This is a genomic window from Paenibacillus xylanilyticus, from assembly GCF_013359935.1.
GTDB lineage: Bacteria > Bacillota > Bacilli > Paenibacillales > Paenibacillaceae > Paenibacillus > Paenibacillus xylanilyticus.
Map to the genome: position 1 here is coordinate 57,414 of NZ_JABMCB010000203.1, position 57,671 is coordinate 115,084.

A 57,671-nucleotide genomic window follows, 5' to 3' on the forward strand; every position below is an offset into this window, starting at 1 on the left:
CCTGTCAATATTGAGATTAATCCGGCTGGCATTTCAAAAGCGAGTGGTGTCGCTGAAGTCTGCAAGCTGCTGGGAATAGAGATGTCTGAAGTTGTTGCTGTCGGGGACAGCCTGAATGATCTGGCCGTCATTGAAGCGGTAGGTCTGGGCGTTGCCATGGGTAATGCACAGGAACAGGTGAAGGAAGCGGCTGACCTGGTTGTGGCGAGCAACAATGAGGATGGAATTGTGGAAGTCATTCGTGAACACATTTTGAAGGGGGAATAACCTTTGCTTGCAACCGTTGGCTGGATTTTAATTGTGCTTTTGTTTGCGGTGGGGATGGCCGGAACGGTGTATCCGATACTGCCTGGTGCTATAGCGATTTTTTTCGCGTTTCTGGTCTATGGCTGGTTCTTCAGTTTCGATCCGTTCGGCGTATGGTTCTGGATTTTCCAGATTCTCATCGTGGTGGTACTGTTCGTGGCTGACTATGTCGTCAGTGCATGGGGGGTCAAGAAGTTCGGTGGCTCCAAGCTATCCACTACCCTGAGTACGATCGGTGTGATCATTGGTCCATTTGTGATCCCGGCATTCGGGCTGGTACTGGGGCCATTTATCGGGGCGTTTATTGGGGAACTGATCGGTGGATCTTCACCTTCCAAGGCTACGAAGGTAGGATTCGGATCTGTTGTCGGCCTATTTACCAGTACGGTAATGAAAATTATTTTACAAATCGTTATGATTGTTCTGTTTATTATCTGGGTGGCAAGATTCGCATAGACGTTCGGAATGGGCTTTAACCGGATGCACGTCCGTGTGGGGGAAAGAAGGGGAATTAGTTTGTCTAAGAAGGAAACATTCATTAAGGGTACGCTCATCTTGGCGGCAGCGGCACTGATTGCCAGGGTACTTGGTCTTGTTCAGCGGGTGCCGCTGGAGCATATCCTTGGCGATATCGGTAACGCATCGTTTACCATCTCCAACACGGTATACTTAATGCTGTTAACTGTCGCAACAGCGGGCATTCCCAGCACACTCAGCAAAATGGTGTCGGAACGCTACGCGCTGGGACGTGCGGGAGAAGCACAGCAAATCTATCGGGCTGCCCTGATTTTTGCTGCGGTGGCCGGGGTTGTCATGTCAGCCTTATTATGGTTCGCAGCACCTTACTATGCAACATATGTATCCAAGGTACCGGAAGCCGTTAGCGCGATTCGGGCTCTTGCACCGGCACTGCTGCTCTTCCCGGCCATTGCCATGATGCGTGGTTACTTCCAGGGACGTGGCAATATGACAGCAGGCGGTATTTCACAGATCGTCGAGCAGTTTGCACGGGTAGGTACAGCCATTATCGTGGCGTATGTCATGCTGCAATGGAATTACGATGACAGAACGATTGCCGCGGGTGCTTCTTTTGGTGGTGTGCTCGGCAGTATCGGCGCTTTCGCCGTGATGCTGTACTTCACCTTGAAGCTGCGCCGCAGTGACCGTGCAGCCCAATTGGACGTTGTCCGTGCGGAACAACTGCCGATGCGAGGAATTTACAGTGACATTTTTAAGCTGTCCATTCCCATTGTGTTATCGTCACTTGCGGTTCCGGCCATTAACTTTATCGATTCATCCCTTGTGGTTCCGCTGCTCAGCGGCCGCATTGGGCTGGAAGAGGCAACAGGAGTGCTCGCCATTCTCGGGGCAAAGGCTCAAAGTATTGCAGGGATTCCGCCCATTCTGGCCATTGCCTTAAGCCAATCGCTCGTTCCCGTCATTTCGGCAGCTTTTGCACGCAAAGATGAGGCCCATCTGCAAAATCAAATTACGCTGGCGATGCGCATTTCGATTCTGACAGGTATGCCGATCGTCATTGCCCTTTGTGCAGCAGCCTATTCGGTGAATGGTTTGCTGTTCAGTACGCTGGATGGAACACCGATCATTACCTTGCTGACCTTCGGTACCATTTTCCAAATTACGATGATGACCACAAACTCCATTCTACTTGGGGTTGGTAAACCACGGATTACAATGATCAGTGTAGCTGCAGGGATTATCGTCAAATTTGTGGCAAGTCTGATCCTGGCTCCGATGTTTGGCATTTACGGGATCATCATCGGAACAGCGTTATGTTTCCTGGTGATTACGTATCTGAATTTGAGAGTACTGAGAAAAATCGTAACCTTCTCGATCATGGGTGATCGCTGGATCGGGTTCGTCGTGACCGTCCTGCTTGCTGCAGGTGTCGGTTTTGGTGCCAACTCGGCTGGTAATTGGATCTTTGGCTTGTTCCTGCCAGCACGAGTGTCCTTCCTCATGACATGTTTGGTTGTCGGTGTACTTGTTGTAGCAGTATACCTCGTGATGCTGGTCATCCTTCGCGTATTGCGCAGAGATGAACTTGGCAGCTACCCGCGTATTCTGCAAAAGGTACTGCGGCCGCTTATGCGTCTCCAGCGTGGAACCGGTCAGCGGGCATAGGTTAATGCCCGATCATGTATCGATAAAATGAGTACAAGCTCTGTCTGCTGCATAAGCGGGCAGGGCTTTTTTGATGTAATGAATTGAGTTCCCAATGATTTTAATGCAGCAATGTCTTGGCATCATGGGCAAGGGCTGTTTTGAGCATGCCATATCGGTGCTCGTGACTCATTTCGAATAACCAGGGGCGACGCGGTGCGCTGAGATGTCCGAGACTATCTCGATTTTGCAGCCAATCCTGTCTTGTAATCGGCTCATATGGCGTGTCTTTCCATACGGAAAGCAGTTCCGGGCTGTACAAACGTTGACCTTCAGGCATCCATTCATGCTCCAGCAGTTCCGGACTGTAGAATTCTGCTTTGACCATGCCCTCCATGCTCGTTGTGAATAGACCCGGCCAATATTCAGCACGTGATCCTCTATGGGGAACCGAATGGGCAAATTCCAGCACCTGTGTGAATACCTGTTCGATGCCAAACAGCATCGCATACAGGCCTTTGCCAAACATGATGCGCTCATCCAACTTGCCGAAATGTTCAATAACCCGACCGGCCAGCCCTTTCCCGCGTCCTAGAGGAAATACAATATGATTAAGCCCGGCGAGATTGTGCAGATGGAATGCAGGTTTGGATAGCACTTCCTTTTGAAAATAAGGATGCTGTACGACCCGGCTCTCAATATAGTTTTGCTCATTAATAATTAACGCTACACTAAGCAGTGAACTGCACCGTTCCAGCCAGAATCGTTCCCAGATGGGTGTCATGAATGCCGATACGTGAAAATGGGAGAGCAGGTGGAAGCAGCTTCGCCCGATTCGCCGACTGTTTACATAAAGCAGAAGCTGTGGGTAGGCGTCCTGGAAAATGAGTGCATTACAGCGCTCAAGCAATCGATACATATGTTCCCGATCCGTCTGGTTTTGCAGGTTATGCATCAGGTTGCTCTGCAAATCGGTCATATGATAGCCACCATTGCGAGAAACCATATGTGCCAGCAGGGCCCAGTGCAGTTCGGGATATTGGTCATAACACGCCAGATAGGCTGCCGTACGCGTAATGTTGCTCCGATTGTTTTCCGCCGTCAGAGTTTTGACCTCTTCCAGGATGATACAGTCCTCCTCACATAAAGGAGCACTTTTTGCATGGCGGGCAGAAGCCGTCTCCGTACCGGGTAACAGGCGCTCAACTTCGCCCTTGAGCGTCTCGGCCATTTCAGCTTCCCAGGCCAGATCACGCGAAGGATGACGAAGCTGTGCCGACGCCTGCCATGCTGCCTGTTTGCCGCGCCATACTTCCCTGGCGGCCCCGGGAATGGAACGAACCATACGAAAGAGCGAATCACGGGAGAGAGAATCGGTTTTGGTGGGAGTCATCGCCTGCCATCCTTTCATCATGATTGGTTTAAACTAAGTATGTGCTGAATATTTGACTTCCACTCGGCAATTTGCTTCACTAAGGATAAGACAAGGTACAGAAAGGAAGATGCTGTCATGGAACAGATTACATCCAAAAGTGCGTTTGATGTGGCCATTCAATCTCCTCGGCTTACCGTAGCGGTATTTAAGGCTGATTGGTGCGGGGACTGCAAGTACATTGATCCGTTTATGCCTGAGGTTGAGGAAAAATTTGCTCGTGATTTAACTCTGGTTGAGGTTGATGTGGATCAAGTGGGGACCGTTAGTGAGGAACAGAATATTCTGGGTATTCCGAGCTTTGTTGCCTATACGGATGGCCGGGAACTCGTTCGGTATGTGAACAAACTGCGCAAGTCGAGAGAAGAGATTGAGCAATTCCTGCAGCGCGCGGTTGAAGTGTACAACACAATCCATAAATGAGCATAATAAGCGCCGTTTCTCTTGAAAAAAGGGAAATGGCGTTTGTATTTTAAGCATTTTCGGGGGACAATAGCAAGGTACATAAGGAAGTGGTGACCTGTTGGTCAGTCTGTCGACAGACGTTAACATTTTGTCACAAAGCGAGGCGTCAATGACACTTTTATCCGGTATAATGAATTTAGTTGTGAAATAAGTGTCAAAGTATCGAAACAAGCGGAGAGATCGTTCTTCGCCATCTTAAACCAACAGCGGGTGAGAAAAAATTGAAGCACTTAACCTTGTTTAAATGGTTAACCGTATTAACTTGTCTTGTCATGTTTTTGGCTACATTCGGCGGTGGGGTCGTTACCAAAACAGAATCCGGACTCGGTTGTGGCACGGAGTGGCCTATGTGTAATGGTAAACTCGTTCCTGCACATACTGTAGCCTCACTGATTGAATATTCACATCGTGCGGTTAGCGCAATGGCAGGATTACTCTCCATTGCCTCATTTGTTGCATTCCTCCGATATGGCAAATCACGTCGTGATCTGCAATTGTTTTCATTATTAACACTGATTTTTGTTATTATCCAGGGAATCATGGGGGCCTTTGCCGTCGTCTTTTCCCAATCCTCAGCGGTTATGGCGCTGCACTTCGGATTTGCCCTGATCGCATTTGCCAGTTCCCTGATGATGGCTCTTGGCATTAGGCAGGAGGTACGTCATGGCGGCCTCGAAAGGTTGAACAAGTACCCTCGGGTCAGCAAAAACTTCCGCAACCTGGTATGGTTTTCAACCATCTATACGTATCTTGTGGTATACACAGGGGCATTTGTAAGTCATACCGACTCAGCTGGAGGCTGTTCAGGCTTCCCGCTCTGTAACGGCCAGATTGTACCTGAGCTGTCCGGTGGTGTAGCTGTAGCATTTGCTCACCGTGTAGCAGCAGCTTCCCTTGTTGTTGTGATTGCGATCCTGGGTCATTATGCGTATCGTAAACATCCGGATAACAAGGAACTTCGGGCCTTGGGCGTTTTGTCGGTTGTGCTCATTCTGCTTCAAGTCCTGATTGGGTTTGGCATGATGCTTACCATAAGCCGTCCAGAAGTGTATATGTTTGTAGCTTTGGCTCACATGCTCGATATTGCCGTATTGTTCGGTATATTAACCTATATGAGTTTCTTGGTGTACAAGCTACACCGGCCAGCTGATCGCTTCTAAAGTTATTGGATCATTGGTTCAAAACCTAAAAACTGCAAAGTCCACCATCCAGTGATGTACATCATTGGACAGGTGGACTTTGTTTGATGTACGGCGGGGCAGGGCACCCTAATACAAGCAGCGGTCACACGTTTACTCTGATTCCGATTAGGTTTAATATTATTAATCATCTTATTGATCAGCAGAGTGGAAAGAGGAGGCTGTATATGCTGCGAACGTTGCTGGGTGAATTGCCGCGTCAGAATGAAGGCGTATTGGAGGAAGCCATCGAGTCGATGGTGGAGACGCTTGAACTTCTACAACGACAGTTGGACCTGAATCAGGATCCGACTCACGATTATCGAAAACTGTATGTCTGGACACAGGGCTTGATCTCCTCACTGGATGAGCTGGAGCAGAGCTATTTTGCTGCATCCCACTTTCGGAAAAAGGTGAAGGCGGGTTCCACCGATGATATGACCATTGAGGAAAAGGCGGAATACGCTCGTTATGTATATTTTTATAAGGATGGGTTTATCCGGTGTTTTGCGATTCTGGATAAGACAGGCACGGTATTGAATGAATTATTTCAGTTAAACACGTCCAAAGTGAAGTCCCATTTCTCCTATTTTACCGTCTTAAGACAGTTTGGTTATGCCAAAATGCATGGAGACCTTGCTGTTCGATTGATCAATATCAAGGATGCCTACCGGGAGCCAATGAGCAAGCTTCGCAAACGACGGAACATGGAGATTCACTACATGAACTCCGAGATGCAGGATGACCTTTGGCAGCTTCACCAGACATTGCAGGGCAAAGTAAAGCTGGAGGATCTGGATCAGCATCTGGATGAATTGCGCCAGGGCGTTGATATGGTTTGCGAAACGCTAAAGGAGGCTTATGGTTACATCAACAAGATGTGGCACAAGCAAGGAGTGTCCGAACTTGCAAAGTAAATCAGGTGTAATATTTACCTTTGACAAAGCGGAATACTTGGATTATACTGAGTTTCTAAATTAAACGTTACATGGAATTAATATGTGTAGCTATTTAAAATTTTACCACTGAACTTATAAATTTCATATTTCTTATCGAGAGCGGCGGAGGGACAGGCCCGATGAAGCCCGGCAACCGATTTATAATGACATGACAAGCCAGTCATACTTTATAGATGTTAGGTGCTAATTCCTACAAAATGGTGCAAAGCACGATTTTGGCAGATGAGAAGGTACATTCTTTCATGTGAAGAGCCCTTTTTGTTTCTGCAAAAGGGCTCTTTTTTATACGCCAGAGGGGAGTTTTCCTTTCATTCGGGTAAAGATACATGTAGGCGGTGGGAAGGAGAAGTCATATTGATTGAATTAAAGGGATTAACCAAGACGTACGGCAGAGGTACAAAACAAACGACAGCACTAGCCGATTTGGATCTGAACGTCGGCAAGGGTGAAATATTTGGAGTTATCGGACACTCCGGTGCAGGGAAAAGTACATTGATTCGATGTATCAATCTGCTTGAAAGACCAACAGCTGGTGAGGTATGGGTGGATGGTGTGAACCTTACAGCTCTCAGCAAAACGGAGCTGCAGCAGCAGCGACGCAAGATTGGCATGATATTTCAGCACTTTAATCTGTTATCTTCAGCTACGGTATATGACAATGTTGCTTTCCCATTGAAGTTGGTTAATACGCCTAAGGCTGAGATTGACCGCAAAGTGAAGGAGCTGCTCGCTCTCGTTGGCCTGGAGCATCATAGCAGCAAATATCCTGCGCAGCTGTCAGGGGGACAGAAACAGAGAGTAGGCATCGCCCGCGCACTTGCCAGTGATCCGGCAGTTCTGCTCTGTGACGAAGCGACGTCGGCGCTTGATCCCCAGACCACGGCTTCGATTTTGAAGCTGCTGATGGATATTAACAAGAAATACAATCTGACCATTGTTCTGATCACCCATGAAATGCATGTCATTCAGAGCATCTGTGATCAAGTTGCTGTCATTCATCAGGGAGGAATCGTGGAACAAGGCCCTGTAACGGATGTCTTCCTTAAGCCGCAGCATGCCATTACGCGTGACTTCATGCAGCGTGACCACGAGTCAGAGCTTTTATTGGAAGAGGCTGCCCTGGCACATGCCGGTGGAACGGCTCAGCAGGACGGACGCTCACAGCTGGTCAAAATCTCATTTTTGGGCGATAAAACATATGAAGCCATTCTGTCCAGAACCGTTCGTCAGACCGGAGTGGACTTCGCCATTCTGCAAGGAACGATCTCGAGAATTAAACAGATTCCGTATGGACAGTTAACCGTTCGTTTTGAAGGCGATGCGGAAGCGATTGGTCGAACAGTGCATGAATTGAATGAGCAAGGGCTTGATGTGGAGGTGCTTCGTTAACATGGATTTTTCATCTGTACGCTGGGGAGAGATCGGCAAGGCCTCCATTGAAACATTGCAAATTTTGGGAGCGTCCGGTTTGTTTACCATCATTATAGGATTGCCACTGGGTGTCCTGCTATTTATGACAGCGAGATCGGCTTCCGTTCAGTCACGTATTTTCTATACCGTGTTATCCATCGTTGTTAACATTCTGCGGTCGGTACCGTTCATTATTTTGATCGTTGCCCTTATTCCGTTTACACGTTCACTGGTCGGTACAGCCACAGGTGTACTTGGAGTCATCCCGCCACTTGTTATTGCAGCTGCTCCTTACTTCGCAAGGTTGGTTGAGACTACACTTCGTGAAGTGGATCGTGGAGTCATTGAGGCCGCTCAGGCGATGGGGGCATCAACTGGACAGATTGTAAGGCGCGTACTGCTGCCTGAGGCGCTGCCTGGTCTGCTTGCAGGGATTACAATTACGATTGTAACGTTAGTATCTTATACGGCGATGGCCGGCATGGTCGGCGGTGGTGGACTCGGTACACTTGCCATTAACTATGGCTACTTCCGTTACCAATATGAAATTATGATTATTTCAGTCGTATTCATGGTCATTCTGGTGCAAGTTCTGCAAATGTTTGGCGATCGACTCGTTAAATTGTTCACCCGGAAATAACACATATATAGCATTTTGCATCCAATCCATGCTGGACGAATGCAAAGATGCAACAAATTTATTGGAGAAGGGGTTTTACACATGAAAAAATGGTCTTTTGCACTGCTCAGCCTGATGCTGATTGCGGTACTTGCTGCATGCGGAAACAACAAGGATTCAGACAGTGGGGCAGATAATGAAGCAGGTGCACCGCGTACCGTGGAATTGAAAGTCGGAGCTTCACCAACACCGCACGCTGAAATTCTGGAAAGTATCAAACCTGAGCTGGAAGCTCAAGGCATTCGTTTGCAGATTGTAACGTTCAATGACTATGTTCAGCCGAACCAACAGTTGGCAGACAAACAATTGGATGCAAACTTTTTCCAACATCAACCTTACCTGGACACAGAAAATAAAGAACGTGGTTTTAACCTCGTTAGTGTAGCAGCTGTCCATGTTGAACCTTTTGCTGGTTACTCCAAAAAGATTAAGTCTTTGGATGAGCTGCAAGACGGCGCCAAAGTAGCGATTCCCAATGACCCATCCAACGGTGGACGTGCATTGCTGCTGCTCGCAAAGGAAGGGATCATTACCCTGAAAGATAACACTAACATCGCATCCACGATTCAGGATATTACAGCCAATCCGAAAAACCTGGAGATTATCGAGTTGGATGCAGCCATGATGCCACGTCAACTGGATGAAGCCGATCTGGTATTCATCAACGCTAACTACGCGCTTGAAGCCAATTTGAACCCGGAAAAAGATTCTTTGCTTATTGAAGATCTGCAAGGTAATCCATATGCCAACATTCTCGTTGCCCGTGAAGACAACAAGGATGCAGATGCGATCAAGAAGCTGGCGGCAGCCCTGAATTCCGAAGCGGTTAAAACGTTCATCAAGGAACGTTACCAAGGTGCAGTTGAACCTGCGTTCTAAGTCGCATAAAACTTGCTTAAAACGTATTTGAATAGTATACGAGAAAAACCGAGCATCTCTCTCTGAGAATTGCTCGGTTTTTTTGTTGCTCCCAGAATGTCCAGAGGCTTTCTTCTGTACGTTCAATTGTTATTTTTGTATGTATCGGATGTTTTCTCCGATTTACGATAGTAGGATAATTCATTCTGGTCGGCGTATTGCTGCTCATCTGCTTCTTGCAGAAAGGCTTTTTCATTGGGAGACAACATGTCATCCTCCAGTCCTGATTTTTTCCGTCTGTATTTAAGCCATAAGAATATGCCAACAAGCAAAGGGACAATGACGTACCATCCTTTTTTGAACAAAAGCAATATGCTAAATTTCTGCCCAGCCGTGTAACCGATACCGCCTACTAGTATGCTTTTAAGCCCCACAGTGGATGTTTTGTCAGTGGAGGCATCATAATCCTCATAGGTGTGACCGGCATTTACATTAAGTTGGTTAAGGACCGTGTCTTCAAATGCCCGACGATTCTGTTCAAAGTCAGGTTTCTCTGTCACGAGAATGGCGGCGATGTATCCTTCACGTGTCAGCATCTTTACATTGTAATTGACCATAGCCTTCTCAGAGGCATCTTTGAAACCAAGAGAGTAAACCAATTGATGCTTGGTACGGTCATACGTCGGTTCGATTTCCCACCCCGTAATATACGTTTTATCTTCAGAAGCTAGTTCCCTATTTTCTTCTTCTGTGCCTCGGATATAACTGCTTAACAGTTCTTCGGCATCCAGATTTGGATCACTATCATTAATATGACCTGTTTTCACGTACTCGAACACCACATACCATGAGCCCGATTGACTGGTGCTGTAAAGACTTCCGATCTCGTTCCCATTAGGTTTAGAACCCATATTTAGCATAGAACGTTGGGTATTGGCCTTATCCAAATAGGAATGATTTTCGGACAATTGAAGAGATGCCTTGTTATCCAGGGACACCGATGCTGGACCGTCAACCCAGTCATATTCATAAGGCGATTTGGTGGTTTCACTTGCTGCAAGCGTCGAAGTGGAGAACACATGCGATAATGCAATAAGTAGCAACAGTGCGAGTAAGAAAACAAAGCCTCGGTTTTGATTTTTCATTTCGAGATCCTTTCGAGGGGGATGTAGTTTGATCAAACCTAAACGATGTAAGGACTAAATGACAGTAACATAAGAGTGTAAATAACAGCAAGATATTTTTGGATAAAAAGGGTTTTATTCCCTAAAGGGGCATGCAAGTTGTGAGGGGCGGATAAATATTTTATACTGGATGAGTGACTGCTCTTTGAAGAGGGGGATGGACGTGAAGGGAAAGATTGCCCTCATAACGGGAAGTGCCAAAGGCCTTGGGAAAATGACAGCCCTTAGTCTGGCAGATCAGGGATGCCACATTGCCTTGAATTACGTGCATAGCCAGATCGAAGCCGAATCGCTTCAGGCTCAGATCACAGCCAAAGGAGTGCGCTGTATTGCCGTTCAAGCTGACATTTCCAAAACAGAAGACATCGCCATGCTGGTAGAACACGTTGAAACTGAGCTGGGGAGTATCGATATTCTGGTGAACAATGCGGGTCCCTTTGTTCGTGAACGGCGGTTGTTTGCAGAGTATACCGAGGCAGAGGTTCAGATGCTGGTGCAAGGCAACCTGCTGGGACCCATGCTCCTGGATCATCGTGTGCTGCCAGAGATGAGACGCAAAAAATGGGGCCGGATTATTCATTTTGGCTTCAGTCACGCGGGAGAAGCACGTTCCTGGCCTCATCGTGCAGTGTATGCTGCTGCGAAGGTAGGACTGGTTTCTTTTACGAAGACACTCGCTGTTGAGGAGGCACCTTACGGCATAACCGTAAATATGGTTTGTCCGGGTGATATCCGGGGTGCCAACAAGGAAAAAACCATTGATGAAATGGCAGGCATAACCGATCAGGAAACGCCGCGGGGGCGTCCCGGCAGCGGTGAAGATATTGCACGGGTGATTACGTATTTGTGTCTGGATCATTCGGATTTTATAACAGGCAACATCATGGATGTATCGGGCGGGCTCGATCCCATTCGTCCTACCATTCAGCGTGAAGAGGGACAATAGACGGGATATGCACAAAAAAGAGCCCTCCGCTTCATGTGAAGCGAAAGGCTCTTGAGGTTTATTTCGTGAAGGATTGATTAGAATACTTGTACGACTTCTTCGACACCGTCAACTTCTTCAAGAAGGGCGCGTTCAATCCCGGCTTTTAAGGTAATGGTGGAGCTTGGGCAGCTGCCGCAGGCACCGACCAGTTTCAGCTTAACGATGCCGTCCTCCACGTCGACCAGTTCCACGTCACCGCCATCGCGTTGCAGGAACGGACGAAGTTTGTCAAGCACGTCAGATACCTCATCATACATGGTGCTTTGTGCGTTTTCGCTCATATTTTTCAACTCCTTTCCTCTATATATTATATTACAATTGGCCGTAAATTAAAATGGTCAAACAAAGCAGGTGAACCTACATGAGACCGATTATTGAATTTTGTGCCAACAATATGCATTTTGGTACAGATGAAGTCATGGATCAACTCGAAGAGAATCCGGACTATGATGTGATTGAATACGGCTGCCTCAGCAACTGCGGCCAATGTTACATGACTCCTTTTGCACTAGTTAATGGTGAAGTTGTCATCACAGACAAAGTGGAGGATTTATATAACGCAATCCTGGCCAAAATTGCCGAAGCCGATGCCTGGAACGAGTTGGATCTCGACTAACCGAGATGGCGCTTCGACATCCAGAGCACGCCGCTTTTCAGAATACGAGGCACACGTCCCATCATGGACGTTTTGCCCATCAGCCCAAATCCAGCCTTCTTGCCGAGTGCGCCGAGCGTGCCACGAAGCTTGAGTGGCTGCGGATTGGGCTTTTCGCCTTTCCAAAGGGCATGCTGAATATGAGCGATCTGTTCACCCTGTACTTCTGCAGCCTGACCGCTTGGTGCATAAGGTACACTCGCACAGTCACCTACTACATAAACATCCGTATATTCGGGAATTTGATAATACTCGTTCAGTACAACCCGGCCCTGCGGGTCTTTGGTCACATCCAGATCTTGTACTACTTTTACAGGCTGAATACCGGCAGTCCATACGACTGCATCAGTTAAGATCTCTTCATCCCGGTTGAAAATGGCACGATCCTCAAGGCGGGAAATGGCGACATGTCCACGTGTCTCTACCTGATGTTCATTGAACCACTCATGCACGTAAGCGGACAAACGCTGTGGGAATGCAGATAATACACGCTCGCCACGGTCCAGGATACTGATGTTCAGATCTGGTCTGCTCTCTCTCAGTTCGGCTGCCATTTCGACACCGCTCAATCCACCGCCAACAATATGCACGTTTCCGTAAGCTTTCACTTCGTTCAGACGGAGATAGGTTTCCCGTGTTTTGCTAAAACTCTGGATCGTACAGCTGTATTCTTCCGCTCCAGGTGTATTGTGGAACCGGTCTGTACAGCCAAGTCCAATAACGAGCTTGTCATATTCCAGAGGATCCTGGCCTTCAATTTCAATCTGACGCTGGTCCAGGTCAATTGAAGTGACTTCACCGTAACGGTGAGTGACTTTTTCATGTACTGGAAATTGGATGCGCAGATCATAGTCGGATACGGTCCCTGCTGCGAGTGCGTAATATTCAGTCTTCAATCCCTGAAAGGGGCTGCGATCCACCAACACGATTTGTGTATCTGACGGAATTTTGCCTTCCAGAAGTTCTTTGATAATTGTGAGGCCACCATAGCCGCCTCCGAGAATGACGAAATTTTTCATGACTCGGCTTCCTTTCTGCATCAGTCCCGTGTGAGCGGGGCTGTAACCTGCGGAGCAGCTATGTTTTCACATAGCTGCTCCTTATGATTTATTTTAATTATTATATCGAAAATTCAGGACTTTAAAATTAGAGGTATTATACAAATATGGTGCATCGATTCGAATAGCGGCTCTCCTTGTGGAATGAAAGAAGCGATCGAGGCGATGCAGCAGGTTTATTCGTATACTTGAATTTCGTTGTAGAAGGTATCGCGTTCCACTGGAATGCGTCCAGCGCCCTTAATGAGCCAAATGAGCTCTTTGCGAGTGAGGCCTTCAGGCGTTAATGCACCTGCGGCATGACTAATCCGTTCGCGAACGATGGTGCCATGGGCATCCGAAGCGCCGAATCCAAGAGCAACTTGGGTCAGCTGTGGACCGATATTGATGAAGTATGCTTTAATGTGGTCGATATTATCCAGCATGAGGCGGCTAATCGCAATGGTTTTAAGATCCTCGTATGCCGAGTTGCGGCGCATAATGCTGGCATTTTTGCTCTTAGGCTGCATGGAGAGCGGGATAAATACCATGAAACCGTTGGTTTCATCCTGAAGCTCACGAATTTGCACCATGTGATTAACACGATCCTCATACGATTCGATTGATCCATACAGCATTGTTGTATGTGTACGCATACCCAGAAGATGAGCGGTACGGTGTACCTCAAGATAGCGATCCACGTTTGCTTTGTCGACACGCATTTTTTTGCGGTATTCGTCCGACAAAATCTCGGCGCCGCCACCAGTCAGTGATTTCAGGCCTGCTTTTTGCAGCTCCTGCAGCACTTCCTTAATGCTCAGACCGCTGATCCGGGTGAAGAAATCAATTTCTGCAGCCGTGTAGGCTTTCAGCGTAACATCCGGATATTTTTCGTTTAAAGCACGCAGGGAATCGACATAATATTGAAAAGGAACATGATTGTTATGTCCGCCGACAATATGGAACTCGCGCACGCCTGGATGAATATGCTGTTCCACATAGTCGATCATTTCTTCTCCGGATAACGTGTAGGAGCCTTCTTCACCCTGGTCTTTGCGGAAATTACAAAAAGCACAGTGTGCTTCACATACGTTCGTAAAATACAGGCTCATGTTTTCGATAAAATACACTTTCTTGCCGTTCTTGCGCAGGTTGGCCTCATTGGCCAGCTGGCCCAGAGTCAGCAGATCATCTGTTTGATACAGATAGACGCCATCTTCTACGCTCAGCCTTACGCCGTTCTGCACTTTCTCAACGATTTCGGCCATTCTTTTGTCTGTGAACGGTGTTACCAATGTAGACATTTTGTTTCCTCCTGTTCTTAACCGGACCAGAGTTGAATGTAGGACTTGCTTACAGAACTACATAAAAAAGATGCGGTCATCTGCCGCCTCCTTATAAGGAACTAACTCTTAATTACCCGGTGCAGCGTATGCTGCATGTGTAAAGCTGAATTTTTTTTTAAAGTTTTCGCATCATGGATGTAAAATCTAAAAGTGAGTCATATGACTCTATATGCATTGGGGACTGCGCTGCAGTCTCGAAATGTGAAAAAAATTACAACTCCATATATGAGCAACATCTGAATAAGTCATGACAAAATATCGACATTTCAGAGCGATCACCTATTCATTATAAACCTCGTGTCCCGGGGGTTCAATACACTGGGAAGAAAAAGGAGGAAAGGAGAACACGGAAATAGGGTAAACATGTCTTGAGCCTCTTGACGGGGTGGAGTATAATTTAAGGAAGAGTTAACGAAAAGGAGAGTGACCTGGCATGATTAACATCAGCGAAACAGCTGCCGAGCGATTGAAAGAGATGCTTTCACAGCAAGAGACACCTGATATGTTCCTGCGTCTGGGCGTAGCACCGGGTGGTTGCACCGGATTTTCGTACGCCATGGGCTTTGATGATAAAGAATCCGATGAGGATATTTATATGGATATTCACGATATGAAGGTTGTAGTCGAGAAGGAGAACCTGAAATATCTGAACGGTCTGGAAATTGACTTTGAAGAATCCGGCATGTCCGGTGGCTTCACCATCCATAACCCGAATGCGGTTGCGACATGCGGCTGCGGATCTTCCTTCCGGACGAGAGAAGAAGCTGGGGTACCGGATAAGGATTGCTAAAGCTACCATGGTTTGACGCGGTTATTTAACCATAGAATGAACTATTAAGATCAAGGCCTCTATAGCGTGTTAGTCTCGGACTAATTACGTTATAGAGGTCTTTTTGTCATGTTCTTGAGTTTATGCAAAGTATAGACTTTGAAAAATAAAAAAAAATTCTTGTGGAAGCGTGTTAGGTACATCCTGGTTCCATACATAACGATGGCAGTAGTCTACGCCTTCTATAGTTTGATCAGATCAGGAGAACTAACGCCCGCTGCCCTAATTGTAAAAACTCTTAGAAACATTGTTGTAGCTGATTATATTGCTTACTTCATTATTGTTATATTTCAATTCTATGTCTTACATATGATTTTTACGAAGTATTTGCAAAAGACATCACCCAAGCTCATGATACCTCTGTGTTTGATGGTTAATCTAATCTACCTCGGCTTTTTCAACTTTGTTCCCCCTCTTCATTTTATTCCTAGTGCGGAATATATATGGACCCGCTTGTACTGGGTGCCGTTCCCTGGTTGGTTATTTTATTTCTCAGTAGCGTACTATTGTGGAAGAAACCATGTTGTTTTCAAAGAGTTTCTAAATCGAAATATAAAATGGCTCATTTTCTCCCCTATAGTCACGTTCCTTGTCATCTTGTTCTTACGATTTGGGGAACTGTTACCCGAAGCAAACTCAAAACGAGTGGACATCTTGTTTTATACGATAAGTGTAATTTTCGTTATGTTTTATTTTACTTCAAAAATAAAACAGATACCTTGGATTATTGATCTAGTAAGCCGGTATTCATTTGGTATCTATTTATTACACTTGATGTTCGTACAGAACTTCAGCGAAATGTTTGATGGGCTAAACCCATTGATCAATATCCCGTTGACTTTTGTTATAAGTATTAGTGCATCCATCTTACTCACGTACTTGCTGCATAAATTGAAAATTGGAGGTTACTTCGTGGGCAAGATTGGAACTAAGTTTACAAGAACACAAGAAGCGGGCAAGCAGAGTGAGACCTGGGCTGAAACTCAAATAAAGGTTTGAAAGGCATCTGCCCTCGAACTTTTCATCCCTAATCCCGGGTTAATAATCTGAATAGCAGACAAGAGCGGAAGCTGGGTACCGGATCAGGATTGCTAACACTACAGAAAAAAAGAATAAATAAAGCGCAGTTCTGGTAGGTATTAATCGTTGGAACCTGCGCTTTGTTTATGTGCTGATGACATTCGATGAACTAATTCAATCTTTACTGATTAAGGTCTTTTTTTATTGTATCGATCGGAGGTTCTGCTTTTTGACAGGGAGGGATAGTTGACAAAACTAGTTGTAACTAATATAGTTACAATATAAAATGTTCCATAACATCATAACCAAAGGAGAGATTATAATGAAAATTGGAATCATTGGTGCAACAGGCAAAGCAGGCAATCTGATCCTGAAAGAAGCGGCAGACAGAGGTCATGAAGTAACAGCTATTGTTCGCAACGCATCCAAAGTGGAAGATAAAAGCTTAAACGTATTGGAGAAAGATGTATTTGATCTTACTTCGCAGGATGCCCAAGTCTTCGACGTCATCGTTAATGCATTTGGCGCACCAGCCGGCAAAGAACATTTGCATGTGGAAGTGGGACAGGCCTTGATCAACATCCTGAAAGATGCGCCTCAAACTCGCCTGATCGTTGTAGGTGGAGCGGGCAGCTTGTTCACAGATGAGACACGATCCTTGCGTGTAGTGGACTCCCCGGGATTCCCTGATGCATACAAACCAACAGCAACGAACCAGGGGAAAAACCTGCAGGATTTGCAAGCATCCTCAGGTATTCAGTGGACATTCCTCAGCCCAGCGAGTTTCTTCAATCCCGAAGGTGCACGCACCGGTAAATATCAAACGGGTAAAGATCATATCATTGTGAACAGTGAAGGCAAAAGTTACATCAGCTATGCAGACTATGCCATTGCTCTCGTGGATGAAATTGAAAATGGGCAGCATAAAAACGAACGCTTTACGGTTGTAGGCGAAGCTGAATAATATAAAGGAATATTGAACAACGAAACGGACGCTGATCTCAATAGATCTGCGTCCATTTCGTTTTTATTAATTTCTTTACTTGGGTGAGGATCGAGGCGTATAATCCGTTGAGACATAAGAGTTAAAAGAGAGGGAATAAGAATGATGAACAACGGATTGATTAACGCAATTATTGCGTATATCATGTGGGGGGTTCTCCCGCTTTATTGGAAGCTGTTTGACGAAGTGCCAGCAGGCGAAATTCTGTCTCATCGGGTTGTCTGGTCGTTCGTCTTTATGGGAATTCTCGTTGCCATTCAGCGCCGCTGGGGCGATATGAGGCGTATTCTGACCAGCCGTTCGCTCCTGCTGCCGCTTGCCGCCAGCGGACTTCTGATTGCCATCAATTGGCTGATCTTCATCTGGGCCGTCAACAGTGGCCATGTTGTTGAGACAAGTTTGGGCTATTATCTGAACCCGCTGCTAAACGTGCTGCTCGCAGTCGTATTCCTCAGTGAGAAGCCGAATCGTGGTCAATGGCTCGCCATTGCCATCGCAGGTGTAGCAGTGATCATCATTGCCATTGATTATGGACGCTTCCCTTGGGTTGCGATTTCGCTGGCCGCGTCATTTGGCCTATATGGCTTGGCGAAGAAGAAGATCAAGCAAGACGCTTCTGTAGGTTTACTGTCAGAGACAGCAGTAGTTCTGCCGGTTGCATTAGGCTACTGGATCTATTTGGCTGCGGCTGGAAAGACGACGGCATGGTCTTTGCCTACAGACATGTTTGTGGAACTGCTTCTATCGGGTGTCGTGACTGCGCTGCCGTTGCTATTCTTTGCACGGGCAGCCGCCCGGATGTCATTGTCTACACTCGGTTTTGTCCAATACATCGGGCCGACCATTATGCTGATATTGAGCATATTCGTATTCAAGGAAAACGTCTCGCCGGTTCTGCTCGTCGGTTTTGCACTCATCTGGACTGCGCTTATCGTATACGCTATTGCATCGGTTCGTGCCACGAAACTGGCAAAGGCAAGCTGACATTAGATACAATCATCGATACACTGGCGGCTCTTTCCATCCATCTGGATGGGGAGGGCCGTTTCCTTATCCAGCCCATTGAACAGCACAAGCCGGACTGGGAAATAGTGTACATATTGACACACTTTTTGTTAACCAGCAAACTATAATTGTTAACTGATTAGTAAAAGGAGAGACCTTTGGATTTCGCTTAATCATGTCATAAGGTGCCATTCATGGCGAATGTCCATTTTGCTAGAGTTTGGTAGTACTTGTTTTCATTTATTGAGTACTTGATAGTTGTTGTTTTAGTTTTGTACCCTGCGATGAAACGGAGAAAGATTGTTTATGAAGTCATCCTATTTAACCCGTCCTTTTTATTTCCTGTGGACGACCCAGACAGCTGCGAATGCAGCTGACGTACTTTACATTATGGCACTTACGGTGCTCGTCCTCGATCGGACCAACTCTCTCGTGTCAGCTGCCCTTTTGCCGCTGATGCGCAGCGGGGCTCAAATGCTTAGCAGTTTGATTGCACCTCTGCTGATCCAGCGTTTCAAGTTATCCAACCTTCTTTTGCTTTCGCAGGCAGGGCAGTTTCTGCTGTTTATATGTTTGGCTGTTTACATGCAACTTCATGGGGAAGCGGCATCCCTTGTGTTGGTATTTTCACTTGTATTCGTGATGTCTTTTCTCGATGGCTGGACAATCCCGGCTCGCAATGCACTTATCCCCCGTCTGGTGACACATGAGCAAGGTTTGCTCAAAGCCAACGGACTTATAAGTGTCAGCGATCAGGTTGTACAATTCGCAGGCTGGGGACTAAGCGGTGTCGTGGTTGCTTTTCTGGGAGCCAGTCCGACGTTGTTACTGACGGCTATGATTTATGGCTTGGCCGCAGTGTTTACGCTGGGTGTCAGGGAACCAACGAATCCGGAACTTGAAGGAAGTAGATTGGACATATCTTCGGAGGAAATCACAGCAACAGGCACATCCAAGTGGCATACGTTAACCGAGGGCTGGAAAATGATATGGAAAACGCCCCGTCTGCGGGTGCTTACCGTTATGGACATGATCGACATGCTTGGCGGTTCAATCTGGGTAGGAGCCTTTACTTTGGCTTTCGTACAAGTTGCCCTTGGACAAGGCGAGGAATGGTGGGGATTCATTAATGCCGCTTATTTCGCTGGTACCATAGGTGGCGGGCTGTTGGTGCTTGCACTGGCACGAATCATTGGCAGCCGCTATTTCGTGGTGATGATGATTGGCATGGCCGGTTATGGAATACTGACCGCTGTTTACGCCATCAATACACAACCTTTCATTGCACTTTTATTCGTTATGATAATGGGACCTTTTGCCGAGCTGTCCTTGATTAATCGGCGTACTCTGATTCAGAGCAGCGTAGTTAGTCGTTTGCTGCCCAAGGTGTTATCCGCTCAGGCATCTCTCATGCATCTGGTATTTTGCATTTCGTTGCTAGGCATGGCGTGGCTTGCCGAGTACATCGGAATTGTGAATCTCTACCTGTTTGCGGCCGGATTGACCATATTGGCAATATTCGTAGGTTTGCTGAATTACCGGGCTTTCCGAGACAAAGATGCTCAGGACGGCGTAATCAGTTAAGCCGATAAAGGAAACTTGAGAAAGTGTAATACAAGCTGCTTTAATAAGGTTAATGCAGTTTGCTTCATAGATCATCAAAGCTTACGGCGGGTTAGGACGCATCTGTGGGCACTATAATACCCGCCGTATTCATACTATCAGCACCATCAACTGCATCAATGACACCCACGGCCAGTGTAGTCACTGCAGCAGCAGCCAGAAGATGTTTGGCACCATGCTTAACTCGGTCCATATCTTCTTCTTTCATGCCTAAGACAACGTCTTTGCCACCGTTATACACATATTTGGCTGAAACAGCGACGCCTTTTGCCGTGTTGGTTACAGCATCTCCCCAATCAGCAAGCCCTGCCTCGACCGCGGCATCATCTTTTCGAATAGCACCGCTGGCAAGGTCATATGTACCGCTGGCCATTTGCCCTATCGTCTTCCCTGTGTTAATCGTAGCTTTCTCTACGCCGTTCCCTACTTCCTTGATAAAGGGACTACCTGCGATCTCACCGACAACTCTCACGCTGCCGCCCAGTACTTTTCCGGTAACTTCCCCGGCGAACTGACCCAGTCCTTTTAAAAAACTCATCCTTGATCCTCCTTTAGAGACGATTTGTTCTCTTGTAGCTTATTATATTCATATGCAAGCCAAAAGACCATCTGCGTCAGCCCAGGCATTGCAAAAAAAAGGCGCTGCCCCACCCGGACCAGCGCTTTCCGCCTTGTACCATACATACTTGATTAGGCCACGCTTTGGAAGTAGGCCGCATCAGGAGCAGCATGTAGTGGAGGAATCAATTTTGTAGAAGCGAAGCGTTTGCGTCTGTCCCCGGAACGTCTACCGCTGCTCCAAACTCACTTCCACCCCCCGTGCCTAGTCAATAAATCCTTCCATGACACCCGTGGGCATCATATTCGACTGCCAGGCGCCTTTGCCGTAACCGCCGTTATAACCTGGTGTAGCCTGCGGCTCCCAGTAGAATACGCCTTTACCTTTACCGTTTGGCAGGTTGCGGAATTGATTTTTCATAGCGGCCACAAAACTTTTGCCGGCTGCAGGCTGGTTGTTGTCCATGCCAATTTCTGAGACGATAATCTCTTTGCCGTAGCGGTTGATCAGGTCCTTGGCATTATTCACCGCATTGGTGACAGCCGTATTCCAGCCGGAAGCCGAAGGATAGAGGGACATGGCAATCATATCGAAGTTGGCACCGTTGTCGATCAGTCCGCCGATATTCCATACATAAAGTGCATTGTCGTCACCGCCTGCAAGATGGACAATCGTTTTGGTCCCTGTACTCATGGACTTGACGGCATTATGACCCGTGTTCACCAGCCATGCGTAATTTTTCATGTTCGTGGACGCCTTACCGTCCTCCCATAACATGCCGTTGCTTGTTTCGTTCCCAATCTGTACCCAGTCAGGTGTAACCCCTTTACTCTGCATGGCCGTCATTACATCACGTGTATGATTCCATACGGCATCCATCAGCTGTTGGAAGGTGTAGTTTTTCCAGGTTGCCGGTTTGGTCTGTTGGCCAGGGTCTGCCCAGGAATCACTGTAGTGCAGAGTTAACATGACGCTCATGCCCGCGTTTTTGGCCCGCTGTGCCAAAGCAGCTGCACGGTCCTTATTCATGTACCCGTTACCATAATCATTGGATGGGTTAACAAACACCCGGATACGAACCGAGTTGATCTGATAATCATTTTTCAAAATATCAATAATGTCACGCTGTACACCATTTTTGTCTTTCCATTTATACCCTTGCGCTTCCATGCCTGGTACCCAGCTTATATCAGCCCCTTTGGCGAAGCTGGGTGCTGCGCTGGCATGCTGACCCGCAGGCAGCATAATGGAGGTGAACAACAACACAAGAACAAGAGCAATCGATGTTTTGTAACCCCTTACAAATTTAAGCATTAAAATATTCCTCCCTGAATATTAGAATGAGTTGCAATCTAATTATAGGTGGGAGGAGCCGTGAAACTACAGGGTTGATTTCCAATATTTTGGTTGTTTTTCAAACTACTCACTTAAAAAAGACAAATAAAAAAAGCCGTCCGAAGACGGCTTTTCTACCCGTGGCGCTTATTGAAACCTTGATCCGTATCCCGCGCCTCCACCAGACTCAGTTAATTTGAGCTAATGGATCGGGTAAGGGACACGTTCAACATATGATTAGAAATGTTGACGCACCTCCTTTCCTTGTGGCAAGAGTATACAACACCTTGTTTCGGAAAGCTAGTCTTTTTTTCATATTAACGAAAATTATTTTTCGGTCTGGAACATCGTCATATCCCGTGCATAATGACTCTTCGTTCCGTTCTCGTTGCGAATGCGCACGCTATCTTCGCTAATCCGTTCTACAATACCTCGGCCCACCTCGCAATATACGCCAGCCGGGTCTTCCTGCCATGCCGTTACGACACATTGGGACAGCGCAGCTGTGAAAAACTCTATATTTTTTTGTAACGTTCTAGGTTTATTTGATTTCATTATATACTCCTTTAACAACAACATATTTGTAATGAGAACAGCAACCGGACCAAATTACACTGTACATCACTTTACTCTGTCTATTGCTCTTTGTAAAGGGATGGAAAAAGTTATCGTCATGAGGTATCATTTACATAAATTTTACACTGCATTTACACTGCGATGACGCTTGAATCCAATCACGGATAGTACAATTATAGTAGAACCTTTAAACAAGAATTGATATGCAACACATTCGGAGGCCATACATGCATAGAGATATCAAAACAGGCAACTATGTTAACCGTGATTTAAGCTGGGTTGAATTTAATCGTCGTGTACTTCAAGAGGCTCAGGATTCAACTACACCTCTGCTCGAACGATTGAGATTTCTCGGAATAGTGGCCAGTAATCTGGACGAGTTCATGAGTGTAAGGGTAGCGGAGACAAAAGAGAAGATCAAGGCCGGATTTACCCAAAAGGATTTTTCAGGATATACGCCATCCGGTTTGTACCGCAGATTGATTAAACGAACCGGGACCATGGTCGCCGAGCAATATAAAACCTATCGGGAACTGATCCGTCTGCTTGCCAAAAAGGGTGTTGTTCTGCAGGAGTATAACGAACTTAATGGAACACAGCAGCGGGCAATGGATCAATACTTTCATGATATTATTTTTCCGGTGTTAACACCCATGGCTGTGGATCAGAGCCGCCCATTTCCACTGGTGCATAATAAATCGGTTTATCTTGCTGTGATGCTTCAAAAAGAAGAAGAGCAGGAAGATGAGCCATTTTTTGCAATTGTTCAGGTGCCATCCAATCTGCCGCGTGTTATTCCGGTACCCCTTCGAGCGAATAGCAAGAAGAAAACGTTCATTCTGATTGAAGATCTGATCAAACATCACACACACACCCTGTTTAGTGGATATATTCCGCTGGCTGTTCAGGAATTCCGATTGACCCGCAATGCAGATCTTTTCATTAATGAAGAAGAAGCGGAAGATCTGCTTGAAGCGATTGAAAAGGAACTGCGGCGCCGGCGCCGGGGAGCTCCTGTTCGGCTTGAAGTCTGCAAGGATTTCCGTTCGGATGCCCTGCATGAATTGCAGGAAGAATTCGAGATTCAGGACCCTGTATATGAAATCGATGGTCCATTGGATTTGAGTTTCCTGGCTGGATTCGTAGACAGCCTTGAAGGCTTTACCCATTTGAAATATAGCCCGGTGAAACCGGTATATCCGCCCGAATTTTTACCACGAGAGAGCCATTTCGAACTGCTGCGCAAACAGGATGTGCTCGTTCATCATCCCTATGAATCGTTTGAACCTGTCACTGATTTCATATTGGAAGCTTCGGAAGATCCGCGGGTTATGGCCATTAAAATGACGCTATACCGGGTGAACGGGGATTCGCGTCTCATTCCGGCACTGGCTCACGCGGCGGAAAGTGGCAAGCAGGTAACCGTTGTGGTGGAACTGAAGGCACGCTTTGATGAAGAGCGTAACATTGCATGGGCGCGCAAGCTGGAAAAGGCGGGTTGTCATGTCGTATACGGTTTGGTTGGATTGAAAACCCATGCCAAGATCATTCTTGTCGTGAGAAGGGAACAAAACGGGCTAAGACGTTACGTACACGTTGGAACAGGTAACTACAATGAAAGTACGGCCAAGGTATATACAGACGTAGGACTGTTCACCTCCAATCCGATTATTGGTGAGGATGCGTCCGAACTCTTTAATGAGATAACCGGGTATTCCGGACCGAAGGCGATGCAGGCTTTCCGTGTTGCTCCGGATGGCATGAAGGATGAACTGTTTTCACTCATACGGAGGGAAACGGAGCACGCCCTTAAGGGAAAACGAGCGCGGATCATTGCCAAAATCAATTCGTTGTCTCATCAGGATATGATTGATGAATTATATGTTGCATCCCAGGCTGGTGTACAGATCGATCTGATCGTGCGAGGGGTATGCTGCTTGCGACCAGGAGTGGAGGGACTCAGTGAAAATATCCGCGTAATCAGTATTGTGGATCGTTTTCTGGAGCACTCTCGTCTGTTTTACTTTGAAAATAGCGGGAATCCGGACGTGTATATCTCCAGTGCAGACTGGATGACCCGGAATTTGAAGCGAAGAATTGAACTGATGTGCCCGGTATTTGACCCGACACTCAAAAAGATGCTTGTCGACATTCTGAATCTGTCCCTGAATGACAATGTAAAAGCAAGGGAACTGATGCCTGGCGGCAATTATGTATTTGTGGAAAATGATAAGCCCCCGCTGAGAAGTCAGACGGAGGCGATGGGCATTATTCCTTGGAAGCCTGTAGAGTGGAGTATGTTAACTTAACGTCCCAGGCTTCTTCCAGATCCTTGGCGGCCTCTTCCAGGCCGTTCAGTTCTAATAACGGCTTGGCTGAACAGATGAGTTTTATCTGCAGCGAGCCGTTTTCTTTACGCGCTTGTATAGCAGAGATCCGCTCTGATCGATGAATGGCTTCGGCTATGCGCAAAATGGAGCCCAGTCGATGAGCGTGCTGCTCATCCGAATCCTTAAGAATGTCCCGGTGCTTGTTTAGCAGCTGGGGTGTTCTTTTTTTAGGATGATAATCGGCTGCGATGGCGGTTAGCACAGTTTCCCGGTGCGAGAGTCCGTAAATGCCCGCATTCATGATCCAATAAGCGGAGTGCTGAGGGTAACGGAAATAATTAATCTGTTTTCCCGCTCCATGAAGCATACAGGCCGTATACAGGATCCGGGCATCTGCCGGATTGATTGTTTTCCCTTCCAATGCCTCATGCAGCACGACAGCATCCTGATGAATTCGTTTCAGCTTTTGCTCTGGGACCGGCGGGCCAAAATGAATGAAGTTACGGATGCTGTCCTCCAGTGCGCTAGGCGCCGCTGGTCGATATGGAATCATCAGATCACGCAGTATTCCGTCTCGTAGTCCCGCTCCGCTTACAACATAACGATCCCCCTGGATGATCTCAAAGACCGTTCTCAGAATCAATACACCCGGCACAATAATGTCAGCACGGTCTTTCGCCAGACCCGGAACTTTTTTGCGCTGGGCTGATGTGAGATAAGGAAGGGATTTGGACAAGTTCTCCATGGCTGAGGCACGGATCTCATAGTGATGGGTCACCGGTAACGAGTACTGCGTTCTTTTCTGCTCAATTTTGGCGAGTGTACGCATGGTACCACCGAGCCCGATGAGCGGAAGACCCGGATGCTGACGGACCCAGTCCTGATTGCGCAGAGCCTGAGTGACATCATTACATAGGGCAGCAACATTTGCTTCAGACCAGGTATCTTCCCCGCCATATCGGGCATGGGAATTCACGGCCCCAATGGGGAGTGAAATGCTGTGGAGTCTTTTGCGATCCCGGAATATTGTAACTTCGGTACTGCCGCCCCCGATATCCACGACATAGCCGTCCTGCAGATCGATGGACTGGATAACCCCAAGAAAGCCATAATACGCCTCCTGATCTCCTGAAGCACATTCAATCTCAAGTCCGGTCTCCTCCTCAAGCCAGTCAATGATTTGTGCAGCGTTGCTGGCATTTCGAATGGCTGCAGTTGCCGCTGCTTGAATACGTTTGGTTTGAAATACTTCACAGGTAGCCTTGAATTGCTGCAGGACAGTTATGGCTTGGTCCAGCGAATGACGCAGGATCTGTCCATCCTCTTCAACGACATTGCTGAGGCGGGCAGCATATTTATCTTCATGAATGATCCGGTAAGCTCCTTCCTGATCCAGTTCATAGATGACCAGACGAATGGAGTTGGAGCCAATATCGATAATGCCGAGAGTTCCTTTTGAGTTCATATGCATCTCCTTCTAGACAGGTATTCTACCCAAGTTGCGACAAGGCAGCCATGGCTTCCGGTGAACCTGGAGGGGTGGAGGAGAAGGGCGTGGTCAGCATTACCACAATAATGAAGACAATGAAACAGGCAAACAAAATACAGCTTACGGCAAAACCGCGATTGCGTTTCTTCATAAACAGTCGAATACCTGTAACGAAAAGAAGTACGGTGACGGCGACCAGCACGATGGACATTGCGAAATAGGCTACGCCATACAGTGATTTGAAAAATGCTTCCATGTTTTCTGAACGCTCCTTAGATCCTCATAATTTAAGCCTTTCCATTACATTCCTTAGTAGCATACGACAGATTGATGCGTTTGAAAAGCAAACCGGGCGTGTGTGCCTTTCATTAAACAAGCCTATGGACGTTTCTAACGGAAAAGGGGCAATCGCCTTGGACAGACATCCAAGAGAAGACGGCTCCTGTTGAGTATGTATATGGAAGGACCATTGTTCAGGAAAGGAGATCAACCCATGTCAAGACAGCTTGCAAGCAAATGGCTGAAGACGGCAGCACTGATGAAATATCCGGTAGCAGCTGTTCATATCCCTCAGACGATGGCATTTAATTCGAGGAACCTGCTGCACATGCTCAACCGTTATGGAATGGTGTATATCAAACCCGTTGTGGGTGGCGGGGGCTACGGCGTCATCAGGGTATCTACAAGCGGAGGCAGCTACCGCTATACGCATATGAAAGTTACACGTTCATTTCCCAATTACGGCCAGATGTATCGTTCTCTCGTACGTGTCAAAGTCAGACGAAGATATATGATCCAACAGGGAATCCATCTGGCGACCATTCAGGGCAGACCTGTGGATTACAGGGTAAAGGTGGTCAAAACCGAACGCGGCTGGGTTTTCCGTTCACTGGTAGGACGTTTGGCTCGTCCCGGACTGTGTGTAACCAACCTGAGCAAGGGAGGCACGATGCTCCCAGGAAGAAGGGCACTTGGTCTTTCGCTCCCACATATATCGGGCAGACACAAACGGCGGGAGATGCGTTCACTGACACTGACGTGTACTCAGATAATGGAAAGACAATTTCCGGGTGTGGGATCACTTGGTTTCGATTACGGATTGGATCACTCCGGCAAGATATGGATTTTGGAAGTGAACACCAGACCTCAATAGAAAATAGTGAATAAATATAAAAAAATCCAAAATTACACCGATTAATATATAGAGAAAATCATTTGAAAACGTTTGAAATGAAAAGAAACCGGGTAATTTACTCGCAAACATCTTAAAACTATGAGTTGACACTAAAAAAAATATTCTGACATTCGTTCTAATAGAAACGTTACGATCCTGTGTATAAGTACTGTCCACATAATCCACGCTGCTTAATCAACATTTTTACCATTTATCAACAACCTATGCACAGGATTTCCACAAAACCTTGTGGATAACAGAACGCTTGTTCTCTTTATAAATCTCTGATATGATAGTTTTGAGGAAAAAAAAGGAAAGGTTGTGGCGGGAAATGGCTATGTTATCCGATGAGATGTTGTTGGATTCCTACCATAAGGCGATTGAGCTTGATCTCGAAAGAGATTTCATCGCGCTGCTATTGGCAGAAATCCATAAGCGCAAACTGGGTACCGACGTATCTGCCATTCTTCACTAGAGATCCTCATTGCAGGCAATGCTACAGGTTTCCGGACATGTCCCATTGTGCGACGGCCCAGAGGGTGCTTGTCTGACAGTGGTGACAGTACATCATATGAATGCAACCGTTTTCGTTTCCGTCTTCTTCTGCCATGGAAGAGGAAGTCTGCAACGAATAGGGGCTGTACGGTCCGGTATAATCGTCCAATTTGCCGCATTCTGACAGTCCCTGAAGGCAGTGGGGACAAGCCTGCTCCGGTACAACCAGACCGTTACACAGCGGGCATATATAAGACAAGGGTATCCCTCCTGATTTTATACTTCAGGAGTAAGATACCCTTTTTTGTGTCATTTATGTGATTCAGGAAGGAACTAGCGTTTCATGTTACTGCTGTGTCCTGGGGACAGCTTGGCATCCGGATCGAAGTAAACCTTCGCATTGTTGACTGCGGTTGGTGCTTCGCCGAATCCAACAGCAATGAGCTTCAGTTTGCCCGGGTAAGTGGTGATATCCCCGGCAGCAAAAATGCCTGGAATGGAGGTTTCCATACGGGAGTCAACCACGATGGAATTGCTGTCAATTTCGATGCCCCATTCGGCAATCGGTCCGAGCGAGGAGACGAATCCGAAATTGACGATGACGTCATCCACTTCGATCTCCTGTGTTTCTTTTGTTTTGACATGAGCAAGGGTAACCTTGGTAATGGTATCATCCCCATGGAGTTCCGTAATCTCAGTAGGTGTAACCACGTTGACCTTGGAATTCATCAGGTTTTCCACACTGTGCTCATGAGCACGGAATTTGTCACGGCGATGGATGAGAGTTACCTGTTCAGCAATCGGCTCCAGCATAAGTGCCCAGTCTACAGCAGAGTCTCCGCCACCACTGATCAGCACTTTTTTGCCGGCAAAGGCGTTCAGATCACTGATAAAGTAATGCAGGTTGGATTTCTCGAACTTGGCTGCACCTTCAAGCTCCAAACGACGCGGTTCAAATGCGCCAACGCCTGCAGTGATGATTACGGCTTTGGCATGATATTCGTTCACATCGGTTTTGACGACGAAATGACGCTCGTCCAGTTTTTCAACGGATACTACTTTTTCTTCAAGACGGATATTCGGGTTAAAGTGGCTCATTTGCTCAATCAGGTTGTTTACCAATTCCTGAGCCGTTACTTTGGGAAACCCTGCAACGTCATAAATGTATTTTTCCGGATAAAGGGCGGCCAGTTGTCCGCCAAGTTGTGGCATACTTTCTACCAGAGTAACGGATGCCTGACGCATCCCTCCGTAGAATGCGGCGAACAGACCCGCAGGGCCGCCACCAATAATAAGCAAATCGGTCATGTCATGACCGGCAGTTTGTGCAGTCAAGAATCAACAACACCTTTCTTATTTTAATAGGTAGTAAACTGAAATAATGTAGCCGGATACATCGTGTCTCCAGCGTTTGTTGCTGAACTGTCTTTCTCATTATAAACGGTGTAAACTGGGTTGCAAAGTTGGCAACCCGATGAATCTGGGAACAATTGATGAAGATCAGGTGAGAATAGGATGAAATTGGAAATGAAAGGCTATGAAAAATAACAAAAAAAACCTTGATATTTACCAGAAATACAGATATTCTTGACCTGTACTATGTGTTTTTTTGTCTAAATAAGAGCCAATTTGTAATTCGAAGACAAGACCCGCGTTTTGTTGAATCTTGTGTATAATTTCACAACTTTAAATGGACATGTACATGCAAAAAATTCAAATAAATTCGCGAAGTTAACATTTGTCGTCATAATGGATAAGACTTCATCCATATTTTGTAGTATGTGCAGTTGAATGTATAGAATCGAATGATGCAATATGTTGTAAAAGAAGATATGTGAGTGAAACCGGAAGGGGTTAAGACATGAGCAGCATTCCCAAAATCGTCATTCTCGGCGCGGGTTATGGCGGGATTTTGACAGCCCAGCGGCTGCAGAAGGAATTAAACTATAACGAAGCCGATGTCACATTGGTGAATCGGCATGATTATCACTATATTACAACACATCTACATATGCCAGCAGCCGGCACGGATACGATCGAACATGCGAGGGTGCCGATCTCCAAGCTGATTGATGAATTCAAGATTGATCTGGTCAAGTCGTCCGTGAAGGAAATCCGTCTGCAGGATCGCAAGGTCATTCTGGAAGATGGTACGTTATCCTATGACTACCTGATTATTGGCCTTGGCGGCGAACCGGAGACCTTTGGTATTCCAGGCATGCTTGATCATGCCATGACGATTCGCAGCATTAACTCGGTAAGACTCATTCGGGAGCATATCGAATACCAGTTTGCCATGTACAAAAACGATAATAAACGTAACCGCATTCGTTTTGTCGTGGGTGGAGCCGGATTCAGCGGTGTCGAATTTGTAGCGGAGCTTGCTGATCGCATTCCTCAGCTGTGCAAGGAATTCGACGTAAACCCGAAAAATGTGCATATCTACAACGTAGAGGCGGCACCTTCAGCCCTGCCTGGCTTCGATCCGGAATTGGTAGAGCATGCGATGAATGTGTTGAAGAAAAAAGGCGTTACCTTCAAAATCGGTGTTCCGATCAAGCAGTGCCTGCCGGATGGGGTTATTGTGGGTGAAGGGGAGAAAATCGATGCAGCCACGGTGGTATGGACCGGTGGAATCCGCGGTAACGCACTGCTCGAACAGGCCGGACTTGAAGTGATGCGCGGCAGGGTAAAAGTGGATGAATATTTGCGGGCTCCGGGACATGAGCATGTCTACGTCATTGGTGACAATTCTCTCGTATTCAACGGAGAAGGGCGTCCTTATCCGCCAACAGCCCAGATTGCGATGCAGCAGGGTGTCAATTGTGCGAAAAACGTGGTTGCTGCCATTCGCAAAAAACAGCCACAGCCTTTTGTGTTTACAAGTAAGGGAACCGTTGCTTCGCTTGGTAAAGGTGAGGCCATTGCCGTGGTTGGTGGCAAGAAGTATAAAGGCTGGAAAGCAGCTCAGCTGAAGAAACTGGTGGATCTCCGATATTTGTTCATCATTGGAGGCATTCCGCTCGTACTGAAGAAAGGGCGGTTTTTTGGATGAGACATTGCAGTGTTCAGGTTCGGGGTCTGCTTACGCGTGACGAACTGGATCGCTACAACGGCCTGATGCAGGTAGGCGGTTACCTTGAAGAACAGAATCAGTATGACCTGGCTTATATTGTGCAAAAGGAAGTGGATATTCTCATCCTGCCTGCGATTGAGCGGCTTAAGGAAAAGGGACGTGACCGGGACCGGGCCACGGCGGAGTTTCTGGAGTCTCTCAAGGCGATGGAAGAAGAGGACCGGGATTAAAACGGTTTCGAGCATATCCCGGTAAAATGAATGACATAAAAAAGCACCGATAACTGGCTCCCTATTGGAGCTGTCATCGGTGCTTTGTGTTAGTTATAGTTTGAGCATGTCTTCAAGTGAACTTTCGTTCAGCAGACTTCCTACATAGAAAGAGCCGAATTCGCCATAACGTGCGCTCACTTCATCAAACCGCATTTCGTATACGAGTTTCTTGAACTGGAGTGCATCGTCTGCAAACAGCGTTACGCCCCATTCCCAATCGTCGAAACCAACGGATCCAGTAATGATCTGTTTTACTTTGCCGGCGTAGCTGCGACCAATCATGCCGTGGCTGCGCATCATGGAACGGCGCTCGTCCATGGACAGCATGTACCAGTTGTCGGCCAATTCGCGTTTTTTGTTCATCGGGTAGAAGCAGATATACTGGCGCTGCGGCAATACCGGCTTGAGACGTGCCACGATTTCCGGGTTTTGCATCGGGTCTTCGCCTTCTTTGCCAAGATAGTTGCTCAGCTCCACGACGCTAACATAGGAATACGATTTGGTGGTATATTGCGCAAACATCGTTTTGTTGAACGCGTTCTCGACTGCCTTGAGATCCTCAAGTGTTTCACGCAGGTGCATCATGACAATGTCGGCTTTCTGTCCAACTACAGTGTAAACCACGGTGCTTCCTTTCGAGGAATCCTCGACATCCTTCCATTCTTTCCAGAACTCCTGAAGCTCGTCCAGTGCTACAGCACGTTCCTCATCATCGGCAGCTTTCCAAGCGGCCCAGTTAATCGAGCGGAAGTCATGCAGGGCATACCAGCCCTCCAGTGTTGATGCGGCTTCGTTCATTGGTTTTGTTCCTCCTGCAGGTTATATTTCCAAATCCCGGTTAGGGACGGTTTAGAAAAACTATATCGTTTACATTGTATCCCAACATCGAGCACAAGGGCAAATGAAGAGAACATGAATATAGGGGAAATTATCCAGAAAGTTCGTTGCTTCGCCACATTTTTTGCGGTACACTAACTACTAGCCAGAGAAGAAACCACAGTAAGTATGCAACATAATATGCGCTGAGTTCATAAGAAGAGGTGAACGTCACCCGATGCAGTTTATACCTGTGCTGGTATTGATGGTGTTATTTTTCGTTATGATGTTTGGGATCGGTTTCATTCTGAATATGTTGATGAAGACCACCTGGTTTCCTTCGTACCTGTTCATCATTGTCATCTTGCCTGTCGTGGTGTATTCCTTGTGGGATCACACGGCTTCTCTGATGTCACATCTGGGTTCTTTCCATATTGTTGATTATCTTACAGGTGTGGCTGGATTGGCAGGAGCGATCATCAGCGGTTGGACCATTCGCAAGCTGCGACTGGGCGGGTATAAAATGTTTTAAAACACACAATGAGCACAAAAGGTCCTGCCTTTCTCGTAACCGCTTACGCGAGCAAAGGGAGGGCTTTTTGTCATATTTGATAAAGTGGGTATAAATGAATCGTTATGCTGCATATACATGTGGATAACATTTTCTAAATAGTTTCACTTGTTTTATACGGCAGGAGCTTTTATAGTATTCTAGCAACTCTGCGAAAACGTGAATGCTGTCGACCTAGGACGAAACGGAGCGAGAACGGGCCATCTTTTTACCTGTTTTTGAACATTTGAAGATCAGGCATTTATGATAGAATAGATAAACACACTTTTGGGAAGAGGAGATCAAGCCATGCGCATGAAGAATTTGCTGCATTATACTGAACATCATCGCTACTGCGTATACAGGGAGTTTGGACTTAGTGCTCTGGACGACCGTATGCTTACCGGAGCATATCAGCCTATGGTAGGTGCTTTTGCAGTTGGCTTGTATCGGCTGTTGTTTCAGCATCTTCCCGGTGAACAGGTCGGTTACTCCCCCCTTGAACAGCAACGAAAACTGTTCATGACGCTTGGGCTGGAGCCAAGCGAGAAGGGCCGCAAGTATTTGGTGGAGCAGGCTTCCAAGCTGGAAGCGGTCGGATTGCTTCAGACATCACGTCTTTATATCCCGGAAAATGATGATTACATCTACGAATATGAACTGCAGCCTCCGTTGTCTCCGGCAGAATTCTTCCGGACACAGCATTTGACACTGCTGCTTCGTGACAAGATCGGTAAATTTGCTGTTCTCTCCCTGCGCTCCGGATTTTCCGCAGTCGAGAATGGGGACGCACCTTATCCGGCAGCCAACAAAGAGAATATTTCTGTTCCTTTTTACGATATATTTGAACTTAATACACATGTCATTGATTATGAGTTGGAGCAGGCGCTCTCTGAAGTATCCACATCTGCTCAGCGGAGTGGGACAAGTGTTGCGGCGGAAGAGTTCACTTTGAACTATGCCGACATTATTTTACGTTTTCCGCGCGAGTCGGTAAATCGTCGTCATGTAGAGAAGCTGAGGTTCGATCACGAACAACTGGGCATTGTAAATTATGTTGTGAACAAGTTCAATCTTAGCGTACAGGACGTGTGCCGTTTACTGGATGAGGATGATATCTTCAGTCCGCAAGGGCAGCTTATTCTGGACGATCTTCAGCATAAGGCAAGCCTGCAGTTCCGGCAGACGAAGAAAAGGCAGGAGCAGCAGACAGTGCAGGCTGCCAAGGTGGTAGCGCTGAGGCAGCATATGGACGAGCCTGAACAGCAGAACGATTCCGGGGAGCCGCCTGTGGAGCATGTGGTGCAGATGGAATACTATGTTGAGGTGCCGCCACAGTTTGCAACCAAATGCGATATTCATCAATACAACATGATGCTCCGTAACGAGCCGTATACCCGACTGTTACAGACCTTTTTCCCGGGTGCTGTGCCGGATAATCTGGTCGATATTTTTGAGAAAATTGATCTGAGCTACAAGCTGCCTGGTGAAGTCATTAATGTACTTATTCATTACTTGATGCAGCTGCTTGTATCAGGTGGAGAACAGCGGATCAACCGCAACTTCGTTGAAGCGATCGCTTCCAACATGCTGCTGAAGCAGGTCAATTCATATGAGAAGGCCGTCCAATATATTCGTGATCAGGCCAAAGTAAAAGGCAAGCAGGCTGCTGGTGCAGCCGGAACCCGTACCCGTACATACGGCAAAGGAACCAAAGCCAAGCCCGAGATTCCGATTGTGCAGGACGTTGTAGCTGAAAGCGATGGAGTATCCGAGGAAGAGTTCGAAGAGATGATGAGATTCGCCCAGCAGATGCAGGCGAGCAAACAAAAAGGAACTTCATAATTCACTTATAATAGACTAAAGGCGAGTCCCCTTATTTAAAAGGAGGCTCGCCTTTTTGCAAGTAAGCCTATCTATGAATACACTAGAAGTGTCGAGAGGTAATATTTTTACAAATTTGCTTTTTGAATAAATGCGAACAGATTATCGTTATCCATTGCTGCCATATCTTAATTAGAATAATGATTGAAACATTGGAGGGAGATCATGGGGGGATCTGACAAGTTAAATGGAATTAGAGTTGCAAATAGGCCGACAACACAACAAACATTTTTTTCAATCATATATGCCGTGTTTATCGGAGTTATTTTGGGTTTGGCAGCAAAACTTGTGGATACTCCGGGGATTAATCCCGTATTTGACGATATGGGCGGACGTCTTGGTATATGGGTATTTGTTGCAACACTGTTATCAGTCTTTAGTTATTCTCCCAAAGTAGCTGCTGTCAAAGCATTTGCTTTTTTTGGATCGATGCTTACCGTGTACTATGTTTACACTGTGCTTTTTCTACACTTTATCCCAGTGAGAGCCATTCTATTCTGGGGTTTATGTGCAGTGATATCTCCCATATGTGCTTATATAATTTGGTATGCGCATGGAAACGGATTGTTTTCATGTATGGTTTCATCCCTTCCAATCACTATGTTACTAATTGAAGGATTTGAATTGCGTAACGCTTACTTACCTATTCACACCCATTATTATTTAATCCCAGTACTAATGGGAGTTTATCTAATCATGATTATTGTTTTATTGCTCTTTATTCCGAAAAACAAAATGCAATTGCTGTCCATTCTACCCATAGCTCTTATCTTGTCTATCATTCTGATCTATTTTAATGTTTTAGGTCGGATATTTGGTGGGATGAATGGTGTATTGTAGGGCAAATTACATATTCTCTGAATATAATCACAGCCCTTTCAACTTCTTTTGGGAAGTGAGAGGGCTGTGATCTACCTTATTTTTCAATACCTATAAATAGTTAACCGGCTAAAACCGTTTATCTCAAAATGGTTGTGGCCTTATTACCTGCGTAATCTTCAATCACGAGCTTCAGCGAGCTGCTGCTTGAGGCAGGTGTGAAGGTCATTTCACTCAACTTCGTTCTTCCCCGAATAATATAAGGGAACTTTTGTGTAACGTAAGTCACTCCGAATTCGCGTGGTACCTCATTTTCGTAAACATAAATCTTATACCAATCCTCCAGATCAGGTAGGGCAAGCGCGTATTTTCCATCATTTACCGTAACCTTTTCCTTCGCGTATGGTGTAATCTGATGATCAGCCAGTTGTCCGGTAAACGTGACCGGTTTTTGTTTGCCGATGGCAATGTTAAGCACATAATGTTCACCATTGGTTGGCAGTCCCGTCAGGACGGCAGAAGATCTGCCTTTTTTGACCTGAATGGTCTTGATAAAAGGTTCCCTTGCGTATTCGGTTTGCAATGTGAGCTGGATCGGTTCTTTGCCTTTGGTTTTCTTCGGATATTTCCAGCTGACGGTGGCGTCGCCCTGTTTGTTAAATTTCACTTGAATGTCCTGAACCGCTGCATCCAAATTATAGGACAGAGTGGCGGGCTCACTCTCACTGCCGTCTGCGCCTATAGCACGGATGGACAGTTCGCCGGAGCGTTTTTTCAGGGATTTAATATAATAGGTGGAATCATAGATCCCGCCAACATAAGAACCATTTTCGTAGACATTGTACTGCTTCACCTTCGAATAGTCTTCGATGTCCCACTCGACAACGAGTTCATCCGTGTTGGTCAGTGACTTGGCAATATGGAAACCCGAAGGGGCGTCTGGTTTGGAAGCGGATCCGTCAAAGATGCGGATTTCACCCATGTTCATCTGATAATTTTCAACCGTTGTGCCATTGGGGTCAAATATCAATCCGAAAGCCGCGATTTGTTTGCCTGCATAGGCACTCAAATCCAGTGAAGCTGTTTTCCAGCCTTTCGTATGCTTGCCTGAATTCGGTACATCAACCCGGACCACTTGGGATGGATCGTCTTCAAAAATTAACCCTACCTGCAGGCTGGATTTATCGCTGCTCGATGGTTTGTTATACGTGAGCTCCAGTTTGGACTGAGCATTGACAGATAGATCGGTCTTGTAGAGACGCAGGAAATTTTCTGCATTCAGTGTGCCGTTTACAACGATAGAGCTGCCGCCATTGAAGGCACCAATGGAATTGTATTGATAACGGGCACCTTTCTCATATGTTGGACCATAATCGAAATCAACACTAAGTTTGTCACCTTCGCTATCCATCCACCACTGCCAGGTGACCGGAATATCCTGGATGTTGATGTTGGACCATTCGGAAGCATTGGACACTGTCCCATTTTCATAGTATTGCAGACCATGTCCTGTATTGAAGCTGGTAGCAAAATTCGAACCGTTAATGACGGAACGTTCTGTAAGGTAAGCGGCTATGCCATCCCAGTTGGCACCGGAAGCATAGACATCCGACAGATCAACCGACGCATTGCGGCGAGCATTGGTTGGGTCCTGATTTGGTCCTGACCACCAGGCGCGATCGCGTACAAAGGTCATCCATTGATACTGGTCTTCGGCCCTGTGATTGGTGCTGCCATCGCCCATCTCTTCATCAAGGGCATTGTGGGTAAAGTCCGCCCCCAGCGTCGCAATGCTGTTCATGGGTTGACCGTTCTCATCCAGATTGTTGCGCAAGTCATAGAGCTGCTTCCATCGTCCAAACCGGTCATGACCGCCTTCAACTCCGGCGAAGACGGTTTCCAGGGGATCCAGTCCAAGACTGACGGCATGATCGCGTGAATCGCGGAGCATCTCATGGTTCCAGACATAGTTGAGGAAAATGGAATCCGAAACTCTGCCCAGGGCCGTATCCTGTACAAAAGGGCTGTTGAGTTCATTGAACTCATTTTGATATTGAATCTCACCTGTCGTATTAATGGTAGAGTCATACCACTGGACATAGAGGCCTTGATCTCGCAGATATTGCATGAATTTTTTGTAGGATGGGATGTCTTCGGGAGCAACCCCTTTGGCTACCTCTTCCTGATTGAAGAAGTATCCATCGTAATTATAGTACTTGGCCATCTCGGCAAGTTTGACAGCAACGGGGAAATTCCCGTCTTCATCCTGGACGAGCATCTGCTTGTACGTTTGAGGACCACGGTCATTGTCGGAGAAGAATATGTTGGCAATGGAACGGACGCCGTTTTTGTGCGCGGCATTGGTGTAGGCTGGATTCGGAATGTTCAGAATGCCAAATTCGAAATATCGCTCTGTCCACTCCTTGTTCGGGTCGTACAGCTCTTCCGGTACTCCGGCAGAAGCCATGCCATGCCAGTAGCTATAATAGTCTGTATATTGCCAATAATTAAACAGATACTGGCTAAATTCGTTGGTATAAGGGGTGCTGTCAAAGAATGCGTTGCCATAATCACCACTCATCGTAAACAGTTGGGTGTCCGGACTAAGCTCGGGGTAGGCCTGCGTGGCAGCAAAGGCATCATTACGCGGCTGCAATGGTACATGTGCACGAAGCAGTTCTCCATAGATATCACTCTCCGGTGTCCAATTCAGGATCTGGGCAGAGGTGTAGCCATGCTGATAGGGCTGATTAGCGCCTTTGGCACTGTCACCTGTGTACGGAAGTGTATCCCCCGCATAAACAGATGAGGCGATCAATTGTCCTAGCAGGGCTGACGTGATGGCCAGTGCGGTTACCTTGGGAATGATGCCTTTCGGTTTGAGTTTGCGTGTCATGCTGTTCCTCCTTCAAGTGGACTCAATGTAAGGTATTCGTTTACACAAATATAAACTTATGGTTAACGATAGTGCATGAAAGCATTTTCAAATAGGGCGAAATTAAAGAAAGGCAGGTATAAACTAAAGAAAAGTTCAAGGTGAGAAGTTAATGTCAGAAGGCAAATGATATAATTCAGACAGGACATCCGCATCGGGGGGAACTTGCGATTTGAAAATTGTTAGCGTTTACAATAATTTCTTCAAAAATAATATGTTTATGAAAATGCTGTTTATTTTCTCGATGATATCCATTGTGACAATTATTACGTTGTCTTATATCATTTTTCTATCCGTGTCCGACTCGACGATCCGTCGGGAGCTGGCCATCCAGAAAGCAGCGATGGAAAGCGTGGACCGCTACATTCATCAGCAATATGAGTCTGTGCAAAATATGGTGAGGGACATGCATCAGAATGAGGCACTCTCGGCCAATATTTCATATTTGATGAACCACACCTATGCGGATTACGTTCAGCATCTGACGAATGGATATTACGCCAATCAGGATGACTACTCCGCAGATGTATTGAAACATTTTCAGAACATCATGGATCGGAACGCGGACATTCATCAGTTGATGTTATATAGTGCAGAGCGTCAGGACATGTCCATGTTCAGCCCTAATAAGCAATTCAAGAAGCTGGACACGAATGCGGCCCATTCCTATATTCCTGACGTCATGGCCATGGAGACGCCTAATATCAGTGCGCCGAACTACTGGATTCGCAAAGAGATTAATGAATGGAGTCCAGACTTGTACGCTATTCGTGTTCCAATAAACAATACACAGACCCTGCGTAATCTGGGCCAGTTCCTCGTTTTTTTTGACTCTGCAGGCATTGGTAATGCGCTGGATAGTTATGAGAGCAATTTTAAGGGCGAAATTGTGGTGTTGTCAGCAAAAGGCAACGTATTGTTCGACTCCAGCAGTAATTATTACGGGAAAAAGTATCCTTTTGTTGAAGTCGCTGATTCGCTCTTTGATCAGACGGACATGGATTCCATGAAAAAGGAAAAAAACATGTACGTGAACAAGTTTGTTTCGGCAGATCAGGGGTATGTCATCGTGGCCACGGTTCCTGTGGAAGAAATGGCTGAAACCTATGCGGGTATTCGCAATACGATTATTTCGATCAGCATCGTGTGCACCCTGTTTGCCGTGTTGGTTCCTGCATTTTTCATCATTAATTTTGCCAAACGGACCCGGCGCATTATCCGGTTCACCCAGAAGGTGAAGTATGGCAATCTCAGTGCGCGTATCGATGATGCCCGCGATGATGAGCTTGGCCAGATCTCGCATAGCTTCAACGACATGCTCGATGAACTGAACCTGTATATTGAGCGGGTGTACAAAGCCGAGATCAAACAAAAGGAGACAGAACTGGTTGCTCTTCAGGCCAGAATCAATCCTCACTTTCTCTATAACACCCTTGAGGTGATTCGAATGAGGGCTATCTCCCAGGGGGCAAGGGACGTTGGTGAGATGATCTACAGTTTATCCGTGCTGTTCAAGAGCCTTGTTCAGCAGAAAAAGAACTATACTTTGAAGGACGAAATGGAAGCCTGTCGTCTATATCTCGAACTCTTTCGAATCCGCTATAAGGACATTTTCACATACAACATCCAATTGGACCCTGTCCATAATCAACATCCTGTGGTCAAGCTCTCCCTGCAGCCGATCATTGAAAATTATGTTGTGCATGGGATCCAGACAGAACGCTCGGATAATCAGCTATCCATTGTGGTGGAAGAGTTGGGTGACGTGCTGCAGGTGGAAGTCAGAGATAATGGCAAAGGCATAGCTCCTGACAGGTTGGCCGAGATTCTGCAAGAACTGGAACGTCCAGAGGAGTCGGGGCAAATGTTTGGACTGCGCAGTGTACACAGTCGATTACGGTACCTGTATGGGCCGGAATTTGGAATAACGATAGAGAGCACGCTCGGAGAAGGAACCCTGATCAGGGTACGTTATCCTCATACGGAAGGGACAGGTGTTTAGCATGTACAAAGTGTTTATTGTGGACGATGAGCCGTTTATTATTGAAGGGTTATACGAGATTGTGGATTGGTCTTCGTTTGGAATGGAAATTGTAAATCATGCCGGTAATGGTCAGGCGGCGCTAAATGCCATCTCTACCCAACCCGTCGATATTCTGATTACGGATATTTCCATGCCTCTCATGAACGGGCTTGATCTCATTCGTGAAGCAAGGCGTGTCCAGCCTGATCTCAAAGTGATTATTCTCAGCGGGTTCAATGAGTTTGAATACTTAAAGGAAGCCATGCAGCTGGGGATCGAAAATTATCTGCTCAAACCGATTAATGTGGAGGAACTGGAATCGACATTGCGCAACACGGCTTCCAAGCTGGATCAAGTACCGGCAAAAACAAGTTATGATGCCTACGGCATTCAAATTTTGAAGGACAACATCCTTCATCGATGGTTGACGGGACAAATTGCAACGGCGGAATTCGAGGAGCGTTCGCTGTTCATGAATCTCACACTGGACGGTCCATGCTATGGCATCGCCATTCTTCGTACGAAGGGAGATGAGCCGGGCATATTTCAACAGGTCCAGTGTTTACTGGAAGACAAGCCGTATGTGAGCACTTTTCACGATTTGGATGGAGATATCGTCATGATCGCCAATGTGGACGACCAACAGACCGATAGACAGCTTTTCATGGATTGCGTTGCAGGTTTATCCGGACAGATCTCTGAGGCACATCCGTCGGCTTATATTGGAGTGGGGAGCATGGCAAAGGGCATTCATCAGGCACCCGCCAGTTACAGAGAAGCCAAGCGGGCTCTGCAGTATGTGATGATCTACCCTGATCTTAAAGTCATCGATCATGCGATCCTTGAAACGGGGAGCAGTGCAGGCAGTCGTTTCTCCATCGACTGGAAGGAATACGCCAAACTGATGTTATCCCGCAATATCGAACAGCTGGCCGAACGGATTCGAATCGATTTTGAACAGTATCGTGACGGAATGACCCCTGTGGAACTGATGAATACGGCCCTCGAATTGGTTATACGCTTCAAAATGGAATTGGAGAGCATCAAGCATACGGATGAGTCTGTCATCTACCAAAAAGGGCTAAGGCGGGTGCTGGATAGCAGCACTTTTGCCGAACTGGTGCAGGCCCTGCAGCAAGTGGGAACCGAAACAATTGAATCTCTGCTTCAGGATCTGAAAAATCCAATCGTCAACCAGGTGCTTCAGCATATCGACAAACACTACGCCGATGAGCTTTCCCTTAAACTGCTTGGCGCACATTATCATCTGCATCCAGTGTATCTTGGACAATTATTTCACAAGGAGACCGGAGAAACCTTTGCCGAGTATATCAATAAATACCGAATTGAGCGCGCCAAGGAGCAGCTGCGAAGTTCCAACCTGAAGGTGCATGAGATTGCAAGAAATGTGGGGTATTGGGAGACAGGCTATTTTTATAAACAATTCCGCAAATATGTAGGCATTTCTCCCACGGATTTCAAGGTTATTGGTTAATTCACAGGGAATCAGGACGAATACGTCTGACTGACTGAATAGGCATCCCGAAATACAAGGCATGATACAAGAAGCATGGTGCCATATGTAACTCGGGATGTCTTTTTGGTGTAAGTTATTTCGGGGTGGCAGGGATAAATTAAGGGTGAAAAGATGTTTTCCCTTTAATTTGTACCTCGAAAACTTAAGTTTATCTTCTTTTTGAAAATGCTTTCATTCGATAAGGTTATAGCAGTTAGTTCGTTAGTGCTTAAGGGAAAACGAAAAGGGAGGATCTAAATCATGCGTAAACAAAGAAAGAGTTTTTCTCTCGTCCTGTCCATGTTGATGGCCGTTACACTTGTACTGAGTGCCTGCGGTGGAAGTGAGAGTGCTTCGGAATCCGGCGGGGCTGGGGATGACTCAGTCGAACTGATCTGGTACACCATCGGTACTCCGCAAAAAGATGTGAACAAGGTCATGGAAGAAGTCAGCAAGTATACCAAGGAAAAAATTAATGCAACCGTAACCATGAAAATGGTCGATTGGGGTGACTACCCTCAGAAAATGCAGGTGAATGTCGCTTCCGGTGAGCCAATGGATATTCTGTTTACCGCGTCGGGCGGATTTGACTATGTACAGAATGCCAGAAAAGGCGCGTTCATGGAGCTGGATGAACTGCTTCCTGAATACGGCAAGGAACTGATGGATACCATTGACCCGGCTTTCCTCAGCGGTTCCAAAGTCGATGGTCACAACTACGGTATTCCTGCCAACAAGGAGCTTCCGCAGCAAGAAGTATGGCGTTTCAACAAAACGCTGCTCGACAAATACAATCTGGACATCTCCAATATTCGTACATTGGATAGTCTCGAACCTTTGCTCAAAACAATCAAGGAAAATGAGCCAAGTGTGACACCATTTGCAATGGATAAAAACTATGTTCCTTATGTCCCTTATGACTATGTCATTCAGAATCTGCCAATGGCCATTAAACTGGACACTACAGATTACAAGCTCGTGAACATCCTGGAGACTCCTGAAATGAAGGAAGCGCTCACAACAATGAATAAATATTACAAAGCTGGCTATGTATCTGCAGAGGCGGCAACAACAGGTTCAACCAATGACCTGACTACATCAGGCAACTGGTTCCTGGATCGCGCACAGACTCAACCGCTGGCTGACAATCAATGGTCTGCAAGTTACGGATACCCTGTCGTTTCCACACCGGCAAGTGATGCGATCATCACAAACACTTCTGTACAAGGCTCCATTATGGCGATCTCTGCCAACTCGGAATATCCGGAAAAAGCAATGGAATTCTTGAATCTGCTCAATACCGACCCAGTACTGCGCAACATGGTGGATTCCGGTATCGAGGGCACGCACTACAAAAAAGTGGATGACACACATATGGAAAACCTGGCTGAATCGAAAAACTACGACATGCCATCGTATTCTCTTGGTAACAACATGCTGCTCTATCTGAACAGCAACGATCCGGATAACAAATGGGATGAGTTCAAGAAGTTTAATGCTGAAGGCGTAAACTCCCCAATCCTCAGCTTCAACTTTGATGCAAGCAACGTTTCTGCTGAATTGACAGCTGTACAAAACGTGAAAGAACAATACTGGGCCGCATTGATGACCGGTACGCTGGACCCTGCGACCAACTTGGATCAGGTCATTGAGAAGTTCAATCAAGCCGGTCTTGAGAAGGTGATGGCTGAAGCCCAAAGCCAGCTTGATGCCTGGAGAGCGGAAAATAAGTAAGGTTACATTCGTAGGATCGGGCGGCTGCATGTAGCGTCCGATTCTTTTTTTCATTCAAGCCTGAAGGAGGATATCCAAATGACTGCATTTTTGAAAAATCTGATAAGAAACCGAGTCATGCTGTTCATGGTGCTGCCAGGCGCCATCTGGTTCTTCTTCTTCTCTTATTTGCCCCTGGTAGGCACTATAGCGGCATTCAAGGAATACCGGTTCAGTCGTGAAGGATTCTGGGCCAGTCTTGCAAAGAGTGAGTGGGTGGGCTGGGACAACTTCAAATTCCTGTTCAGCACCAATGACGCGCTGCTCATTACCCGAAATACGCTTCTATATAACATCGCCATCATTTTCCTGGGGCTGGTGTTTGCCGTAGGTTTGGCAATCCTGCTCTCGGAGCTCATTAATAAACGGCTCGCCAAAATATATCAAACAGGGATGTTCCTCCCTTATTTCCTCTCCTGGGTCATTGTAGGTTACTTTGTATTCAGTTTCCTGAGCATGGACCGGGGGATGTTGAATCAGATCATCGGCTGGTTTGGAGTGGAACCTATTCAGTGGTATTCGGAAGCCAAGTATTGGCCGTACATTCTAATCTTTGTCGCACTCTGGAAAACGATTGGCTACAACAGTATCGTCTATCTGGCTTCCATTCTGGGCATCGACCGTTCGCTCTATGAAGCTGCAATGATCGACGGTGCGAGCAAATGGCAGCAGATTCGCAACATTACGATTCCGTTGCTCTCGCCGATCATTACAATTATGACGTTGCTGGCTGTGGGCCGCATCTTCTATGCCGACTTTGGTCTCTTCTATCAGGTGCCAAGGGATTCGGGTACGCTCTATTCCGTTACAAATGTCATTGATACGTATGTGTATCGTGGTTTGAAAACAAGTGGTGAGATTGGCATGAGTACGGCTGCCGGATTGTATCAATCGATCGTGGGCTTTGTGCTTGTTATCATCTCCAACTATGTGGTGCGCAAGATCGATAAAGATAGCAGCTTATTCTAGGACAAGGGAAAGGAGTGAACCACTGTGGCTCAACTCGTAAAAAAACGCGACTTCCATCATGTATCCAGCGGCTGGAACATCATTATGAACATCATGGCCGGTTTATTCGCTCTGATCTGTGTATTTCCTTTTATATTTGTCGTCATCATCTCGTTTACGGATGAAAAGGCATTGGCCCGTGATGGGTACCGCCTGATTCCGGCGGAATGGAGTCTCGCAGCATATCAGTTTGTCTGGCAGAGTGGAGATACGCTGCTGCGTGCGTATGGGGTTACCATTCTGGTCACGGTACTGGGGACGATCATCAGTCTGATTCTCATGTCCCTGTATGCATATGCCATTTCCCGCAAGAGCTTCAGATACCGGAGGTTTTTCTCCGTGTTTGCGATCCTGACCATGTTGTTCAACGGCGGGATGATTCCGACCTATATGGTCGTATCCCAGCTGCTTGGACTGAAAGATACCGTATGGGCACTGATTCTGCCGCTGGCAATGAATGCCTTCTATATTATGATTCTGCGTACGTTCTACTCCACCAGTGTGCCGGATGCGGTTATTGAATCCGCGAGAATTGATGGCGCCGGCGAGTTTTATACATTTATGAAAATCGTGATTCCATTGTCCCTGCCAGGGCTGGCAACCATCGGCTTGTTCAGTACACTCGGTTACTGGAACGATTGGTTCAATGCGTTGTTATATATCGATAACCCCAATCTGGTACCCCTGCAATCCATGCTGATGCGGATTGAGTCGAGCATCCAGTTTATCCAGCAAAACTCCGCAAACAGTTCCATGAGTCTGGCAGCCATGCAGTCCATTCCGCAGGATACATCCCGAATGGCGATGGTCGTGCTGGCAACGCTGCCGATTATATTCGCGTATCCGTTCTTCCAGCGCTATTTTGTACAAGGTCTGACGGTGGGAGCGGTCAAAGAGTAACCGGAACACTCTATAGGATTGGAGAGTTACAGGATGATGACATACAAGGACAAGAGCAAGTCCGTAGAGGAACGGGTACAGCACCTGCTGAGCCTGATGACTACGGAAGAAAAGGTAGGCCAACTCATCCAGCCTTTTGGCTGGCAGACATATATAAATGATCAGGGGAACATCACGCTGAGTGAGTCCTTTAAGGAGCAAGTGGAAAACGGCGGCGTCGGCTCTCTCTATGGTGCGCTTCGAGCCGATCCATGGACCGGAGTTACGCTTGAAAATGGTTTATCCGCAAGAGATGGTGCAGAAGCCGTAAACTTGATTCAACGCTATGCTGTAGAACATTCCCGTTTGGGTATTCCCATCCTGATTGGGGAGGAATGCTCTCACGGTCATATGGCGATTGACGGAACAGTGTATCCCGTACCTCTGCTGCTCGGCAGCACTTGGAACGTGGATCTGTACCGTGAGATGTGCCAGGCGGTAGCACGAGAGACGCGTGCCCAAGGCGGTGCGGTTACGTATTCTCCGGTACTGGATGTCGTACGTGATCCGCGTTGGGGACGTACCGAGGAATGTTTCGGCGAAGATCCGTATCTCATTGGGGAACTGGCGGTTGCCTCCGTGGAGGGACTTCAGGGAGAAAGTCTTGACCGGGAGGATGCGGTAGCTGCGACGCTGAAGCATTTTGTCGGTTACGGCAGCTCGGAAGGTGGACGCAATGCGGGTCCTGTACACATGGGCTGGCGCGAGTTAATGGAGGTGGATCTGTATCCATTCCGCAAAGCGGTGGAAGCCGGTGCAGCGTCCATCATGCCGGCTTATAACGAAATTGATGGCACGCCTTGTACGGTGAATACGGAATTGCTGGACCATGTTTTGCGCAAAGACTGGGGCTTTGACGGTCTGGTTATTACGGACTGCGGCGCAATCAACATGCTGGCAGGCGGGCATGATGTCGCAGCCGATGGGATGGATGCATCTGTCCAGGCCATTCAGGCAGGCATCGATATGGAAATGTCCGGTGAGATGTTTGGACAGTATCTGGTGCAGGCTGTTTCGGAGGGCAAGCTTGATGTGCAGGTTTTGGACCAGGCTGTTTGCCGCGTACTGGCGTTAAAATTCAAACTGGGATTGTTTGAACAGCCTTATGTGGATGCCGACCGGGCAGCAGAAGTGATTGGCAGTGAGCAGCATATCCAGCTGGCACGCCAATTGGCTGCAGAAGGAGTTGTCCTGCTCAAAAATGCGGAATCCGCGCTTCCGCTATCTACAACAGGGGCTGGTCGAATTGCCATAATTGGACCAAATGCGGATCATGCCTACAATCAGCTGGGGGATTACACGTCACCACAACCCAAAACCAAAGTGGCAACGGTACTGGATGGGATCCGCTGCAAGCTTGCAGGGAACGAAGCTGTACATGTGGATGGAGCATCTCGAGCTAATCCGTCCAGTCAACCGGAACAGGTACTCTACGCGCCAGGCTGCCGAATTAAAGGCGATTCCAGAGAAGGCTTCGAGCATGCCATTGAGATTGCCGGCAGGGCAGATACTGTCATCATGGTGGTTGGCGGCTCAAGTGCCCGTGATTTCGGGGAAGGAACGATCGATCTGAAGACCGGTGCATCCAATGTGTCTGATGATTCTTGGAATGATATGGAGTGCGGCGAAGGTATTGACCGTATGACGCTAGGGCTTGCGGGAGTACAGCTGGAACTCATTCAGGAAATTCACAAGCTTGGCAAAAAGCTGATCGTTGTCTACATCAATGGCCGTCCCATCACTGAACCTTGGGTGGATGAACATGCCGATGCCATTCTGGAGGCATGGTACCCAGGTCAAGAGGGCGGGCATGCCATTGCAGACATTCTATTTGGCGATGTGAATCCGTCGGGCAAATTGACGATCTCCATTCCGAAGCATGTCGGTCAGTTACCCATCTACTATAACGGCAAACGTTCCCGGGGCAAGCGTTACCTCGAAGAGGATCTGGAGCCTCGTTATCCGTTCGGTTATGGACTAAGCTACACCACTTTCGAATATAGCGAGCCGAAGCTTAGCAGGGCATCCATGACAGCTGGCGAATCAGTTAAAGTATCAGTCAATGTAACTAACACGGGTCCTTGTAAGGGGGCGGAAGTAGTGCAGATGTATGTCACGGACGTGATTAGCCTAATGACTCGTCCTGCCAAGGAACTGAAGGGGTTTGCAAAAGTAAACCTGGAGCCTGGTGAGACACAAACGGTTGAATTCCGGATTGGGGCAGAGCAGCTGCAATATATCGGACGGCAATTAAAGCCCGTCGTTGAACCGGGTCAATTTCATATTCATATCGGCGGCAATGTGAAGGATACGCAAATGGCCGAGCTGACGGTAAAGGAGGCGTAAAACAGTGGAACGCATCAGACGATTTATCCGCGAACTGTCCGAACATCAGTGGCTGGAGCAAGTGGAGCTCCGCAGCTGGGAAATTACCCGCGCTTATTATGACGTGCCGGGAAAATATGAGAATCAAGGGCCTTATCCGGAGGGAGAAGGCCTCGATCGTTTTCCAAGCACGCAGGGAACCACCTACTTTTTTCGGACGCATCTGGAGGTCCCTTCTTCCTGGAACCAGGCTCCATTCGGGCTTGTATTTGAATCGGGAGGCGAAGGTTTGCTGCGGGTGAACGGGCATTCTTATCAGGGTCTGGACCGCAATCATACGTACGTTACGCTGGACCCGTCCAGCATCGGCACGAATCCCAAGCTTGAAATCGAGCTGTTCGATCCGGTGCCTGAACCGGTGGATCCATTGAATCAACAGGCGGTTATTCAGCCGCCGATCACATCGATTGCCAGCTTGCTGGTAAGACCGAACGAAGCGGTTCGGAGTCTGATGTATACGGTCATCATTGTGCGTGATTCGGCCGTGCTGCTGCCGGAAAGTGACTTCCGGAGGGTTCGTCTGCTGGAAGCCATCTATCGTGCGATGGACCAATTTGTTGGCATGACAGATGAAGGGATTCAGCAGGGGAAGGGTATTCGCCATATTGAGGAGAGCCTGAGGCATCAGGTGCGCGAGATTGGCGGCAATGCGGAAGGGCTCGAACATATGGTGGGGCAGTCTCATATCGATATTGCCTGGTTATGGCCTGTGCGCGAGACCGTACGCAAAACGAGTCGCACCTTTTCGACCGTGGATGCACTCATGAATGAATATCCGGACTATGTGTACTCCCAGAGTCAGCCCTTGCTGTATGCCTTTTTGAAGGAGCATGATCCAGAATTGTATGCCCGGGTGAAGCAGCGGATTGCCGAAGGGCGCTGGGAGCTGGTTGGCGGCATGTGGGTTGAGCCGGATCTGAACATTCCAAGCGGAGAGTCCCTGATTCGCCAGATGTTATATGGTCAGCGTTTTTATATGGAGGAATTCGGCAGGACATCTCAGATTGAATGGCTGCCGGATACATTCGGGTACTGTGCTTCCCTGCCTCAGATTTTGAAGCATGGCAAGGTGGACTATTTCATGACGACGAAGCTGGGATGGAACGATACGAATGTATTCCCATACGATCTCTTTCACTGGGTTGGCATTGACGGAACACCGATTCTTTCCTACCTCAATCATGGTGTCAATGAACACACATTACCGAAGGATATTCATGATCACTGGCAGTCCTATCGCGAAAAAGCGGCACATCCCGAGCATATGCTCCTGTATGGGCACGGAGATGGCGGCGGTGGGGTAACACGCGAGATGCTGGAGTACGTGGACCGGGCAGATTTGATGGTAGGACAGCCTGCAAGTCGCTACAGCACAGCCGCAGCTTTTTTTGCAGGAATTGAAGCAGGGCAGCCTGCACTTCCTGAATGGCACGGTGATCTGTACCTGGAACTGCACCGGGGTACGTATACGACTCATGCACGCAACAAGCGAAACAACCGCAAAGCAGAGGTCCTGTATCGTGAAGCCGAGCTGTGGAATACACTCGCTCTACCGGACATGGAGGAGCAGGCAGAAGCCAAAGTGCGTTCGGCGCTGCATGATGGCTGGAAGCTGATTTTGCTGAATCAATTCCACGATATCATTCCTGGTTCAGCAATCACGGAATCATACGTGACTTCGGATGAGGAGTATGTACAAGTATTTGAACTGGGTAGAACCGGACTGGATCAAGGTGTTGCAGCATTGACGAAGGGCATTAACACGCAAGGTCCAGAGGGTTCAGTGGCCTATGTTGTGTTTAACAGTCTGGGCTGGAAACGCAGTTCAGTCGTTCAGCTCCCCTTGCACGATGGAATTGATCGTTACGCAATAGATGAAGAGGGTCAGCGTCTGCGGATGGATCGGGAGGATGGAACCATTTCAATTCTCGTGACGGACATCCCGGCGTTTGGATATAAGACGATTTGGCTGGTACCGGAAAATACAAGGGAAACGAATGTACGCGAAATGATGAACCTTGCCGGGCAACCGACCTTTAACGATACCTGGAATACCGCATTTTATCATATTCAGTTTAACGAACGTGGAGAGATCACTCGCCTGTGGGATAAAACTGCAGAACGAGAGATGCTGAAGCCGGGTGAACGGGGCAATCAATTTCACTTTTTCCATGACCGTCCAACGCTCTGGGATGCATGGGATATTGACAGCCGTTATGAAGAACAGATTGCTGGCGAAGTGGAACTCTTGGAGAAAAAGCTGGTGCTGGCCGGTACAACGAAGGATGTACTGCGGTTCCGCTGGAAGCTCCATCAATCGGTGATTACGCAAGATATCGTCTTCTACCATGATTCACGGCGGATTGACTTCCAGACACAGGTGAGCTGGAATGAAAATCACAAGCTCCTGAAAGTTGGTTTTCCAATCGATGTGGTGACCTCCAAGGCAACATTTGAGATTCCCTTTGGCGCACTGGAACGTCCAACGCATCGCAACACCAGCTGGGAACAGGCTCAGTATGAAGTTTGTGGACATCGGTTCGCAGATGTATCGGAATATGGATACGGCGTGAGTCTGCTCAACGATTGCAAATACGGGTATGACGTACAGGGAAGCACAATCCGTTTGTCCCTGCTGCGTGCACCAAAGTGGCCTGACCGGACGGCCGATCTGGGAGAACATGAATTCACGTATTCCCTGTATCCACACGAAGGAGATTGGCGAAGTGCACATACGGTACGTCAGGCTGCCGAGCTGAATCATGAGGTGACGGTACAGCAGGCGGAGCGGGAACAACAGAGTACGGAGAAAGCAGTAACTACTGCCGCTCACACTCGCCCGGCAACCGGAGCATGGATTGATTTTGATAGCAAGCACGTCATTCTGGATACGGTCAAAATGGCAGAGGATGGACACGGCACGGTACTTCGTTTCTATGAATCTTCAGGCAAACGTGAACGTGTAACCTTGCAATGGCCGCATGCCTTTGAACTAGCCTGTCTTTCCAACGCGTTGGAAGAAGCGGGCGAGCCGCTGACCAGTACTGATGGTCAGATTACGTTATCTTTTAAACCTTACGAAATCAAAACCGTGCTGCTGCGGTAAACCTTTTTGAAATATCTTTGAGCTATGTAAGATGTACTGAAAATGATATTTACACGTTAACGAAGAGTGCAGAACCAGTCTGGAGAAGCAGAGCGGTCGCGTTTATCACGGGATTTTTCCCTTTGGAGAAGGGAATCCAAAAAATCCGGGGATAACAGCGATCGGAAGATGGTACTGCAATCGTAGTGGCTAAGTGTAAAGTTTATGGGTTCATCTTATATAGCTACACTATTCAATACGTTTAAGGAGTTGCACTCATCCATGGAACAATTCAGATTACCCAAAATACCCATGCCGCCCGTTGCATTGCCGCAATCCATTCAGGCAGTGATCGCAGAAGCGGAACAGAAGCTGGCTCACAGACCGAAGCTGCTTCAGCTGTTCAAGAACTGTTTTCCCAATACAATCGAAACGACGACGAAGCTGATGGAGGATGGCACGACTTTTGTTATCACCGGGGATATTCCGGCTTCCTGGCTGCGCGATTCCGTGGAACAGGTTGTACATTACATTCCGTTTGCGAAGGAAGATGAGGACCTGCAGCGGATCATCGGCGGGCTGATCAAGCGCCATATCCAGTATGTTCATATTGATCCGTATGCCAATGCCTTCAATGAGACAGCCAATGACTGGCATTGGAACACCACGGATGAGACCGACATGTCGCCATGGGTGTGGGAACGCAAATTCGAGATTGATTCGCTCTGCTTTGTTATACGGTTGGCCTATTTATATTGGAAGGAAACCGAGCTGACCGACATTTTCGATTCAAGCTTCAAGGCAGCGATGCGCAAAATCGTGGACCTGTTCAAAGTGGAACAGCATCACATGGAACAATCTCCATATCGCTTCACGCGGAATAACGGCATTCCGACAGACTCTCTCCGTAATCACGGGAAGGGCATGCCGGTCAACTATACGGGCATGATCTGGTCCGGCTTCCGTTCCAGCGACGATGCATGCGATTTTCACTACAACATTCCAGGCAACATGTTTGCGGTTGTAGCTTTGCGCCAGATGCAGGAGTTCGCCGAGTGGGTGTTCCGGGATATGGCGCTGCTGCAGGAGCTTAAGGATCTGGAGCAGGACGTGGATCACGGCATTCAGCTGTACGGTATTTATCGTCATCCGGAATTCGGGCCCATCTATGCGTACGAGACGGATGGTTTCGGCAATTACTGTCTCATGGACGATGCCGGTACACCAGGACTGATGTCCATTCCGTACCTGGGTTACGTAACAGCAGATGATCCGATCTACCAAAATACCCGCCGTTTTGCTCTGAGCAAAGAGAACCCGTTCTATTACGAGGGCAAGGTTGCGAAGGGGATCGGCAGCCCGCATACACCGCCGGATTATATCTGGCATATGGGTTTATCCATGCAGGGACTAACGGCACAGTCTGCCGAGGAGAAGCTGGAAATCATTCGCATGCTCGAAGCGACGGATGCAGATACAGGTTACATGCATGAAGGCTTTCACGCCGATGATCCGACGATTTTTACAAGAAAATGGTTTGCATGGTCCAACAGCCTATTCTCCCAGTTGGTCTATAAATCCATGAAGGATGGCCTGTTATGAGCCGTGCACATGTGAATGACCAAAAGCTGATTGTTTTCTCCGATCCGGATTTTCCGGTGGAAGGCCAATTGCCATCCCGTCAGGTTCTGGATGCATGGCAAGGTGCTGAAGAGATTGTCGTTGCAGGTGCAGGCGAACTGGCTGAGGTGTTGAAAGCAGCTGCAGGCAAGGGCTGTCTGGTGAATCTGCATGCACCCTATTTCCCCAAATCCGCCTGGACGGAAATTGCAGCCTATCTGCATCAGGGAGGAAGCCTGATCAGTGTGGGTGGAGCTCCCTTCAAGCGTCCTGTCCGGGATGAGGATGGAGCTTGGGTTGTGGAGTCAGAGCAGACCGCGTATCACCAGGAACTTTATATTCATGAGGCGCTGAACGTATCTTCAGCGAACGTACAAACCTACACATCCTCTGTGCAGATCCCGCTGCTTGCTGGCAAAGAGGGACTGTTCGAGATTGCAGACACGTGGAATCTGGTCCCGCATACCACCAAATCCAGTGACCTTCCTCACCAGATGGGGTCGGCCGGGCCAATGAGCACGCAGATCTATCCGCTGCTTTGCGGAGTGAGCAAGGATGGACGCAGCATCGCTGCTCCGGTCGTCCTGTGGGAGAACTCCCGCAGTACGTTTGCCGGTTCACGATGGATTTTTGTGCATCTGCCGCTGACTGCTTCGTTCTGGGAGGAGAACGGTGCTGCCGAGCTTGTGAAGTGGGCACAATTCTGTGCCAAAGGGGTAACCGAACTGTCCCTGAAACCGAACTATGCCTCTTACGAACCAGGTGAACGGGCTGTGCTTACCCTTCAGGGCCAGATTCTACAGCGGGCAGGACACAGACGCACAGCGTCCGAGCGGTGGACATTTGACCTGACCGTTGAACGGGAGGATCGCACAAGTGGCACAGCTGAGAAGGTATGGAGCCATCGGCTGGAGATGGAACTTTCCGGAGAGCAGCAGTTTGCACGCCTCCCACTCCCGGTTTCAGTAGAGAGTGGGCTGTACCGGATCGTATGCCGTGCGGTAGCACCTGACGGGGAAGTCCGGATCTTGCGCCAAGGTTTCTGGGGCCAGGATGCTGCATTGCTGGCAGAAGGGGAAGTCATTACCCGCAGCAGAGATTATTTCGTAAAAGATGGACGACCCCTGCCTGTAGTGGGCATGACGTACATGACCTCCGATGTTGCCCGGAAATTTCTATTTCTACCGAATGCCGACGTATGGGATCGGGACATGGCACAGATGGCGAAAGCCGGGATTAACTGGATTCGGACCGGAATTTGGACGGCCTATCGCAATATGATGCAGGTGGATGGCCACATGGCAGAGGATGTGCTGCGTACCATTGATGCATTCCTGTTAACGGCGAAACGCCACGGCCTGCAGGTAACGTTCACTTTCTTCTCCTTTACACCGGAAACGTGGGAAGGAACAAATCCATATTTGGACCCGCAAAGTGTCGATGCACAGAAGCGTTTCATCCGCAGCATCGTCAGTCGGCATACGCATACCACGCATGTGGATTGGGATCTGATCAACGAGCCATCCATGTTCGACCCGGTGCGCATCTTCTCAGCTGGCCCGCGTTCGGCCAGGGATTCGCATGAACAGCAGGCTTTTATCGATTGGCTTCAGCAGCGGCATAAAACAATTGAAGCACTGCAGGAGGCATGGAACATGTCACCGAAGCAGCTTCCGAACTTTGCGGCCGCGGTCATCCCGGAGCCGGAAGAGATTAATTTTGATGTACAGGACATGCACAAGGCCAAAAAAGGAACCCGCTGGCTCGATTATTGTCTCTTTTCCATGGAGATGCACAATGTCTGGGCAAGAGAGCTCGTAGGAACAATCAAGGATCTGGTACCAGATCATTTGGTCACTGTGGGGCAGGACGAAGCCCTTGGTGCACAGCGTCCTTCACCGTTCTTCTATGAACGCGAAGTGGATTACACAACCGTACATTCCTGGTGGCTGAACGATGATCTGGTTTGGGACGGCATTTTCACCAAAACACCACACAAACCAAATCTCATCCAGGAAACGGGCATCATGTATGTGGAAACCCCGGATGGCCGGGCCAAACGCACGGAAGAAGAACTGCGCGGCATTCTGGAACGCAAATATGCCTATGCATTCTCAACTGGCGGTGCAGGAGCAGTGCAATGGATCTGGAATACCAACTTCTACATGGATAATGCCAATGAGTCTCATATCGGGGCGCTTCGTGCAGATGGTACAGAAAAGCCGGAGGCCGATGTGTCTTATGATTTTGGCCGGTTCATGCACAAGGTTCGTGACCTCTTCGAAGATCGTGAGCTGGAGGAAATTGCGGTGGTATTCCCATACTCCAATGACTTCTCCAACCGTTCCCTGGCCTATGATGCAACAACCAAGCTTACTCGTGTGATGTCCTATGATCTGAAACTGCCGTTCCGTGCCTTATCGGAATATCATCTGGAGGCGCTTGAGCAGCAGCCGCCGAAGCTGATTATCGTACCGAGTCCACACAATATGGATGACGACGCACTAAGCCAACTGCTCGCGTTCACGGAGAAGGAAGGAGCGACCCTGCTCATCACTGGACCACTGGGGCTGGACGCATACTGGAAGGCAAGTGACCGGGCAGATCATATCGTGGGTAAACGCAGTCTGGGTAACGTGCAGCGAGAAGAGCTGCTGAACATTAATGGAGTGAATCACCGTGTGACCTATGGACGGCGCCGTATTGCCGAAGTGGCGAAGGAGTCCTTGCTTCATGGGGATAATACTACACCAGATGAAGTAACCGTTCTGCCATGGGGAAAAGGGAAGTTAATATGGACCCCACTGCCGCTGGAGTTAAACGGACGGGATGAGCCACTTGCGGAATTATATCGTTATGCGATTGGAATTGCGGGTATCCAACAGGAGCTGGAATGGAATGCCTTCGGTGACATTGCAGGAATCTACGGACGGAAGCTGAGTTTTCCAAAAGGACATCTGTATGTGTTTGTATCAGAGTCTGCCCTAACTCATGAGGTAAACGTCAGAGACCGTCGTACAGGTACCTCATATGCGTTCCGATTGGAGAGAAATCGTTCTGTGCTTTTCACCACAGATGCTTCAGGAAATCTGCAGACCGTGTATCGTCCGGATGAGGTTGAGATTGTACAACAAGCTGGAGAGGTGGGATAACGCAATGACCGAACAACAGAATAAAGCTGCTACCAAAACCAAAAGAGCCCATATCATTTCACATACCCACTGGGACCGGGAATGGTATTTGCCATATGAGAAGCACCATATGCGGCTGGTTCAACTGGTGGATTCACTATTAGATCAGCTCGATCAGGGATCGGATTACAAAAGCTTTTATTTAGATGGGCAAACGATCATCATCGATGATTATCTTCAGGTTCGTCCGGAGCAGAAGGAGCGGCTGGAGAAGCATATCCGCAATGGACGGATTGTGATTGGGCCATGGTATATTTTGCAGGATGAGTTTCTGACAAGTGGCGAAGCCAATGTCCGCAACATGCAGGTTGGACATAAGGATGCCAAGCGTTACGGTACACCCTCGAAGATCGGTTATTTTCCGGATACCTTTGGTCTGGTCGGACAGACTCCGCAGTTGATGCTGCAATCCGGCATTGATAACGTCTTTTTTGGACGAGGCGTGAAACCTACAGGCTTCAATAATACGGTTTCGGATGCGGGATATGAATCCAGCTTCTCGGAGCTGATGTGGGAAGGACCGGATGGATCGAAAGTGCTTGGTGTATTGTTTGCCAATTGGTATTCCAACGGTAACGAAATTCCGGTAGACGAGGCATCAGCTCGCAAGTTTTGGGAAACCAAGCTGGCAGACGCCGAGAAATATGCCTCGACCAATGAGCTGCTCTATATGAACGGTTGCGACCATCAGCCCATTCAACGCGATCTGCCGGAAGCGATTCGGATGGCTGAGCAGTTACATCCCGACATCGAGTTCGTTCACTCCAACTTTCCGGATTACCTGACTGCACTGAAAGAATCGGCTGAGCATGAGTTGTCCACCGTCAAAGGAGAGCTGCGCAGCCAGCGTACCGATGGCTGGGGAACCTTGGTGAATACGGCCTCGGCTCGTGTTTATTTGAAACAGATGAACCAATGGGGTCAAGCGATGCTGGAAAAAGTGGCTGAGCCGCTGGCCTCCTACGCGTATATGCTGGGGCATGCTTATCCGCATGATCAGCTGACGTATGCCTGGAAAACGCTGATGCAAAATCATCCGCATGACAGCATCTGTGGCTGCAGTGTGGATGAGGTTCACCGCGAGATGGTCACACGATTCGAGAAGAGCCGTCATGTCGCTGAAGCAATGATTGAAGAGAGCACAAGCCAGATTGCTGCCTCGGTGGATACCTCGATCTTTGCAAGTTATGGCGAGGATGCACGTCCACTGATCACCTTCAATACGACAGGTTGGGAGCGCAGTGGTGTTGTTCAGATAGAGTTGGATGCGGCTCGCTTATACTTCCGTGATGGTTTTTCACTGGAAGATATGGCTGCCCAAATGAACAAGCTTGACCTGTCTGGTCACATTCTGGTTGATGAAAAAGGGGCACATGTTCCGTGTACAGTAGAAGATCTGGGGTTGCAGTTTGGTTATGATTTGCCGGATGACCGATTCCGCCAGCCGTACAGCTGCCGCCGGGTCAGAATTACATTTGAAGCCGAAAATGTGCCTGCACTTGGCTTGAAATCATATGCCTGGGTTCGAAGTGAACTGCCGCAAGCCGAGAATGTTAAGGGAGACCTCAATCCGATGGGCTCAACATTGTTGCGTGGCGAACGGGGCATGGAAAATGAATATGTTGCCGTAAAGATCGCAGACAATGGTTCCTTTACACTGAAGGATAAACGAACAGGCCGGACTTACAAGGATCTTGGCGTGTATGAGAATGTTGGCGAT

At 47.7% G+C, this 57,671-nt stretch carries 48 protein-coding genes and 1 riboswitch (2 of these 49 cut by a window edge); of the genes, 34 read left to right on the forward strand and 14 right to left on the reverse strand.

Features of this window, described 5'->3' with window-relative positions; translation table 11 throughout:
• The 3 genes in view from HP552_RS31035 to HP552_RS31045 are tightly spaced (at most 60 nt apart) and all read left to right on the forward strand, a layout consistent with a single transcriptional unit that may run on beyond the window.
• Positions 1 to 267, forward strand: partial view of a Cof-type HAD-IIB family hydrolase gene (locus HP552_RS31035; protein WP_175399217.1) — the end only. The gene continues 483 nt to the left of window position 1, outside the view; only the last 267 of its 750 coding nucleotides appear in the window; its start codon lies beyond the left edge, outside the window; it ends in the stop codon at positions 265 to 267.
• A gap of 3 nt (positions 268 to 270) precedes the next feature.
• The gene (locus HP552_RS31040) at positions 271 to 762 is read left to right on the forward strand and encodes a DUF456 domain-containing protein (protein WP_488168294.1); all 492 of its coding nucleotides are present in this window, start codon (positions 271 to 273) and stop codon (positions 760 to 762) included.
• A 60-nt stretch (positions 763 to 822) separates the two neighbouring features.
• Positions 823 to 2,451, forward strand: a complete 1,629-nt coding sequence (locus HP552_RS31045; RefSeq protein ID WP_175399218.1) for a putative polysaccharide biosynthesis protein — start codon at positions 823 to 825, stop codon at positions 2,449 to 2,451.
• 100 nt (positions 2,452 to 2,551) lie between these two features.
• Here HP552_RS31045 and HP552_RS31050 read toward each other — a convergent pair whose 3' ends face one another.
• Entirely contained in the window at positions 2,552 to 3,823 is a 1,272-nt protein-coding gene (locus HP552_RS31050; protein ID WP_175399219.1) for a DUF2515 family protein, read from the reverse strand.
• Between the two features lie 117 nt (positions 3,824 to 3,940).
• Here HP552_RS31050 and HP552_RS31055 point away from each other — a divergent pair, with 117 nt between their 5' ends.
• The 6 genes from HP552_RS31055 to HP552_RS31080 all read left to right on the forward strand — a co-directional run bounded on the left by HP552_RS31055 (position 3,941) and on the right by HP552_RS31080 (position 9,432).
• The gene (locus tag HP552_RS31055) at positions 3,941 to 4,285 is read left to right on the forward strand and encodes a thioredoxin family protein (RefSeq protein WP_175399220.1); all 345 of its coding nucleotides are present in this window, start codon (positions 3,941 to 3,943) and stop codon (positions 4,283 to 4,285) included.
• A gap of 263 nt (positions 4,286 to 4,548) precedes the next feature.
• Positions 4,549 to 5,487 (forward strand): COX15/CtaA family protein, encoded by a 939-nt coding sequence (locus tag HP552_RS31060; protein ID WP_175399221.1) that lies wholly within the window; start codon positions 4,549 to 4,551, stop codon positions 5,485 to 5,487.
• 206 nt (positions 5,488 to 5,693) lie between these two features.
• Positions 5,694 to 6,422 (forward strand): Cthe_2314 family HEPN domain-containing protein, encoded by a 729-nt coding sequence (locus HP552_RS31065; RefSeq protein ID WP_175399222.1) that lies wholly within the window; start codon positions 5,694 to 5,696, stop codon positions 6,420 to 6,422.
• Positions 6,423 to 6,551: 129 nt separating this feature from the next.
• Positions 6,552 to 6,693: riboswitch (SAM riboswitch) on the forward strand.
• A gap of 125 nt (positions 6,694 to 6,818) precedes the next feature.
• Positions 6,819 to 7,853 (forward strand): methionine ABC transporter ATP-binding protein, encoded by a 1,035-nt coding sequence (locus HP552_RS31070; protein WP_175399223.1) that lies wholly within the window; start codon positions 6,819 to 6,821, stop codon positions 7,851 to 7,853.
• Between the two features lies 1 nt (position 7,854).
• Complete coding sequence (locus tag HP552_RS31075; RefSeq protein WP_175399224.1) at positions 7,855 to 8,514, forward strand: methionine ABC transporter permease; 660 nt, start codon at positions 7,855 to 7,857, stop codon at positions 8,512 to 8,514.
• A gap of 81 nt (positions 8,515 to 8,595) precedes the next feature.
• Entirely contained in the window at positions 8,596 to 9,432 is an 837-nt protein-coding gene (locus HP552_RS31080; RefSeq protein WP_175399225.1) for a MetQ/NlpA family ABC transporter substrate-binding protein, read from the forward strand.
• 122 nt (positions 9,433 to 9,554) lie between these two features.
• On the opposite strand, the gene HP552_RS31085 is transcribed toward HP552_RS31080, so the two are convergent.
• On the reverse strand, positions 9,555 to 10,556 hold the full coding sequence (locus HP552_RS31085) for a DUF2167 domain-containing protein (protein WP_175399226.1): 1,002 nt from the start codon (positions 10,554 to 10,556) through the stop codon (positions 9,555 to 9,557).
• 202 nt (positions 10,557 to 10,758) lie between these two features.
• On the opposite strand from HP552_RS31085, the gene HP552_RS31090 reads away from it, so the two are divergent.
• Positions 10,759 to 11,541 (forward strand): SDR family oxidoreductase, encoded by a 783-nt coding sequence (locus HP552_RS31090; protein WP_175399227.1) that lies wholly within the window; start codon positions 10,759 to 10,761, stop codon positions 11,539 to 11,541.
• 77 nt (positions 11,542 to 11,618) lie between these two features.
• On the opposite strand, the gene HP552_RS31095 is transcribed toward HP552_RS31090, so the two are convergent.
• The gene (locus tag HP552_RS31095; RefSeq protein WP_062324083.1) at positions 11,619 to 11,864 is read right to left on the reverse strand and encodes a NifU family protein; all 246 of its coding nucleotides are present in this window, start codon (positions 11,862 to 11,864) and stop codon (positions 11,619 to 11,621) included.
• Between the two features lie 80 nt (positions 11,865 to 11,944).
• Here HP552_RS31095 and HP552_RS31100 point away from each other — a divergent pair, with 80 nt between their 5' ends.
• Entirely contained in the window at positions 11,945 to 12,199 is a 255-nt protein-coding gene (locus HP552_RS31100; RefSeq protein WP_175399228.1) for a YuzB family protein, read from the forward strand.
• Here HP552_RS31100 and HP552_RS31105 read toward each other — a convergent pair.
• Both HP552_RS31105 and mqnE read right to left on the reverse strand, forming a co-directional pair.
• Positions 12,196 to 13,257, reverse strand: coding sequence for an NAD(P)/FAD-dependent oxidoreductase (locus HP552_RS31105; RefSeq protein ID WP_175399229.1), 1,062 nt, complete (start codon positions 13,255 to 13,257; stop codon positions 12,196 to 12,198). The two genes, HP552_RS31100 and HP552_RS31105, sit on opposite strands and share 4 nt — an antisense overlap.
• Positions 13,258 to 13,472: 215 nt before the next feature.
• A complete protein-coding gene (gene mqnE / locus HP552_RS31110) occupies positions 13,473 to 14,579 on the reverse strand; it encodes an aminofutalosine synthase MqnE (RefSeq protein ID WP_175399230.1) in 1,107 nt (368 codons plus the stop codon).
• A gap of 475 nt (positions 14,580 to 15,054) precedes the next feature.
• Here mqnE and HP552_RS31115 point away from each other — a divergent pair, with 475 nt between their 5' ends.
• From HP552_RS31115 to HP552_RS31135, 5 genes are all read left to right on the forward strand, one after another.
• Positions 15,055 to 15,411: a HesB/IscA family protein gene (locus tag HP552_RS31115; RefSeq protein WP_095361260.1), complete on the forward strand. Its 357-nt coding sequence runs from the start codon at positions 15,055 to 15,057 to the stop codon at positions 15,409 to 15,411.
• Positions 15,412 to 15,570: 159 nt separating this feature from the next.
• Entirely contained in the window at positions 15,571 to 16,449 is an 879-nt protein-coding gene (locus HP552_RS35875) for an acyltransferase family protein (RefSeq protein WP_376769002.1), read from the forward strand.
• 343 nt (positions 16,450 to 16,792) lie between these two features.
• Positions 16,793 to 17,434, forward strand: a complete 642-nt coding sequence (locus tag HP552_RS31125) for an NAD(P)-dependent oxidoreductase (protein ID WP_175399232.1) — start codon at positions 16,793 to 16,795, stop codon at positions 17,432 to 17,434.
• A gap of 144 nt (positions 17,435 to 17,578) precedes the next feature.
• Positions 17,579 to 18,457, forward strand: coding sequence for an EamA family transporter RarD (rarD, locus tag HP552_RS31130; protein WP_175399291.1), 879 nt, complete (start codon positions 17,579 to 17,581; stop codon positions 18,455 to 18,457).
• Between the two features lie 327 nt (positions 18,458 to 18,784).
• Positions 18,785 to 20,062 carry an MFS transporter gene (locus HP552_RS31135; RefSeq protein WP_175399233.1) on the forward strand — a complete coding sequence of 426 codons (1,278 nt, stop codon included), beginning with the start codon at positions 18,785 to 18,787 and terminating at the stop codon, positions 20,060 to 20,062.
• Between the two features lie 91 nt (positions 20,063 to 20,153).
• On the opposite strand, the gene HP552_RS31140 is transcribed toward HP552_RS31135, so the two are convergent.
• The 3 genes from HP552_RS31140 to HP552_RS31150 all read right to left on the reverse strand — a co-directional run bounded on the left by HP552_RS31140 (position 20,154) and on the right by HP552_RS31150 (position 22,550).
• Entirely contained in the window at positions 20,154 to 20,639 is a 486-nt protein-coding gene (locus HP552_RS31140; protein WP_175399234.1) for a hypothetical protein, read from the reverse strand.
• A 285-nt stretch (positions 20,640 to 20,924) separates the two neighbouring features.
• On the reverse strand, positions 20,925 to 21,974 hold the full coding sequence (locus HP552_RS31145; RefSeq protein ID WP_175399235.1) for a glycoside hydrolase family 53 protein: 1,050 nt from the start codon (positions 21,972 to 21,974) through the stop codon (positions 20,925 to 20,927).
• 348 nt (positions 21,975 to 22,322) lie between these two features.
• Positions 22,323 to 22,550: a hypothetical protein gene (locus tag HP552_RS31150; protein ID WP_095292093.1), complete on the reverse strand. Its 228-nt coding sequence runs from the start codon at positions 22,548 to 22,550 to the stop codon at positions 22,323 to 22,325.
• 248 nt (positions 22,551 to 22,798) lie between these two features.
• On the opposite strand from HP552_RS31150, the gene ppk1 reads away from it, so the two are divergent.
• Complete coding sequence (ppk1, locus tag HP552_RS31155) at positions 22,799 to 24,880, forward strand: polyphosphate kinase 1 (protein ID WP_175399236.1); 2,082 nt, start codon at positions 22,799 to 22,801, stop codon at positions 24,878 to 24,880.
• On the opposite strand, the gene HP552_RS31160 is transcribed toward ppk1, so the two are convergent.
• Positions 24,840 to 26,366: a Ppx/GppA phosphatase family protein gene (locus tag HP552_RS31160; protein ID WP_175399237.1), complete on the reverse strand. Its 1,527-nt coding sequence runs from the start codon at positions 26,364 to 26,366 to the stop codon at positions 24,840 to 24,842. The genes ppk1 and HP552_RS31160 overlap by 41 nt on opposite strands.
• Before the next feature lie 25 nt (positions 26,367 to 26,391).
• Positions 26,392 to 26,646 carry a hypothetical protein gene (locus HP552_RS31165; RefSeq protein WP_175399238.1) on the reverse strand — a complete coding sequence of 85 codons (255 nt, stop codon included), beginning with the start codon at positions 26,644 to 26,646 and terminating at the stop codon, positions 26,392 to 26,394.
• Positions 26,647 to 26,883: 237 nt separating this feature from the next.
• Between HP552_RS31165 and HP552_RS31170 the strand changes: the two genes are divergently transcribed.
• A complete protein-coding gene (locus HP552_RS31170) occupies positions 26,884 to 27,543 on the forward strand; it encodes a YheC/YheD family protein (protein WP_175399239.1) in 660 nt (219 codons plus the stop codon).
• 352 nt (positions 27,544 to 27,895) lie between these two features.
• Entirely contained in the window at positions 27,896 to 28,039 is a 144-nt protein-coding gene (locus HP552_RS31175; RefSeq protein ID WP_024632651.1) for a sporulation histidine kinase inhibitor Sda, read from the forward strand.
• Between the two features lie 21 nt (positions 28,040 to 28,060).
• Here the strand turns inward: HP552_RS31175 and HP552_RS31180 are convergent, their stop codons facing one another.
• Complete coding sequence (locus HP552_RS31180) at positions 28,061 to 28,318, reverse strand: hypothetical protein (RefSeq protein ID WP_175399240.1); 258 nt, start codon at positions 28,316 to 28,318, stop codon at positions 28,061 to 28,063.
• A 74-nt stretch (positions 28,319 to 28,392) separates the two neighbouring features.
• Positions 28,393 to 29,367, reverse strand: coding sequence for an NAD(P)/FAD-dependent oxidoreductase (locus tag HP552_RS31185; protein WP_217506622.1), 975 nt, complete (start codon positions 29,365 to 29,367; stop codon positions 28,393 to 28,395).
• A gap of 553 nt (positions 29,368 to 29,920) precedes the next feature.
• Here HP552_RS31185 and HP552_RS31190 point away from each other — a divergent pair.
• A complete protein-coding gene (locus tag HP552_RS31190) occupies positions 29,921 to 31,114 on the forward strand; it encodes an NAD(P)/FAD-dependent oxidoreductase (RefSeq protein WP_175399242.1) in 1,194 nt (397 codons plus the stop codon).
• Positions 31,111 to 31,365 (forward strand): hypothetical protein, encoded by a 255-nt coding sequence (locus tag HP552_RS31195; RefSeq protein ID WP_175399243.1) that lies wholly within the window; start codon positions 31,111 to 31,113, stop codon positions 31,363 to 31,365. The genes HP552_RS31190 and HP552_RS31195 overlap by 4 nt, the downstream gene beginning before the upstream one ends.
• 93 nt (positions 31,366 to 31,458) lie before the next feature.
• On the opposite strand, the gene hemQ is transcribed toward HP552_RS31195, so the two are convergent.
• The gene (gene hemQ / locus HP552_RS31200) at positions 31,459 to 32,205 is read right to left on the reverse strand and encodes a hydrogen peroxide-dependent heme synthase (RefSeq protein ID WP_175399244.1); all 747 of its coding nucleotides are present in this window, start codon (positions 32,203 to 32,205) and stop codon (positions 31,459 to 31,461) included.
• Positions 32,206 to 32,461: 256 nt separating this feature from the next.
• Here hemQ and HP552_RS31205 point away from each other — a divergent pair, with 256 nt between their 5' ends.
• The 3 genes from HP552_RS31205 (at position 32,462) to HP552_RS31215 (ending at position 35,497) form a co-directional block, all read left to right on the forward strand.
• The gene (locus HP552_RS31205) at positions 32,462 to 32,755 is read left to right on the forward strand and encodes a YuiB family protein (protein ID WP_175399245.1); all 294 of its coding nucleotides are present in this window, start codon (positions 32,462 to 32,464) and stop codon (positions 32,753 to 32,755) included.
• A 327-nt stretch (positions 32,756 to 33,082) separates the two neighbouring features.
• Complete coding sequence (locus HP552_RS31210; RefSeq protein WP_175399246.1) at positions 33,083 to 34,618, forward strand: replication initiation and membrane attachment family protein; 1,536 nt, start codon at positions 33,083 to 33,085, stop codon at positions 34,616 to 34,618.
• Between the two features lie 204 nt (positions 34,619 to 34,822).
• Entirely contained in the window at positions 34,823 to 35,497 is a 675-nt protein-coding gene (locus HP552_RS31215) for a pepsin/retropepsin-like aspartic protease family protein (protein ID WP_175399247.1), read from the forward strand.
• A 118-nt stretch (positions 35,498 to 35,615) separates the two neighbouring features.
• On the opposite strand, the gene HP552_RS31220 is transcribed toward HP552_RS31215, so the two are convergent.
• Complete coding sequence (locus tag HP552_RS31220) at positions 35,616 to 38,372, reverse strand: endo-beta-N-acetylglucosaminidase (RefSeq protein WP_175399248.1); 2,757 nt, start codon at positions 38,370 to 38,372, stop codon at positions 35,616 to 35,618.
• 211 nt (positions 38,373 to 38,583) lie between these two features.
• Between HP552_RS31220 and HP552_RS31225 the strand changes: the two genes are divergently transcribed.
• The 10 genes from HP552_RS31225 to HP552_RS31270 all read left to right on the forward strand — a co-directional run.
• Positions 38,584 to 40,413 carry a sensor histidine kinase gene (locus tag HP552_RS31225; RefSeq protein WP_376769001.1) on the forward strand — a complete coding sequence of 610 codons (1,830 nt, stop codon included), beginning with the start codon at positions 38,584 to 38,586 and terminating at the stop codon, positions 40,411 to 40,413.
• Position 40,414: 1 nt separating this feature from the next.
• Positions 40,415 to 41,929 carry a response regulator transcription factor gene (locus tag HP552_RS31230; protein ID WP_175399249.1) on the forward strand — a complete coding sequence of 505 codons (1,515 nt, stop codon included), beginning with the start codon at positions 40,415 to 40,417 and terminating at the stop codon, positions 41,927 to 41,929.
• A 282-nt stretch (positions 41,930 to 42,211) separates the two neighbouring features.
• On the forward strand, positions 42,212 to 43,684 hold the full coding sequence (locus tag HP552_RS31235) for an ABC transporter substrate-binding protein (protein WP_175399250.1): 1,473 nt from the start codon (positions 42,212 to 42,214) through the stop codon (positions 43,682 to 43,684).
• A gap of 78 nt (positions 43,685 to 43,762) precedes the next feature.
• Positions 43,763 to 44,692 carry an ABC transporter permease gene (locus HP552_RS31240; RefSeq protein ID WP_175399251.1) on the forward strand — a complete coding sequence of 310 codons (930 nt, stop codon included), beginning with the start codon at positions 43,763 to 43,765 and terminating at the stop codon, positions 44,690 to 44,692.
• An 84-nt stretch (positions 44,693 to 44,776) separates the two neighbouring features.
• Positions 44,777 to 45,631, forward strand: coding sequence for a carbohydrate ABC transporter permease (locus HP552_RS31245; protein WP_217506623.1), 855 nt, complete (start codon positions 44,777 to 44,779; stop codon positions 45,629 to 45,631).
• Positions 45,632 to 45,664: 33 nt separating this feature from the next.
• Positions 45,665 to 48,016, forward strand: coding sequence for a glycoside hydrolase family 3 N-terminal domain-containing protein (locus HP552_RS31250; protein WP_175399252.1), 2,352 nt, complete (start codon positions 45,665 to 45,667; stop codon positions 48,014 to 48,016).
• A 4-nt stretch (positions 48,017 to 48,020) separates the two neighbouring features.
• Positions 48,021 to 51,161 (forward strand): alpha-mannosidase, encoded by a 3,141-nt coding sequence (locus HP552_RS31255; protein ID WP_175399253.1) that lies wholly within the window; start codon positions 48,021 to 48,023, stop codon positions 51,159 to 51,161.
• A gap of 261 nt (positions 51,162 to 51,422) precedes the next feature.
• The gene (locus HP552_RS31260; RefSeq protein ID WP_175399254.1) at positions 51,423 to 52,742 is read left to right on the forward strand and encodes a glycoside hydrolase family 125 protein; all 1,320 of its coding nucleotides are present in this window, start codon (positions 51,423 to 51,425) and stop codon (positions 52,740 to 52,742) included.
• On the forward strand, positions 52,739 to 55,912 hold the full coding sequence (locus tag HP552_RS31265) for an alpha-amylase family protein (protein ID WP_175399255.1): 3,174 nt from the start codon (positions 52,739 to 52,741) through the stop codon (positions 55,910 to 55,912). Before HP552_RS31260 ends, HP552_RS31265 begins: the two co-directional genes overlap by 4 nt.
• 4 nt (positions 55,913 to 55,916) lie before the next feature.
• Positions 55,917 to 57,671 carry the 5' portion of an alpha-mannosidase gene (locus HP552_RS31270; protein ID WP_175399256.1) on the forward strand. Its footprint extends 1,056 nt past the window's final position, so 1,755 of the gene's 2,811 nt are visible here — the first part of the coding sequence; the start codon lies at positions 55,917 to 55,919; its stop codon lies beyond the right edge, outside the window.

Bases quoted from the DNA above. Each gene is read 5' to 3' on its own strand.
- HP552_RS31050 (WP_175399219.1), bottom strand. From the start codon at position 3,823: ATGACTCCCACCAAAACCGATTCTCTCTCCCGTGATTCGCTCTTTCGT.
- HP552_RS31055 (WP_175399220.1), top strand. From the start codon at position 3,941: ATGGAACAGATTACATCCAAAAGTGCGTTTGATGTGGCCATTCAATCT.
- HP552_RS31065 (WP_175399222.1), top strand. From the start codon at position 5,694: ATGCTGCGAACGTTGCTGGGTGAATTGCCGCGTCAGAATGAAGGCGTA.
- HP552_RS31075 (WP_175399224.1), top strand. From the start codon at position 7,855: ATGGATTTTTCATCTGTACGCTGGGGAGAGATCGGCAAGGCCTCCATT.
- HP552_RS31080 (WP_175399225.1), top strand. From the start codon at position 8,596: ATGAAAAAATGGTCTTTTGCACTGCTCAGCCTGATGCTGATTGCGGTA.
- HP552_RS31085 (WP_175399226.1), bottom strand. From the start codon at position 10,556: ATGAAAAATCAAAACCGAGGCTTTGTTTTCTTACTCGCACTGTTGCTA.
- HP552_RS31095 (WP_062324083.1), bottom strand. From the start codon at position 11,864: ATGAGCGAAAACGCACAAAGCACCATGTATGATGAGGTATCTGACGTG.
- HP552_RS31100 (WP_175399228.1), top strand. From the start codon at position 11,945: ATGAGACCGATTATTGAATTTTGTGCCAACAATATGCATTTTGGTACA.
- HP552_RS31105 (WP_175399229.1), bottom strand. From the start codon at position 13,257: ATGAAAAATTTCGTCATTCTCGGAGGCGGCTATGGTGGCCTCACAATT.
- mqnE (WP_175399230.1), bottom strand. From the start codon at position 14,579: ATGTCTACATTGGTAACACCGTTCACAGACAAAAGAATGGCCGAAATC.
- HP552_RS31115 (WP_095361260.1), top strand. From the start codon at position 15,055: ATGATTAACATCAGCGAAACAGCTGCCGAGCGATTGAAAGAGATGCTT.
- HP552_RS31125 (WP_175399232.1), top strand. From the start codon at position 16,793: ATGAAAATTGGAATCATTGGTGCAACAGGCAAAGCAGGCAATCTGATC.
- rarD (WP_175399291.1), top strand. From the start codon at position 17,579: ATGAACAACGGATTGATTAACGCAATTATTGCGTATATCATGTGGGGG.
- HP552_RS31135 (WP_175399233.1), top strand. From the start codon at position 18,785: ATGAAGTCATCCTATTTAACCCGTCCTTTTTATTTCCTGTGGACGACC.
- HP552_RS31140 (WP_175399234.1), bottom strand. From the start codon at position 20,639: ATGAGTTTTTTAAAAGGACTGGGTCAGTTCGCCGGGGAAGTTACCGGA.
- HP552_RS31145 (WP_175399235.1), bottom strand. From the start codon at position 21,974: ATGCTTAAATTTGTAAGGGGTTACAAAACATCGATTGCTCTTGTTCTT.
- HP552_RS31150 (WP_095292093.1), bottom strand. From the start codon at position 22,550: ATGAAATCAAATAAACCTAGAACGTTACAAAAAAATATAGAGTTTTTC.
- ppk1 (WP_175399236.1), top strand. From the start codon at position 22,799: ATGCATAGAGATATCAAAACAGGCAACTATGTTAACCGTGATTTAAGC.
- HP552_RS31160 (WP_175399237.1), bottom strand. From the start codon at position 26,366: ATGAACTCAAAAGGAACTCTCGGCATTATCGATATTGGCTCCAACTCC.
- HP552_RS31165 (WP_175399238.1), bottom strand. From the start codon at position 26,646: ATGGAAGCATTTTTCAAATCACTGTATGGCGTAGCCTATTTCGCAATG.
- HP552_RS31170 (WP_175399239.1), top strand. From the start codon at position 26,884: ATGTCAAGACAGCTTGCAAGCAAATGGCTGAAGACGGCAGCACTGATG.
- HP552_RS31175 (WP_024632651.1), top strand. From the start codon at position 27,896: ATGGCTATGTTATCCGATGAGATGTTGTTGGATTCCTACCATAAGGCG.
- HP552_RS31185 (WP_217506622.1), bottom strand. From the start codon at position 29,367: ATGACCGATTTGCTTATTATTGGTGGCGGCCCTGCGGGTCTGTTCGCC.
- HP552_RS31190 (WP_175399242.1), top strand. From the start codon at position 29,921: ATGAGCAGCATTCCCAAAATCGTCATTCTCGGCGCGGGTTATGGCGGG.
- HP552_RS31195 (WP_175399243.1), top strand. From the start codon at position 31,111: ATGAGACATTGCAGTGTTCAGGTTCGGGGTCTGCTTACGCGTGACGAA.
- hemQ (WP_175399244.1), bottom strand. From the start codon at position 32,205: ATGAACGAAGCCGCATCAACACTGGAGGGCTGGTATGCCCTGCATGAC.
- HP552_RS31205 (WP_175399245.1), top strand. From the start codon at position 32,462: ATGCAGTTTATACCTGTGCTGGTATTGATGGTGTTATTTTTCGTTATG.
- HP552_RS31210 (WP_175399246.1), top strand. From the start codon at position 33,083: ATGCGCATGAAGAATTTGCTGCATTATACTGAACATCATCGCTACTGC.
- HP552_RS31215 (WP_175399247.1), top strand. From the start codon at position 34,823: ATGGGGGGATCTGACAAGTTAAATGGAATTAGAGTTGCAAATAGGCCG.
- HP552_RS31220 (WP_175399248.1), bottom strand. From the start codon at position 38,372: ATGACACGCAAACTCAAACCGAAAGGCATCATTCCCAAGGTAACCGCA.
- HP552_RS31230 (WP_175399249.1), top strand. From the start codon at position 40,415: ATGTACAAAGTGTTTATTGTGGACGATGAGCCGTTTATTATTGAAGGG.
- HP552_RS31235 (WP_175399250.1), top strand. From the start codon at position 42,212: ATGCGTAAACAAAGAAAGAGTTTTTCTCTCGTCCTGTCCATGTTGATG.
- HP552_RS31240 (WP_175399251.1), top strand. From the start codon at position 43,763: ATGACTGCATTTTTGAAAAATCTGATAAGAAACCGAGTCATGCTGTTC.
- HP552_RS31245 (WP_217506623.1), top strand. From the start codon at position 44,777: ATGAACATCATGGCCGGTTTATTCGCTCTGATCTGTGTATTTCCTTTT.
- HP552_RS31250 (WP_175399252.1), top strand. From the start codon at position 45,665: ATGATGACATACAAGGACAAGAGCAAGTCCGTAGAGGAACGGGTACAG.
- HP552_RS31260 (WP_175399254.1), top strand. From the start codon at position 51,423: ATGGAACAATTCAGATTACCCAAAATACCCATGCCGCCCGTTGCATTG.
- HP552_RS31265 (WP_175399255.1), top strand. From the start codon at position 52,739: ATGAGCCGTGCACATGTGAATGACCAAAAGCTGATTGTTTTCTCCGAT.